The 53,752-nt window shown below is 37.1% G+C and carries 52 protein-coding genes, 1 tRNA gene, 1 pseudogene and 1 other annotated feature; of the genes and pseudogenes, 42 read left to right on the plus strand and 12 right to left on the minus strand.

What is annotated here, in order from left to right; genetic code table 11:
• The first annotated feature begins 167 nt into the window (after positions 1 to 167).
• Positions 168 to 1,562 carry an MFS transporter gene (locus tag FC57_RS04825; protein ID WP_007125136.1) on the plus strand — a complete coding sequence of 465 codons (1,395 nt, stop codon included), beginning with the start codon at positions 168 to 170 and terminating at the stop codon, positions 1,560 to 1,562.
• Between the two features lie 32 nt (positions 1,563 to 1,594).
• Here the strand turns inward: FC57_RS04825 and udk are convergent, their stop codons facing one another.
• Positions 1,595 to 2,227 carry a uridine kinase gene (gene udk / locus FC57_RS04830; protein WP_007125137.1) on the minus strand — a complete coding sequence of 211 codons (633 nt, stop codon included), beginning with the start codon at positions 2,225 to 2,227 and terminating at the stop codon, positions 1,595 to 1,597.
• Between the two features lie 156 nt (positions 2,228 to 2,383).
• Positions 2,384 to 2,627: a binding site (T-box leader), on the plus strand.
• A gap of 113 nt (positions 2,628 to 2,740) precedes the next feature.
• On the opposite strand from udk, the gene FC57_RS04835 reads away from it, so the two are divergent.
• The 5 genes from FC57_RS04835 (at position 2,741) to FC57_RS04855 (ending at position 6,630) form a co-directional block, all read left to right on the plus strand.
• On the plus strand, positions 2,741 to 3,481 hold the full coding sequence (locus FC57_RS04835; protein WP_007125138.1) for an amino acid ABC transporter ATP-binding protein: 741 nt from the start codon (positions 2,741 to 2,743) through the stop codon (positions 3,479 to 3,481).
• 11 nt (positions 3,482 to 3,492) lie between these two features.
• Positions 3,493 to 4,311 (plus strand): transporter substrate-binding domain-containing protein, encoded by an 819-nt coding sequence (locus FC57_RS04840; protein ID WP_007125139.1) that lies wholly within the window; start codon positions 3,493 to 3,495, stop codon positions 4,309 to 4,311.
• Positions 4,311 to 4,952, plus strand: coding sequence for an amino acid ABC transporter permease (locus FC57_RS04845; RefSeq protein ID WP_007125140.1), 642 nt, complete (start codon positions 4,311 to 4,313; stop codon positions 4,950 to 4,952). The genes FC57_RS04840 and FC57_RS04845 overlap by 1 nt, the downstream gene beginning before the upstream one ends.
• Positions 4,953 to 4,969: 17 nt before the next feature.
• Positions 4,970 to 5,623, plus strand: a complete 654-nt coding sequence (locus tag FC57_RS04850; RefSeq protein WP_007125141.1) for an amino acid ABC transporter permease — start codon at positions 4,970 to 4,972, stop codon at positions 5,621 to 5,623.
• 80 nt (positions 5,624 to 5,703) lie between these two features.
• Positions 5,704 to 6,630, plus strand: coding sequence for a DUF2974 domain-containing protein (locus FC57_RS04855; protein ID WP_007125142.1), 927 nt, complete (start codon positions 5,704 to 5,706; stop codon positions 6,628 to 6,630).
• A 59-nt stretch (positions 6,631 to 6,689) separates the two neighbouring features.
• Here FC57_RS04855 and FC57_RS04860 read toward each other — a convergent pair whose 3' ends face one another.
• A complete protein-coding gene (locus FC57_RS04860) occupies positions 6,690 to 7,991 on the minus strand; it encodes an extracellular solute-binding protein (protein WP_007125143.1) in 1,302 nt (433 codons plus the stop codon).
• Between the two features lie 154 nt (positions 7,992 to 8,145).
• On the opposite strand from FC57_RS04860, the gene FC57_RS04865 reads away from it, so the two are divergent.
• The 5 genes from FC57_RS04865 to FC57_RS04885 all read left to right on the plus strand — a co-directional run bounded on the left by FC57_RS04865 (position 8,146) and on the right by FC57_RS04885 (position 12,400).
• Positions 8,146 to 8,949 (plus strand): DUF4931 domain-containing protein, encoded by an 804-nt coding sequence (locus FC57_RS04865; protein WP_007125144.1) that lies wholly within the window; start codon positions 8,146 to 8,148, stop codon positions 8,947 to 8,949.
• An 84-nt stretch (positions 8,950 to 9,033) separates the two neighbouring features.
• Positions 9,034 to 9,960, plus strand: a complete 927-nt coding sequence (gene rbsK / locus FC57_RS04870; protein WP_040529326.1) for a ribokinase — start codon at positions 9,034 to 9,036, stop codon at positions 9,958 to 9,960.
• Positions 9,960 to 10,652, plus strand: coding sequence for a ribose-5-phosphate isomerase RpiA (gene rpiA, locus FC57_RS04875; protein ID WP_007125146.1), 693 nt, complete (start codon positions 9,960 to 9,962; stop codon positions 10,650 to 10,652). Before rbsK ends, rpiA begins: the two co-directional genes overlap by 1 nt.
• Before the next feature lie 96 nt (positions 10,653 to 10,748).
• Entirely contained in the window at positions 10,749 to 11,675 is a 927-nt protein-coding gene (locus FC57_RS04880; RefSeq protein WP_040529328.1) for a nucleoside hydrolase, read from the plus strand.
• A complete protein-coding gene (locus tag FC57_RS04885; RefSeq protein ID WP_007125148.1) occupies positions 11,675 to 12,400 on the plus strand; it encodes a GntR family transcriptional regulator in 726 nt (241 codons plus the stop codon). Before FC57_RS04880 ends, FC57_RS04885 begins: the two co-directional genes overlap by 1 nt.
• Before the next feature lie 35 nt (positions 12,401 to 12,435).
• On the opposite strand, the gene FC57_RS04890 is transcribed toward FC57_RS04885, so the two are convergent.
• Complete coding sequence (locus FC57_RS04890; RefSeq protein WP_007125149.1) at positions 12,436 to 13,254, minus strand: Cof-type HAD-IIB family hydrolase; 819 nt, start codon at positions 13,252 to 13,254, stop codon at positions 12,436 to 12,438.
• Positions 13,255 to 13,355: 101 nt separating this feature from the next.
• Entirely contained in the window at positions 13,356 to 14,183 is an 828-nt protein-coding gene (locus FC57_RS04895) for a glycyl-radical enzyme activating protein (RefSeq protein ID WP_007125150.1), read from the minus strand.
• Between the two features lie 259 nt (positions 14,184 to 14,442).
• Here FC57_RS04895 and FC57_RS04900 point away from each other — a divergent pair, with 259 nt between their 5' ends.
• Together FC57_RS04900 and FC57_RS04905 are read left to right on the plus strand one after the other, a co-directional pair.
• Positions 14,443 to 15,189 (plus strand): DeoR/GlpR family DNA-binding transcription regulator, encoded by a 747-nt coding sequence (locus tag FC57_RS04900; RefSeq protein ID WP_007125151.1) that lies wholly within the window; start codon positions 14,443 to 14,445, stop codon positions 15,187 to 15,189.
• A 164-nt stretch (positions 15,190 to 15,353) separates the two neighbouring features.
• Positions 15,354 to 17,810: a glycyl radical protein gene (locus tag FC57_RS04905; protein WP_007125152.1), complete on the plus strand. Its 2,457-nt coding sequence runs from the start codon at positions 15,354 to 15,356 to the stop codon at positions 17,808 to 17,810.
• A gap of 65 nt (positions 17,811 to 17,875) precedes the next feature.
• Here the strand turns inward: FC57_RS04905 and FC57_RS04910 are convergent, their stop codons facing one another.
• Positions 17,876 to 18,715, minus strand: coding sequence for a MurR/RpiR family transcriptional regulator (locus tag FC57_RS04910; RefSeq protein ID WP_040529332.1), 840 nt, complete (start codon positions 18,713 to 18,715; stop codon positions 17,876 to 17,878).
• Positions 18,716 to 18,884: 169 nt separating this feature from the next.
• Between FC57_RS04910 and FC57_RS04915 the strand changes: the two genes are divergently transcribed.
• Positions 18,885 to 19,877 carry a Gfo/Idh/MocA family protein gene (locus FC57_RS04915; protein ID WP_007125154.1) on the plus strand — a complete coding sequence of 331 codons (993 nt, stop codon included), beginning with the start codon at positions 18,885 to 18,887 and terminating at the stop codon, positions 19,875 to 19,877.
• Between the two features lie 78 nt (positions 19,878 to 19,955).
• On the opposite strand, the gene FC57_RS04920 is transcribed toward FC57_RS04915, so the two are convergent.
• A complete protein-coding gene (locus FC57_RS04920) occupies positions 19,956 to 20,756 on the minus strand; it encodes a 4Fe-4S cluster-binding domain-containing protein (protein ID WP_007125155.1) in 801 nt (266 codons plus the stop codon).
• Positions 20,757 to 20,766: 10 nt separating this feature from the next.
• On the minus strand, positions 20,767 to 23,112 hold the full coding sequence (locus FC57_RS04925; protein ID WP_007125156.1) for a formate C-acetyltransferase: 2,346 nt from the start codon (positions 23,110 to 23,112) through the stop codon (positions 20,767 to 20,769).
• 166 nt (positions 23,113 to 23,278) lie between these two features.
• Between FC57_RS04925 and FC57_RS04930 the strand changes: the two genes are divergently transcribed.
• The 13 genes from FC57_RS04930 to FC57_RS04990 all read left to right on the plus strand — a co-directional run bounded on the left by FC57_RS04930 (position 23,279) and on the right by FC57_RS04990 (position 35,283).
• Positions 23,279 to 24,091, plus strand: a complete 813-nt coding sequence (locus FC57_RS04930; protein WP_040529337.1) for a DeoR/GlpR family DNA-binding transcription regulator — start codon at positions 23,279 to 23,281, stop codon at positions 24,089 to 24,091.
• Positions 24,078 to 25,031 (plus strand): sugar-binding transcriptional regulator, encoded by a 954-nt coding sequence (locus FC57_RS04935; RefSeq protein WP_236253593.1) that lies wholly within the window; start codon positions 24,078 to 24,080, stop codon positions 25,029 to 25,031. Before FC57_RS04930 ends, FC57_RS04935 begins: the two co-directional genes overlap by 14 nt.
• A 170-nt stretch (positions 25,032 to 25,201) precedes the next feature.
• Entirely contained in the window at positions 25,202 to 25,903 is a 702-nt protein-coding gene (locus tag FC57_RS04940; RefSeq protein ID WP_040529338.1) for a fructose-6-phosphate aldolase, read from the plus strand.
• 298 nt (positions 25,904 to 26,201) lie between these two features.
• Positions 26,202 to 26,678: a PTS sugar transporter subunit IIA gene (locus FC57_RS04945; protein ID WP_007125160.1), complete on the plus strand. Its 477-nt coding sequence runs from the start codon at positions 26,202 to 26,204 to the stop codon at positions 26,676 to 26,678.
• 1 nt (position 26,679) lies between these two features.
• Positions 26,680 to 26,994: a PTS fructose-like transporter subunit IIB gene (locus FC57_RS04950; protein ID WP_007125161.1), complete on the plus strand. Its 315-nt coding sequence runs from the start codon at positions 26,680 to 26,682 to the stop codon at positions 26,992 to 26,994.
• A gap of 24 nt (positions 26,995 to 27,018) precedes the next feature.
• Positions 27,019 to 28,125: a PTS fructose transporter subunit IIC gene (locus FC57_RS04955; RefSeq protein ID WP_007125162.1), complete on the plus strand. Its 1,107-nt coding sequence runs from the start codon at positions 27,019 to 27,021 to the stop codon at positions 28,123 to 28,125.
• 153 nt (positions 28,126 to 28,278) lie between these two features.
• A complete protein-coding gene (gene sufC, locus FC57_RS04960; RefSeq protein WP_007125163.1) occupies positions 28,279 to 29,073 on the plus strand; it encodes a Fe-S cluster assembly ATPase SufC in 795 nt (264 codons plus the stop codon).
• Positions 29,074 to 29,084: 11 nt separating this feature from the next.
• Entirely contained in the window at positions 29,085 to 30,362 is a 1,278-nt protein-coding gene (sufD, locus tag FC57_RS04965; RefSeq protein WP_007125164.1) for a Fe-S cluster assembly protein SufD, read from the plus strand.
• On the plus strand, positions 30,337 to 31,575 hold the full coding sequence (locus FC57_RS04970) for an aminotransferase class V-fold PLP-dependent enzyme (protein ID WP_007125165.1): 1,239 nt from the start codon (positions 30,337 to 30,339) through the stop codon (positions 31,573 to 31,575). Before sufD ends, FC57_RS04970 begins: the two co-directional genes overlap by 26 nt.
• Positions 31,562 to 32,023 carry a Fe-S cluster assembly sulfur transfer protein SufU gene (gene sufU, locus FC57_RS04975; RefSeq protein ID WP_007125166.1) on the plus strand — a complete coding sequence of 154 codons (462 nt, stop codon included), beginning with the start codon at positions 31,562 to 31,564 and terminating at the stop codon, positions 32,021 to 32,023. Before FC57_RS04970 ends, sufU begins: the two co-directional genes overlap by 14 nt.
• Entirely contained in the window at positions 32,016 to 33,419 is a 1,404-nt protein-coding gene (gene sufB / locus FC57_RS04980; RefSeq protein ID WP_007125167.1) for a Fe-S cluster assembly protein SufB, read from the plus strand. Before sufU ends, sufB begins: the two co-directional genes overlap by 8 nt.
• On the plus strand, positions 33,419 to 33,742 hold the full coding sequence (locus FC57_RS04985; protein WP_007125168.1) for a metal-sulfur cluster assembly factor: 324 nt from the start codon (positions 33,419 to 33,421) through the stop codon (positions 33,740 to 33,742). Before sufB ends, FC57_RS04985 begins: the two co-directional genes overlap by 1 nt.
• A gap of 11 nt (positions 33,743 to 33,753) precedes the next feature.
• Positions 33,754 to 35,283 (plus strand): Nramp family divalent metal transporter, encoded by a 1,530-nt coding sequence (locus FC57_RS04990; protein WP_007125169.1) that lies wholly within the window; start codon positions 33,754 to 33,756, stop codon positions 35,281 to 35,283.
• A gap of 92 nt (positions 35,284 to 35,375) precedes the next feature.
• Here FC57_RS04990 and FC57_RS04995 read toward each other — a convergent pair whose 3' ends face one another.
• Entirely contained in the window at positions 35,376 to 35,744 is a 369-nt protein-coding gene (locus FC57_RS04995) for a bacteriocin immunity protein (RefSeq protein WP_007125170.1), read from the minus strand.
• A 5-nt stretch (positions 35,745 to 35,749) separates the two neighbouring features.
• Entirely contained in the window at positions 35,750 to 36,514 is a 765-nt protein-coding gene (locus tag FC57_RS05000) for a DeoR/GlpR family DNA-binding transcription regulator (RefSeq protein ID WP_007125171.1), read from the minus strand.
• 296 nt (positions 36,515 to 36,810) lie between these two features.
• Here FC57_RS05000 and FC57_RS05005 point away from each other — a divergent pair, with 296 nt between their 5' ends.
• Entirely contained in the window at positions 36,811 to 39,210 is a 2,400-nt protein-coding gene (locus FC57_RS05005; protein ID WP_007125172.1) for a phosphoketolase family protein, read from the plus strand.
• 61 nt (positions 39,211 to 39,271) lie between these two features.
• A complete protein-coding gene (locus FC57_RS05010) occupies positions 39,272 to 40,120 on the plus strand; it encodes a patatin-like phospholipase family protein (protein WP_007125173.1) in 849 nt (282 codons plus the stop codon).
• A gap of 41 nt (positions 40,121 to 40,161) precedes the next feature.
• Here FC57_RS05010 and FC57_RS05015 read toward each other — a convergent pair whose 3' ends face one another.
• Positions 40,162 to 40,968: a Cof-type HAD-IIB family hydrolase gene (locus FC57_RS05015; protein ID WP_007125174.1), complete on the minus strand. Its 807-nt coding sequence runs from the start codon at positions 40,966 to 40,968 to the stop codon at positions 40,162 to 40,164.
• 557 nt (positions 40,969 to 41,525) lie between these two features.
• Between FC57_RS05015 and FC57_RS05020 the strand changes: the two genes are divergently transcribed.
• The 8 genes from FC57_RS05020 (at position 41,526) to hpt (ending at position 48,486) form a co-directional block, all read left to right on the plus strand.
• Positions 41,526 to 43,406: a PTS sugar transporter subunit IIBC gene (locus tag FC57_RS05020; RefSeq protein WP_007125175.1), complete on the plus strand. Its 1,881-nt coding sequence runs from the start codon at positions 41,526 to 41,528 to the stop codon at positions 43,404 to 43,406.
• A 59-nt stretch (positions 43,407 to 43,465) separates the two neighbouring features.
• Positions 43,466 to 44,275, plus strand: coding sequence for a MurR/RpiR family transcriptional regulator (locus FC57_RS05025; RefSeq protein WP_007125176.1), 810 nt, complete (start codon positions 43,466 to 43,468; stop codon positions 44,273 to 44,275).
• A complete protein-coding gene (locus tag FC57_RS05030) occupies positions 44,262 to 44,759 on the plus strand; it encodes a hypothetical protein (protein ID WP_040529341.1) in 498 nt (165 codons plus the stop codon). The genes FC57_RS05025 and FC57_RS05030 overlap by 14 nt, the downstream gene beginning before the upstream one ends.
• 20 nt (positions 44,760 to 44,779) lie before the next feature.
• Positions 44,780 to 45,265 (plus strand): PTS sugar transporter subunit IIA, encoded by a 486-nt coding sequence (locus tag FC57_RS05035; RefSeq protein WP_007125178.1) that lies wholly within the window; start codon positions 44,780 to 44,782, stop codon positions 45,263 to 45,265.
• A gap of 126 nt (positions 45,266 to 45,391) precedes the next feature.
• Positions 45,392 to 45,658 carry a hypothetical protein gene (locus FC57_RS05040; RefSeq protein WP_007125179.1) on the plus strand — a complete coding sequence of 89 codons (267 nt, stop codon included), beginning with the start codon at positions 45,392 to 45,394 and terminating at the stop codon, positions 45,656 to 45,658.
• Positions 45,659 to 45,709: 51 nt separating this feature from the next.
• Positions 45,710 to 46,366 (plus strand): nitroreductase, encoded by a 657-nt coding sequence (locus FC57_RS05045; protein WP_007125180.1) that lies wholly within the window; start codon positions 45,710 to 45,712, stop codon positions 46,364 to 46,366.
• An 88-nt stretch (positions 46,367 to 46,454) separates the two neighbouring features.
• Positions 46,455 to 47,813 carry a hemolysin family protein gene (locus FC57_RS05050; protein ID WP_007125181.1) on the plus strand — a complete coding sequence of 453 codons (1,359 nt, stop codon included), beginning with the start codon at positions 46,455 to 46,457 and terminating at the stop codon, positions 47,811 to 47,813.
• Between the two features lie 103 nt (positions 47,814 to 47,916).
• Positions 47,917 to 48,486, plus strand: coding sequence for a hypoxanthine phosphoribosyltransferase (hpt, locus tag FC57_RS05055; protein ID WP_007125182.1), 570 nt, complete (start codon positions 47,917 to 47,919; stop codon positions 48,484 to 48,486).
• A gap of 43 nt (positions 48,487 to 48,529) precedes the next feature.
• On the opposite strand, the gene FC57_RS05060 is transcribed toward hpt, so the two are convergent.
• The gene (locus tag FC57_RS05060; RefSeq protein WP_040529343.1) at positions 48,530 to 49,834 is read right to left on the minus strand and encodes an APC family permease; all 1,305 of its coding nucleotides are present in this window, start codon (positions 49,832 to 49,834) and stop codon (positions 48,530 to 48,532) included.
• Between the two features lie 110 nt (positions 49,835 to 49,944).
• Here FC57_RS05060 and FC57_RS05065 point away from each other — a divergent pair, with 110 nt between their 5' ends.
• From FC57_RS05065 to FC57_RS05080, 4 genes are all read left to right on the plus strand, one after another.
• Positions 49,945 to 50,652: a GH25 family lysozyme gene (locus FC57_RS05065; protein ID WP_040529344.1), complete on the plus strand. Its 708-nt coding sequence runs from the start codon at positions 49,945 to 49,947 to the stop codon at positions 50,650 to 50,652.
• Entirely contained in the window at positions 50,652 to 51,872 is a 1,221-nt protein-coding gene (locus FC57_RS05070; RefSeq protein WP_007125185.1) for a DEAD/DEAH box helicase, read from the plus strand. The genes FC57_RS05065 and FC57_RS05070 overlap by 1 nt, the downstream gene beginning before the upstream one ends.
• A complete protein-coding gene (locus FC57_RS05075) occupies positions 51,869 to 53,197 on the plus strand; it encodes a PTS sugar transporter subunit IIC (protein ID WP_007125186.1) in 1,329 nt (442 codons plus the stop codon). The genes FC57_RS05070 and FC57_RS05075 overlap by 4 nt, the downstream gene beginning before the upstream one ends.
• Positions 53,198 to 53,248: 51 nt before the next feature.
• Positions 53,249 to 53,321 (plus strand) — tRNA-Arg (locus tag FC57_RS05080).
• Positions 53,322 to 53,371: 50 nt separating this feature from the next.
• On the opposite strand, the gene FC57_RS11230 is transcribed toward FC57_RS05080, so the two are convergent.
• Entirely contained in the window at positions 53,372 to 53,560 is a 189-nt protein-coding gene (locus FC57_RS11230; RefSeq protein ID WP_081445801.1) for a hypothetical protein, read from the minus strand.
• A gap of 106 nt (positions 53,561 to 53,666) precedes the next feature.
• Between FC57_RS11230 and FC57_RS10650 the strand changes: the two are divergent.
• A pseudogene (locus FC57_RS10650) lies at positions 53,667 to 53,752 on the plus strand (UDP-N-acetylglucosamine 2-epimerase); the annotation flags it as partial.

A 53,752-nucleotide genomic window follows, 5' to 3' on the forward strand; every position in this document is an offset into this window, starting at 1 on the left:
ATTTAACTAGCACCACGCGTATTTTAATATAAATAAAAGAGTTTGAATTATTTTCAAACTCTTTTTGTATTATTAGATGAAACTTAAAGTTTCTAATTAGTCATGCAATCAGTGCTAAAATAAAAGTAAGGGAGATAAAGCGCTTACATAGAAAAGAGATCCTTACTATGAGAAAGGCTAAGAATAAACGAGACAAAATAGAAGAAGAGGAGGCTATTAAAAACTGGGATCCGCGCTACAAACGCAACGTTATCTTATATCTTTGTATTTATGGCGTAATGGGTGCGGTAACCGGGATTACTAATGATGCTTCGCTTTCATATTATAGTTTAGTAGCTCCTCATTTGATTTCAGCTTTAAATTTATTTGAAGCGATGGTTTCAATCCTTATTTCTATTTTGATTTTATCTGTCCACAATATGGGTTATCGTAAAGTCTTATTGGCATTACCACCATTAACTGCAGTCTTCATGATTTTAACGACCTTGACTACCAATCAGCCTATCATTATTATCTCCTATATTCTATCTTCATCAGCCATCGGGGTTTATGACTTGATGTATCCGCTGATGTGGACATCTTATGTACCAAGTAAAATTAGAACGAAAATGTTCACGGTAGTCATGGTAATCAACTTGGTGACAGAAAGTATTATGATGTTTATCGGTGGTAAAGCAGTAGTTTATATCTTTAGTAAATTACAAGGCATTAGCTATCGTGCAGCATCAAATTTGTCAGCTCAGCCAGATGCAATGAAAGGCGTTATGTTGGCAAACTATACTAATGCCTATAAATGGGTAATTATAATTACTGCCTTAATTACATTCATTGCTTTTGCCTTAGCTTTGTTTATTAAAGACAAACCTGTTGATTATCGTTCAACTGAAGATAAGAGTGCTAAACCAAGCATGCAAGAGAAGATGGCTACTTACAAGAAACTGGTCAACTACAAGACCGTTGTTTGGGTACTCTACATTTGTGCAGTTCAATTAGGTGCTGGATTATTCATTCAGTATGTGCCAATTTATTTGAACAATATTCTGCATATTCCGCGGGGAATAACTTCAACCATTAATACCTTGCAAACGGTAGCTATCTTTGTTGGTTACTTCTTTGCTCCATATCTGGCTAAGAAATTAGGTTCAATTATGACGATTGCAATCAGTACGATTATTTGTGCACCCCTAATGTTAGTGATGGCTAATGCTAAAATGTTGGGTACCGGTGCTGTATTGTTCGGAGTAGTTGGAACTATCTTATTCTTCCATTCAGGTTTAGCTAATGCTTCAATGCCTGTTCAGCAGGAAGTACAAATGATCTTAGTTGATAAAGACTTGCGTCCCGCATTTAGTGCCGTTATCGAAGTAGCATTATCTGTTGTGGGTGTTATCGATGGCTTGTTCACGGAATTCTACCTACTCAAGACGCAACAAGGTTACGCAAATGCTTATATCATTGCTGCTGCTTTGTATATTGTTTCCGGGATTGTGTTGATTATTGTCTTTGCTAAGAAATACAATAGAATTCTACGTGATAGTCATGCTTCGGAAGAAGCAAAATAAGGCAATAAAAAAATGGGCTAAGCCCATTTTTTTTACTGGTTTAATACTGATTGAATTTTTGTAGTCAACATATCGATCGCTACGTCGTTTTCGCCACCTTCTGGCACGATGATATCAGCGTAACGCTTAGTTGGTTCGATAAATTGGTTGTACATTGGCTTTACTGTACCCAGATACTGGTTGATAACAGAATCAAGTAAACGGCCACGTTCTTTCATGTCGCGTTCTAATCTACGAATAAAACGAATATCATCGTCAGTATCAACGTAAACCTTAATGTTCATTAAATTACGAATATCTTCGTTAAAGAGAACTAGAATTCCTTCCAATATAATGATATCAGCTGGTTCAACGTGAACGGTCTTATCACTTCTTGTATGAGCGGTAAAATCATATGTTGGCATTTCAATTGGTTTTCTGTGTAACAATTGATTAAGCTGTGCTTCCAGTAGTGGCATATCAAAAGCATCAGGATGATCGTAATTAATCTTCATTCTTTCTTCCATTGGTACGCCTGTATTGTCCTTGTAGTAAGAATCTTGCGTCATAATCATGATGCGATCTTGATCCTTAATATCATTAGCAATCTCGTGAGCAATAGTAGTTTTGCCACTTCCTGAACCACCGGCAATGCCGATAATAACGGGTTTTTCAAGTTTTCCCATGTCAAACTCCTTTATTTTTCTACATATCAATAAACATTTTAAGCCATTTTCCGAATAATAACAGCATAAATTTGGCTTAAAAACGGATTCATTGCTAAATATCTAAAAATTATCTTGCTTTTTAGCCAAAAATAATGTTAAATACATATAAACTAATTAAAAGCCATGAAAAAGAAGAGTAGGTAATTCATTCTTACAGTGAATTGACGATAGTGGGAAGTCAATAGACCCTGAATTATTGAATAACACTTTTAGCAGCTCACCGAACTAACAATTCTTATAGTAGGTTGAGACGTCTCCGGTACGTTACCATGCCGGTGAAGCATATTAGTGCTTCATGAGGAGGTCTATTTAATAGACAATCTGGGTGGTACCGCGGAAAGAGCCTTTCGTCCCTGACAATTAGGGAGCGAAGGGCTTTTTCTTTACTCTCATTAAGTTAAATTGGTATTATTTTTATTAATAATATTCGTTAGATAGAGTTTTTGCATAAAGAAAAGAAAGGTAGAAGCCATGACAGCAATTATTGAATTTAAGCATGTTGATAAATACTATGGAAAGCTTCATGCATTAAAAGATATTAATTTAAAAATTGATGAAGGCCAAGTGGTTTCAATTATTGGCCCATCAGGTTCCGGTAAGAGTACTTTGATTAGAACCATGAACGGATTAGAACCAATTAATAGTGGTCAACTAATTGTTACTGGTTATGATTTAGCCGATAAGAAGACCGATATTAATAAAATCCGTAAAAATGTCGGCATGGTTTTCCAACACTTCAATCTTTATAACAATCACACAGTCTTAGAGAATGTAATGCTCGCTCCTAAGATTGTTTTAAAACGTCCAGATGACGAAAACCGTAAAACTGCAATGGAATATCTGGAAAAGGTTGGTATGGCTGACAAGATAAATTCATTGCCTCGTCAATTGTCTGGTGGTCAAAAGCAACGTGTAGCTATTGCGAGATCATTAGCTATGCACCCTAAGGTAATCTTGTTTGATGAACCAACAAGTGCTTTGGACCCAGAAATGATTGAAGATGTGCTTGAAGTTATGAAATTCGTTGCAGATCAAGGTATCACAATGGTTGTGGTTACTCACGAAATGGGCTTTGCTAAGAAAGTAAGTAACCGTTTGATCTTCTTCGATGCCGGTCATATTTTGGAAGATCGTAAACCAGAAGAATTCTTTGCTCACCCAGATACAGAACGTGCACGTCAATTCTTAAGCAAGGTTATTTCAAAAGATTAAGGTGACGAGCCATGAAAAAATTTAAGAGATTTCTTTTCTTACCTTTATTGTTAGTGCTTGTCTTTGCCTTAAGTGCTTGTGGCAAGCCTGGTAAACAAAATGTTTATCAAAAGGTTAAGGAAAATAATGAAATAGTTTGGGGCATTAGAGCAGACACAAGATTGTTTGGTTTAACTAATGTAAAAACTGGTCATATTGAAGGCTTTGAAACTGATTTAGCTAAGGCTTTGACTAAACAAATATTAGGCAAAAAGGGCAGAGCTAGTTTTGTAACCACAACTGCTAACACAAGAATTCCACTTTTGAAGAATGGTAACGTGGATGCGGTTCTGGCTACAATGACTATTACGCCAGAACGGGCTAAGCAAGTAACTTTCACTAAGCCATACTTCCCAGCTGGTTCATCATTATTAGTGCCTAATAACAGTAAGATTAAGAGCGTTAAGGATTTGAACAATAAGACTGTATTAGCTGTAAAGGGTACAACTGCAGTTGACGATGTTCATAAGTCCGCACCAAAGGCACGTGTCTTGCAGTATGATGACTATGGTCAAGCAATGTCAGCTTTGAAGGCACACCAAGGTGTTACATTAACTACTGATAATGGCTTGCTTGCTGGTATCGCACAAGAAAACCCAGGCTACAAGTTAGTCGGTGGCGTTTATAGTGATGCTCCTTATGGTATCGCTGTTAATAAAGGTCAAACTGAGATGGCTGATCACATTAATGAGGCCCTGAAGGAACTTGAAGAAAACGGTACTTACAACCGCTTGATTAAGAAATGGTTTGCAGGAATTCCTGGTTTTAGTCTGAAGGGAGTTTTGAAATAATGTGGCAAATTATTACGAACAACTGGGGAGCCTTTTTAACAGGCTTCTGGAATACTATTTTATGTAGTATTATTGCTCTGATTTTTAGTTTAATTTTAGGTGTATTCTTCGCACTGCTTGAAGTTGCTCCACCTAAGTTTGGTCGCGTAATTGCTAAAGTTTATATTGCGATTTTCCGGAACATTCCGTTATTGGTTATCGTAATGATCTTTTACTTAATCGTGCCACGTTACATTGTGAAACTTTCAGGTTTTCAAGCAGGTACGATTGGTTTGACTTTGTATACCTCTGCCTTTATTGCAGAAACGGTTCGTGCCGGTATTAATTCGATTGGTACTGGACAAATGGAAGGTGCTCGTTCTAACGGGATGACTTATACGCAAGCCATGCGTTATGTTATTTTGCCGCAGGCAATGAAGATCGTGATCCCACCATTGGGCAACCAATTTGTTAACTTGGTTAAGAACTCCTCAGTTTTGGCCTTCGTTGCTGGATTTGACTTAATGTATCAAGCACAGCTGATCGCATTTTCAACTTTCCAAACGATTGATACTTATATCATTGTTGGTTTGTTCTACTTGATTTTGACTTTGCCGCTCAGCTATTACATGCGTCACCTTGAAAAGAAACTGGCTAACTAATAGGAAGGGGATAGAAAATGGAAACTTTTATTCATGCTTATTCATGGGTCGATATCCGCTTCTTATTACAAGGACTTTGGGTAACGATTTATGTTTCATTGATTTCGATTGCATTGAGCTTTGTGGTAGGGCTGATTTTGGGTTTGATCCGCTACATGAAGATCAAGTATGTTTCAGCAATTGTCGGTTTTATTATTGATATTATCCGTAACTTGCCATTGCTGTTGATCATCTTCTTTACTTACTTCGGTTTGCCACAATTAGGCATTGTGACGAATCCGACGACGGCTTCGATTGCCGCTTTGGTTATCTTCGAAGGTGCGATGTTAGCCGAAATTGTTCGGTCAGGTATTGGCTCAGTTGATCCAGGTCAAATGGAAGGTGCCCGCTCTAACGGGATGTCTTATGGTCAAGCAATGTATCACGTTGTGATGCCTCAAGCATTGCATAACATGATCCCAGCGTTATTGTCACAGTTCGTATCATTGGTTAAGGATACGTCACTAGCAACAATCATCGTATTGCCTGAACTTTTGTACCACGCTCAAATCATCTACAGTCAAAATACGACTTACTTGATTCCAATGTACGTAATCATTGCGATTATGTACTTCATCGTTTGCTTCTGCTTATCTCAAGTTGCTAATTACTTGGAAAAGAAGTATAACTAAAAAATTAGATAATTAATCAAAAAAACTAACTCATGCTACTATTGAAGTAAGAGTTAGTTTTTTTTATTTTAGGCGAAATTATGAGAGTTAATGAACAATTAACCGATCGTGAACAGATCGAATTAACTAAGAAAGCTTATGAAGAATTACAGTTAGGAGATAGCGTGATGGTGGGCCAGCATCACATCGGCACTGTTTGTCGCAGCGTTTGGGCTGAAGATGGGATGCGTGCTTTTGTCATTACTAATCCTAGTGAAGTGACAATTTTATATAAGGGTTCCTATGGCATTAAGAAGGGAACTCCACAGACCTGGCGTGACGAATGGTTTAAGACTAATTTGCCAATTTTGAGATCAATGTTGTCACATGAACGACGAATTCCGAGTCAATTAAGGTCAGCTAGTCGATTGTTAAATCAGACGATCAGCCAGTTTAGAGGAAGTCAGATTTATATTTATGGTCATTCATTAGGATCGATTAATGCACAGTTTGCTTTGGCTAATTGTCGCCATCCCGAAGCAATTGGGGCCGCATATTTGTATGAAGGGACCAATATTTGGCTGCTGTTCACGCCGAAAGAGAGAAGACGCGTAGCTCAAATGCGAGAAAAGATTTATAACTATGTCGATATCTATGATCCTGTGACTTTGGGCATTACGGAAACGCACCATATGGTTGGTAAATTATGCTATGTCGATAGTGAACCCATGAAGCCGATTAAACAGCATATGTGGGGCGGTTATTCCTTTAATCCTGATGGTAGTTTGAAGTTGCGGAAAGTTGATCAGGCGTTTTTGGCAGAAAGCCGTAGTGAGCGTAGGTTGCTGGATAAGTCTGGAGATTTGACGGAGTTTATTGAGCGGATTAGTTCAAGCGATGAGGTTAAAAAGATGGCTGTGGAGAAGATTGATCAACTAGCGCAGCGATATCCGGATCATAAGAGTTTGGCGAAGTTGGCGACACTGTTTAAGGTAGAGATCCTTAAAGAGAGGGACGAATTGAAGTAGAGGAGAGATTAAAAAAAGGCATCCCTCATGGATGCCTTTTCATATACCTAAAATAAATTTTATTGCTTCCAAGCTGCATCAAGCTTAGCCTTGCCATTCTTGATGTCGCTGGTCCAATTTTGACCCTTGCTTGCCTTAGCTAAAATAGTTTGCATATTAGCGTTAACTTGGTCATATGCAGTGATGGAATTCTTAGTAACAGGTAAGAAGTAAAGTTTCTTAGAAGTCTTAGATAAAATTGCTGGAATCTTGCTGTCCTTAGCTTGTTGGTAAGCTGAGTCGTTCAAAGCAGCAGTGTTAACTGGCATGTAACCAGTTTGCTTAGCCCAGTAAAGTTGTGATGATTTAGAGGTTAAGAACTTCAAGTACTTGAATGCGGCTGACTTTTGCATTGCTGTAGCTTTCTTGAACATGTAAATGTCAGTACCTTGTTGGACGTTCATTGAACTTGGACGGGGAGCTACACCATAAACATAACCCTTCTTAAGTCCTTGCTTTAAGTATGCTTCGTTAGCAGTTGAACCAATGAACATTGCTACACGACCATTGTTAAATGGTGTTGACATGTACTTTTCGGTACCAGCTTGCATGAAGTAGCCAGCTTTAACGCCGTTAGCGTAGTAGTTGATGGCTTTTACAGAATCCTTAGCAGCAAAGTTCAAGTTCTTGTTAAAGTTTTTACCGTAAGTTTCCTTCATTTGCATCATGTAGTAGTTGTTCAATGCATCAAAGCCCATGCCACGTACCTTGTGGTGACTTTCACGGTAGATCTTAGCAGATACGCTAGCTAATTCACTCATGTTAGTGGGAACTTGGACATGATACTTATCAAGCAAAGTCTTGTTGTAGAAAAGAACTTCTACTGACTTGTTGAATGGAACACCGACTTGAATGCCGTCGATGTTAGCTCCATCCCATAATGCTTTTTTAATACCACTGTTCTTGTATGAACCCCAACCGATTGACTTGTTATTGATATATGGAGTCAAGTTAACCAGCATCTTATTTTTAGCTGCGTTGTAGAGCCAGCCTGGATAAGCTTGGGTAATAGTTGGCAAATCCTTTGGTGATTGCAAACCAGAAACAAGCTTGGATTGCAGGTCAGAATAGTTACCACCTTGACTTTGCAATTTAATGCTAATGTTTGGATTCTTCTTTTCAAAGTCCTTGGTTAATTTTTGCAAGGCACTTTGTGAGGTACCAGTTAATGAGTACCAAAATGTAATATTTGTTTTCTTAGAGATCTTAGTAGGAATCTTAGTTGATGAGCTAGAATTGGACTTATTATTTGAACATGCGCTCAGTCCCGCGACCGCTAATACAGCCGCACCTGCTAGTGCTAATTTTTTGTAGAATTTCATTCTTCTTTACCTCTCAAATTTCTTTTTCCATTGGTAGTTTACCATAATTATCCGGACTATTCATAAAGGAAATTAAAAAATGTTCCTGATTGACACCCGTGACTTTCACTTTTAATATTAAATTAGTTAATTGTTTTGATTGCAGGTGAAAAGTATGGACAAGAATCCTTTAGTATATGAATATTCCATTGGTAAAAGAAAGCCTTATGATTATGACTACGGTAATCGTCAGGGTAACCAAAGTGCGGGTTGCCCCTTCTGTGATGTGGCTCATTTAGTCAACATATATGAAAAAGAGGGCGATAAGATTTGGTTGAAAAATAAATATCCTACCTTAAAAGATACCAACCAGACAATTTTGATTGAATCTAGCGACCATCAAGGTGATATTTCTACTTATACGCGTGAACACAATCAAGAACTGATGAAATTTGCCCTTAAATGTTTTCACAAAATGTACCATTCTGGCAAATATGAAAGCGTGCTTTGGTATAAGAATTTTGGCCCAAAATCTGACGGTTCATTAACTCACCCTCACATGCAGATTGTTGGTCTTTATCATAAGGATGGTTATCAAGATATTGAAGAAGATAATTTCAAGGGTTTTGAAGTAGGGAGATCTGGCTCAGTAGAGATGAATCTTTCTGCTCGCCCTGTCCAAGGTTATCAAGAAGTTAATATTTTAACTCAAGACAATACTAATTTGGATACATGGGCTGATTTGATTCAAAAAGGTACACAGTACGTCCGCTCCGTTCTTTCACACGGTGTAGATTCCTATAACTTATTCTTCTATCCAATTAATGATGGCAAAGGGACCTGTTGCAAGATTATTCCTCGTTTTTATGCATCCCCATATTTTGTTGGCTACAAGATTTCCCAGGTCGATGATTCTGACACGCTTAAGTGGGAAGCCGAGCGATTAAAGGGTTTTGTAAACGGTGGTATTTTACATTAGAGTTTCAAAAGATGCATTCAGATATTTGAATGCGTTTTTTTGATATAATTTAGATTGAAAATACATTTCTAAGAAGGGATGCTCATGAAGAAGATTGTAGTTATTGGTTCTAGCAATGTTGATACTACATTGCACGTAAAGGACTTTCCTAAACCAGGTGAAACGATTAACGCTTTAGAAGTAAGTACTGCTGGTGGTGGTAAGGGAGCTAATCAAGCGATTGCTGCCGCTAAAAGTGGTGCTGAAACTTATTTTATTAATCGTGTCGGTGAAGATAGCGAAGGCGGATTTATTACTCATCAATTGAAGAGTTATGGTGTAGATACCACGTATGTTCAAACAACGATGGGAAGTAAAACCGGTCATGCTTTCATCACGTTGAATGAAGCTGGTCAAAATGATATTGTGATTGACCACGGTGCTAATTATGAATTGACTGTTGAAGATATTCAGGCAGCTAGCGATTTGATTACTAGCTGGGATTGTGTAATTGCTCAATTTGAAACTCCAATTGAGGTTACTATCGCAGCCTTTAAGATGGCCAAAAAAGCGGGCAAAATAACTATCTTGAATCCTGCTCCTGCGGTTGATAAGATCCCAGATGAACTTTTGAAATATACCGATATTATTACGCCTAATGAAACGGAAAGTGCAAAACTTACTGGCATCCCTATCAAGGACAAATCAACTTTAGCAACTAATGCCGAAAAATTACATTTGCTGGGTGTAAAGAACGTAGTCATTACTTATGGTGATAAAGGCGCTTATATTTCAACTGCAGATGTTGAAGAATTAGTACCAGCTTACAAGGTTAAGGCAACTGATACCACTGGTGCAGGCGATACCTTTATTGGTTACTTGGCAAGCAATTTAAATGCAGACTTGTCCAACTTTGAAGAAGCCGCCAAAATTGCTAGTCGTGCTTCATCAATTGCCGTTCAACGTTTAGGTGCCCAACCTTCAATTCCTACTGCCAAAGAAGTAGAAAATGCAATGGAGGACGATGAATAATGGATAAACAAGAACAAGATCGTTTGAAGAAAGAAGCTGCTACCAAAGCAGCTGAAATGGTTGAATCTGGGATGACCCTAGGAGTCGGAACAGGTTCCACTGTTGCCTTTTTTATTGATGCTTTAGGCAAGCGTAAAGATGAAGAGGGCTTGAAGCTGAAGGCTATTGTCACTACTAGCAATAGAAGCAAAAAGCAATTGGAAAGTTTGGGCTTTAAGGTTAGTGAATTAGCTGATATCGATCAAGCCGATTTAACCGTTGATGGTGCTGATCGTGTTGCCGATAATCTTGATGGGATTAAAGGTGGCGGTGGAGCCTTAACTCTAGAAAAGAACGTAGCCATTAATTCGAAGAAGATTATCTGGATCGTTGATGAGTCTAAGTTGGTTCACCGTTTGAGTGGCTTCCCATTGCCAGTAGAAGTTTTGCCAATTTCTTGTGAACAAAACTTTAAACGTTTTGAACAAGAAGGCTTGAAGCCTCAATGGCGGATGGATGGTGACAAACGTTACATTACTCACTATGGTAACTACATCATTGACTTAGCCGTTGATCCAATTCCTGCACCTCATGGTTTAGCTGATTATCTTGATCATACTGTAGGTGTGGTCGAACATGGTTTGTTCTTAGATATGTGTGATGAGGTAATTATTGCGCATAGCGACGGTACAATTGAAGATAAGAAAAAATAGAATGAATAAAAAAAGTGGTTTGGAGCGAACCACTTTTTTTATTGGTCGTTTTTTTGTATCATTAAGTTACTCACTACGCTTAGAAAGGGTAATTTTATGAACAGAAAACCTTTAATTATCAGCACTGACCCAGGAATCGATGACATTGCAGCAATGACAATTAGTCTTTTTGCTAAAGAATTAGATGTCAAAATGATCGTACCAACTTGGGGCAATGTTGCACTTGAATATACTTTGCAAAACACGCTCAATTTAGAGAAATTTTTGCGTACTAAAGTTCCAGTAGTTGTTGGGGCCAATCAGCCATTAGTTGCACCGATGATTAGTGCGGCTTCCGTTCATGGCAAGACTGGTATTGCTGGTTTTGATTTTGAAAAAGCAGATGATCAGCTGATCGAACCAGGCTTAGCAGCAACTAAGATGGCAGTAGCGATTAAAAACAGCAAAGAGAAAATGACCTTGCTCGGAATTGGACCATTAACTGATTTTGCTTTATTGTTTAAACAATATCCTGAAGTTAAGGAAAACATCGACCAAATAATTATTATGGGTGGCAACATTGGTCGAGGCAATCATAGTCCGCTAGCTGAATATAATATTGCTGGTGATCCAGAAGCTGCACAAGTTGTCTTTCACAGCGGTTTGCCAGTTAAGGTAGCACCGCTAGAGATTGGCAACAAGGCGCATCTATTGCCGGAACAGATGGATAAAGTTAAAGAATGTGGAGAAGTCGGCAACATGTTGTATTCGCTTTTCTCTCACATTCATGAACCAGATGGCGATCCTCGTATTAAGATTTACGATCCAACCGCGGTAGGTATTTTGCTTCATCCAGAGATGTTTACATTGAAAAAGGCTCATGTAGAAATTGAATTGCGAGGTCAATTTACATATGGTGCCAGTGTAATTGATTTTATGAACCAAGATAATAGCAATGCGGAAGTTGCTACTGACGTGGATTTGGACAAGTTTGCCAAATGGTTTATTGATAGTATTGAGACTGCAGATCAAGGAAGAAAATAATGGCTAGTTACGTTTATCGGACAGTAATGCGTGATATTGAGCAGAATATTTTGAATAACAAATACAAAGGGATGCGGATTCCCGATGAACGTAGTTTGGCTAAACACTACGATGTCAGTCGTTCATCAATGAAACGCGCGCTGGAATTGCTGGCTCAACGAGGGATAGTTTTTAAAAAGCGCGGTAGCGGTACTTTTATTAATCCCTTATATTTAAGAAACCAGGCAATGTTTCGTTATGATGGTTCTAATTTAGGAATCACGGATAGTTTTAAAGTCCCTGGTAAAAAGCAGCAAATTAAATTGCTTGATTTTCATGTGATTAAGGTAAGCAAGGAGATCGCAGAAGATTTATTCTTAAATGAAAATGATTTTGTTTATGAATTTAAACGTTTGCGTTTACTGGATGAACAGCCATTTTTGATTGAAACGGGTTATTTGCCAATCAAGATCATGCCTGAATTAAAGCCTGATACTTTGCAAAGTTCGCTCTTTAATTATTTAGAAGATGAACAAAATAAGACGGTTACCAAGGCATTTTTGAATATTACCGTGGAACCGTCTAATGATGAAGATCACAGTAAAATGCATTTGAAAAAGAATGAACCGGTTGGCGTGATGGAAGGGATTTTCTTCTTAGATGATGGGACGCCTTTTGAGGTATCCAATATGCGAGTGCATTATCACTATATGAATTTCAATACTTTTGTTAATTTAAGCAAATAAATAAAGCTGGATTATTTCCAGCTTTATTTTTTGTTTTATTTATTCAAATAGCTATCTAAGATTTGCAAAACACCATCATCATTATTGCTTGGTGCCTCATATTTGGCTACTTTCTTTAATTCTGGTTCACCATTAGCCATTGCATAACTGTAGCCAGCTAACTCTAGCATTTCTTTATCATTCATTCCATCGCCGAAGGCAATCAGTTCACTGGGCTTAGCATCGAAGTAGCGTAAGAAGTATTCGATAGCGCTGCCTTTGTTGACGCTGTATGGCACGATATCTAATAGACCGAATCCACTTGAAGTACAGTGAATCTTCTCGGCGTGGTGCTTGTTGAATTCTTGCTCAAGTTCTTTAGAGAAATCCTTACGATAACTTAAAGTGATTTTAGTGATCCGATCATGAGGACTAATAGCAGCTATTAAGTCACTAACTTCTACACGATCAGGGTAGTAGAAGTTCATGGTTTGCTTAAAGTTAGGGGATGCATCCACTGTAGTGTATGAATTTTCTACACCGGTAACAATCATAGAACTTTCTGGATAATGTTCTTGGATGAAACGAATTAAATCAAGCGTTGCCCTATGGGTAAGAAGATGAGTGCTGATAATCTCATCATCTTGAATTAAAAGCGAACCATTATCAGCAATCATGTCAATTCTATCTAAAAAGCCGGTAAAGTCACGTCTTAGTCGTTGATAAGGACGACCACTTGAAACAATAAAATGTCCACCATCAGCACGTAATTTAGTTAACACACGATCAAATCTTTTATGATCGAAAGTTTGATCATCACGCATGAATGTACCATCCATGTCAACGGCAACTACTTTGAAAGGTAATTTACTCATTAATTTTGCCCTCTCTAAATTCTATACTACTTTAAGTATAGCAGATGATCTGATGAGTAAAAAAACAAACGGCCCGAAACTATTGTTTCGAGTCGTTTCTGTTAATCCCAACCATTGATGTCGGCTTGAACGCCATATTTGGCTAAGATCTTTTGGTAATCAAGCAGATCATCACTAGTTAATTGTGCAACATTCTTAAGAGCATAATCGCGGTGCAATTCTTCGTATTTTTTCAAGCCGAATTGGTGGAATGGCAATAGCTCTACGTGCTTAACGCCCATTTTAACGAAAAGCTTGCCAAAGTTTTCGGCATCGTTATCGGTGTAATTGAAGCCAGGGATAACAGGAATTCTGATACATAATTTCTTGTGATTTTCAGGAGTTTGATACTTCAAGGCTAAATCCAAATTCTTTAAAATGATTTCATTAGTCTTGCCAGTACCTTTTTTGTGGAGCATTGGATCCCATTGCTTGCAGTCGTAATACATGAAGTCCATATATTTCATAAATTCCATGAAGACTGAGGATTTGACGTAGCCGGTAGTTTCACAAGCTAAGTGAACGCCTTCTGCCTTTAAACGCTTAGCTAGTTCGATTGCAAACTTAGCTTGGAAGAGCACCTCACCTCCTGAAAAGGTAACGCCACCACCTGAAGCATCATAGAACGCCTTGTCTTTCATGACTTCGTCCATAACTTCATCTACTGTCATGAACTTACCACAAGTAATCATTTTATTCTTGCTTGAGTCAAACATAGGCTCAGGCTTCCCAAGTTGTGATTCTGGGTTAGAACACCATTTACATCTTAAAGGACATCCCTTGAAGAAGACCACGGTTCTAATACCAGGACCATCGTTTAAACTAAATTTCTGAATATTGAAAATTAAACCTTTTAAGGGTTCTTTTGTGCGAGTAGCATCTGGAGCCATCTTTATTCACCCATTTCTTTTTACTTGTTTTGAATACACAATCATCATATATCTACTTACTAAAGAAAGCAAACTATATTTCAAAAGAAAATGAAGGAATGCAAAAAATATATTATTGAAAAGATTATTTATGAAAGAATAAGCTTTTATTTGAAATAAATATTTCTTTTAAAAGAAAGTGCTTAGAAATATATATTTTTTGAAAAAGTTATTGTAAGATTGACTTAGTAGGATTTTAGGTTGAAGAGGTGAGTTAATTTTGCAGTTACGCAAAGAAAAGATAATTAAGATTTTAACTCAGAAACGAAAGGTAGAAGTTAATACTCTATCTGAAAAATTAGGCGTTTCGAAAGTAACTATTCGTAAAGATCTAAACGATTTGGAAGAACAAGGACTGCTTAAGCATGCTCATGGTTTTGCCGTGCTATCTGATCCAGAAGATTTAAAAGTTCGTTTGACTTATAATCACAATACTAAGGTAAAAATTGCTCAAGAAGCGGCCAAATTAGTTAATGATGGCGACACAATCATGATCGAATCTGGTTCAGCATGTGCATTGTTTGCTGAGGAATTAGGCAAGAGTGGCAAGCGAGTAACAATTATTACAATTTCTTGTTTTATTGCTAAGTATATTTCTGATTATCCAAACTTACAGGTATTTTTAACTGGTGGTCAATATCAGGCTAATTCTGAGGTTTTAGTAGGCAGTATTGCTAAAAAGCTTTTGCAGAATTTTCATGTAAAATATTTATTTGTAGGTACAGATGGGTTCTCTACTAAAAATGGTTTTTATAATAATGATATTAGTAGAGCAGAGATTGGAGAAACAATGGCTGATCAAGCTAGCAATTTAGTAATTTTGACGGATTCTAGCAAATTTAGTCATGAGAGCTTGATTCACCAATTCAATTTTAATGAAGTCGCTACGGTAATTACGGATAAAAATATTCCTGATAGTGCTAAAACTGTTATTAAAAAACATGGAATACAATTGAAATTGGTTTAATTAATTGTACGAACTGTAAAGAGGTTTCTTTGGAAAGAGAAACCTCTTTTATTTTGTCTTGCTTGCTAAAAATCATTTATTTAGTTCTTGTAAAAGTTACGTATGAATGATAATATACTTATGAACGAAAGCAAAAGATATTCTTTTAGCAAGGAGATATAAAAATGACAGTACATACAGTCAATGAAACAAAGAATGTCGAAAAAGAAACCCCAGCAGAATACTTCGGTACTTTAACTCCAAGAATGAAACGTTTGCGTGAATCAATTTTGGATGCCAAGCCAACGGTTGATGCTGAAAGAGCCGTATTAGCAACTGAAGCTTACAAAGCTCATCAAGATGAACAAGTTGATTTACTTAGAGCTTATACGGTAGAACATATTTTAAACAACATGACTATCTATATCGAACCTGACACTTTGATTGCCGGTAATCAAGCTCGTGGCAATCGTTGGGCTCCAATTTTCCCAGAATATTCAATGAATTGGGTAATCGATGAATTGGATAAATTTGATAAACGTCCTGGTGATGTTTTCCAAATCTCTGAAGAAACTAAGAAGCAATTGCGTGAAATTGCTCCATTCTGGAAGAATAACACTTTGGAAGATCGTGGTTACGCTAGTTTCCCACCAGAAGCAAGAATCTTCTATGACTTAGGACTTGTAGGTGCCGATGGTAACATTACCTCAGGTGACGGTCACATTATTGTTAACTATGATGAAGTTATCAACAAAGGACTTGTTTGGTTTGAAAATCGTGTTCTTGACAAGTTGAACAGCTTGGACTTGACCAATGTTGAAGATATGAAGAAGTCATACTTCTACCGTGCAAGTTTGAAGGTAATTAGAGCTGTTAAGAACTTCGCTGAAAGATATGCTAAGTTAGCTGAAAAGCAAGCCTTTGAAACTGACGATGCAGATCGTAAGCAAGAATTGTTAACGATGGCTAAGATTTTGCATAAGGTTCCTTATCAACCAGCTTCAACATTTAGAGAAGCTTTACAGTCAATTTGGTTAGTTCACTTAACTTTACAAATTGAATCAAATGGTCACTCAGTATCATTAGGCCGTCTTGACCAATACCTTGATCCATTCTATGAAAGAGACCTTAAGAAGGGTGTTATTGATGAAAAGAAGGCTGTTGAATTATTAACCAACTTTGATATGAAGGTTTACACAATCAATAAGCTTCGTTCATGGCACCACACCGAATTCTCAGCCGGGATGCCACTTTACCAAAACATTACTATTGCCGGACAAACACCTGATGGTAAAGATGGTGTAAACCCAACTACCTACAATATCTTGCACGCTATTGCTCAAGTTCACTTCCCACAACCCAACTTAACTGTTCGTTACTACCACGGCTTAAGTGACAAGTTCATGCTTGAAGTTGTCAGAGTTATCAAGTTAGGTATGGGGATGCCAGCTTTGAACAATGATGAAGTTATTATTCCTTCATTCATCAAGCGTGGCGTTAAGAAGGAAGATGCTTATAATTATAGTGCCTCTGGTTGTGTTGAAACTGCTGTCCCTGGTAAATGGGGCTATAGATGTACTGGTATGAGCTTCATTAATTTCCCAAGAACTTTGTTGATCGTGATGAACGGTGGTAAGGATCCGGATACGGGAAAGCAATTGTTGCACGACTATGGTAAATTTACTGAAATGACTTCATTTGACCAATTGATGAAGGCATGGGATAAGTCAATTCGTGAAATGACTCGTTGGAGCGTAATTATTGAAAATGCCTGTGACTTAGCCCTTGAACAAAACTATCCAGATATCTTGTGTTCAACTTTGACTGATGACTGTATTGGCAGAGGTAAGACCATCAAGGAAGGTGGGGCTGTTTACGATATGGTAAGTGGTTTGCAAGTAGGTATTGCCAACATGGCAGACTCATTAGCAACCATTAAGAAACTTGTATTCGAAGAAAAGAAGCTTACGCCAAAGCAATTGTGGCATGCACTTCAAACCAACTGGGAAGGCGACGAAGGTCAGAGAATTAGAAACATGATTTTGGAAGATGTTCCAAAGTATGGCAACGACATTGATTACGTTGATGATTTAATTGTTGAAGCTTATAAGCCTTACATTGATGAAATCAAGAAGTACCCTAACACTCGTTATGGACGTGGCCCAATCGGTGGTATCCGTTATGCTGGTACCTCATCAATTTCAGCCAATGTCGGTCAAGGTCACGAAACCTTGGCAACCCCAGATGGTCGTTATGCAAGAACTGCCTTAGCTGAAGGTGTATCACCAGAACACGGTATGGATACTGAAGGCCCAACTGCCGTCTTTAAGAGTATTTCTAAGTTGCCTACAATGGACATTACTGGTGGTGTTCTACTTAACCAAAAGATGTCACCCCAAATCTTGCGTAGTACTGAAAATTGTATGAAGTTAATTGCTATGCTTCGTGCATTCTTTAATACTCTTCATGGTTACCATGTTCAATACAACATTGTTAACCGTACAACTTTGATCGATGCTCAAAAGCACCCAGAGGCTCACCGTGATTTGATTGTTCGTGTTGCTGGTTACTCTGCATTCTTTGTAACTTTGTCTAAAGAAACTCAGGATGATATCATTGCCAGAACTGAAGAGAAATTGTAAAAGTTAGTTTTTAAAATTAATTTTGAAACTAAAAGAACGAAACTGATAAAAAGTTTCGTTCTTTTTTATATTTTTTGATTAGAAATTATTTCTTCATGTTGTTTAATATGATCAATTTTCTTATCATCCTGTGATATTAGGATTAAAAAAATGGCTTCAATTATTGTAAATGCCGCAACTCGTGAAAAGTAATATTGTGTTTGTAATACTGTTTGTCTAACCGCTGTTTGCAAGTGATAATCGGCTTCCAATGCAATTGGTGAGTCCTCACGATTAGTAATGGCTATAATCTTTAAACCTTGTTTTTTAGCGACCTGAATTTGTTTTAATAGAGCAGCAGATTCACCTGAATTTGAGATTACCAGCAAACAATCGTCTGCTGTTAAGTTCATACTTTGAGCAATTGCAGTTTCAACATTGCCCCCGGATCCTATTGCAAGAATTCCAATCTGATTAAACTTGTAAATAGCATCTTCTGCTACAGGGTAAGTGTCTCCTTCTGCGGAAACTTGCACAATTCTACTGTGAGTAAGTAAAGCAAGTATTTGTTTTAAAAGATGATTATCGATATTTTCTAAAGTTGCTTTAACTTCAGCTATTTTATTTTTATCTATTTGCCTTAAAGCAGTTTGTAAGTTGTCCTGCGCTAGGTTTTGCAATGAATGGCTTTTTTCATTTCCTGCTACTTGTGCGATTTGAATTTTCAGATCATGAAATCCCGTTAAACCTAAATTGTGACAAAAACGAGTAACGGATGCACCACTAACTGTTGCCATTTTTGCCAGTTCTGAAATAGTGCTATTAACAATCTTAGCGGGATTATCTAATACTTGATGAGCTATTTTTTGGTCACTTTGTGACATGGACTGAAATTCACTATAAATTTTATCTATAATATTTGTCATTTTAAATTCCTCTTTGTCTAAAAAATAATATATCATATGTAAATTATTTTCACACATATATATTTTAAGTAAAAAAATATCATTTTATATTGAATGTAAATTATTTTCATAGTATTATTATTAATGTAATAAATTTTCAAATGACTTTTGAAAAGAAAGGTACACTACAATGAAAAAATTTAATTGGGGAATGATTGGTACTGGTTGGATTGCACATGAAATGGCAGATGCTTTGAATGCAGTTAATGGTGAAGTGTATGCTGTAGCTGATGTAAATAAAGAAATGTTAACAAAATTTGCGACAGAAAAGCATATCAAGAAAACCTATGTAGATCCAGATGAAATGATTTCCGATCCTAATGTAGATATCATTTATATCGCTACTCCACATACTTTTCACTATAACTATATTAAGAAGGCATTAAATGCTGGTAAGCATGTTTTTTGTGAAAAAGCTATTACAGTCAATGCTAGACAATTTGATGAGGTGGAAAAATTAGCTCAAGAAAAAGGTTTAATCTTGACGGAAGGCTTTACGCTTTATCATATGCCTATTTATCAAAAAGTAATTAATCTGATTAAAAGCGGAAAATTAGGTAAAATCAAAATGATTCAGGTTAACTTTGGTTCTCTTAAAGATTATGATCCTAAGAATCGCTTTTTTAATAAGGATTTAGCTGGCGGAGCCTTACTTGATATTGGTGGCTATGCTACTGCTTTTGCTAGAACTTTTTTGGATGAAAGTCCAGAGAGTATTTTGACTACTGTTAAATTCTTTGAAACTGGAGTTGATGAACAGTCCGGTATCATTTTGAAGAATACTAGGGACCAAATGGTAGTTATGGCACTATCTATGAGAGCTAAACAACCAAAGCGTGGCGTTGTTTCAGGGACTAAAGGGTATGTGGAAATTAATCAATATCCTCGAGCAACTGAAGCGGATATTACTTATACTGCAAGTGCCCATGAGGAAAGGCATGAAAAAATCGTGGCTGGAGCCAGTGACAAGGCTTTACAATATGAAGTCGCTGATATGCAAAGATACATTGAACAAGGTCATGATGACGGGCAACTGAAAATCTCGCATGATGTTGCACATATTTTAACTAGTGTTAGAACTTCTTGGGGTATGAAATATCCTTTTGATGATGAAAATAATTAAATAAATTGAAAAGATAAAAAATAAAGGTTGAATTAAATCAACCTTTATTTTTGTGCTTTTAAGTTTAGATCTAAGTTTTTATTGTAAACCACTGATGACTGCTGTAATACCGCGGGAAGCAAAGTAATCATGCATATCATTAACCTGCTTATCCGTTAGAAGAGGTGTATTACGCATAATGTAGTTTCTTCTTAGATAATACCATTTTTGTAATCCAAATTGGTGAAATGGCAAAATATGGATTTGGTGAATGCCTAAAGATAAAACATAGTTAGCAATTTGTTCAAGATTACGTGGTAAAGTTGTGTAACCAGGAATTAAAGGCACTCGAGGAGTTACATGAGCTGTGGGATAGTTTAATGCTGTTTCAAAGTTCTTTTTAATCAGTGGTACGCTTTCTCCGATAACAGCTTGTGCACGTAATGGATTCATAATTTTTAAGTCATACAATACCTCATCGGTATAAGGAAGTACGCTTTTAATGGCATTATTGGAAGTACCACCGGCTGTCTCGATAGCAGTGGAAATTCCCATTTCTTTTGCTGCTTTTAAGACATTCGTAGCGAATTCATATTGAAAAAGACATTCTCCTCCAGATAGTGTTAAACCACCACCTGAAGTGCGATAAAAGATCTCGTCTTTTTCTACTTCTTTCATTACATCATCAACGGTCACCCAATAAGAGATAGTTTCTTTCTTTCCATTTTTTATCCAAGTGACTGGTTTAATTGCTCCTTGAGATTCAGGATTAGCACACCAAGGACATTTTAAAGGACATCCTTGAAAGAAAACGATCGTTCTAATGCCAGGACCATCATGAATTGAATAGCGCTGAATATTGAAAATAAGGCCCTTTTGACCTGTTCTGTCTTTTGCCATGATTTTCTCCTTATAGCTGGTGTTCCATTCTTCTGATGATATCGTCTTGAATATGCTTGTTTAAATCAACGAAGAAGGCGGAGTAACCAGCAACTCTTACTACCAAGTCCGCATATTTTTCAGGGTGTTTTTGGGCGTCGATTAAAGTTTCTCTTGATTGAACGTTGAACTGAATGTGGCGAATCTTGAGGTAAGTAAAGGCCATTAAAAAGTCCGCAAACTTAGCGATGCCAACAGGGCCTTTCAACGTGTTAGGCGAGAACTTCATGTTTAACAGACTGCCGTTAACGGCCATAGTCGTGTCAATCTTGCTGACGGATTTCAAAACCGCTGTTGGACCTAAAACATCTTCGCCGACCATTGGTGAAAGACCACCATCGGCTAATTGCTCGTGAGCTTTACGACCATCTGGCGTAGCACCAACTTCATCACCCAAAGGAATGTGGGCTGAAACTGTGTACGCACCAGCATTGAAGTGTCCGCCACGAATATTAGTGTATTTGCCTAGTTCTAGCGCATAGTGGCGGAACATTTTGGCAGCTTCCATATCAACTTCAGGCTTATCATTGCCATATTTATCAAAGTCATGAATAAAGTGCTGACGCATCTTTTCGCCATCTTCGCCAGCATAATTGCTGCGCATTAAATCAACTAAGTCTTTGAAACTTAATTCGTGGTTTTCAAAGACAGCTTGTTTAATAACCCAGAGTGAGTCAGCTAAGTTAGGCTCACCAATGCCTTGAACGCCAGAGAAGTTATATCTTGCACCGCCATGGGTGACATCCCTGCCATTTTTAATACAATCTAGAATCAAAGTTGATAAAAATGGCGTAGGGGCAAATTTTCTGTGTCCTAAATCTACGACGTCGGATCCTTCGGTGACGATTTTAACGTAATAATCGATTTTATCCTTAACTGCCTGTTTGAACTTATCATAAGTCAGATCAGGATTATTTTCCTGCTCATACATGGTCAGTTCCATGATCCGCATGAGATTGAATAAGGCAATATCGTGCAAGCCATAAGTTCTGCCCGGAATAGTTGTTTCTACACAGCCAACAACGCCATAGTCGCGAGCATCATCTAATGAGACGCCTTTACTCAAAAAGCCGGGAATGCAGGCTTCATCGTTGAAAAGCATAGGAATACCGGTACCAATTCTGATCGTTTCACAGGTCTTAATTAAAAAACGTCGTGGAATTTGATCGTTGATTCTGACCGATAAGTTAGGCTGTGGCAGGCGAATTTCTTGGTATAAATCAAGCATCTTATAAGAAAGATCATTTACTGCGTATTGTCCATATTTGTTGTAACCGCCTAAAGCTACAGTATAACCAGTAGGGAAGCCGGCAAAGTCTCGAGCACTAGCTTCACTACGTAATTTGACCACATCGTCAGTTTTTAGATAGAAGTCGCCTAAAATTTCTTTCATAAATTTAGCTGGCACACCGTCATCAACTGAATGCTTGTAAAAAGGATACATGTATTGATCCATACGGCCTAATGATAATGAAGAGGCATTTGATTCATATTGACCAACGATGCTGACGATCCACAATAATTGCAATGCTTCATAGAAACTATATGGCTTTTCGGTTTGCAATTTTCTGCACATCTTAGCCATTTGCTTTAATTCAATTTGACGATAACCAGGAGTAACAGGGTCGTTCGCCATTTCTTCTGCTAGCTTGGCATATCTTTCTAGGTGACGCTGGGTAGCCTGCCAGATAATTAAGCCGGCCTTGAAAAAGTCATTGTCAGGTTGTTCTTGAATCTTTTGTTTAAGCGTATCAATCATGTAGTGAATCCCATTATTCAAAATCATAGGGAAGTACATGATGATGTGACCTTGTCCTTTGTCAGTTTGGTTAACGTGGATTACTTTATCGTCGATGGCTTTTTGCACCTCGTCTGGGAATTGTTTAGTAATGAAGTCCTTCATTGACTTACCAGCCCAGTATGGGTAAAGCTTTTCGCGGTAATACTTTTTGTCTTCTTCTGTAAATTCAAATTGGTCCTGTGGACGATGATCAATAGTGTTGATTTCTTTCATGATCCAGTAAGGATCCATTTCAGGTGAGAGAATCCCGCTCCGTGGTCTAACAGTAAGGTTGCCAACTAATAATTCGCCGGGACGAATACTGATTTTGACCTTGTCCAAAATATTGGCAGTCGCTTTTGCCCGCCGAATGATTGTAGGTTCGCCAACTGTCTTTTGATAGCTTTCGGTGTATAGAATGGCTCTTTCAAGGGAGATTTGTCTCTTTTTCTTAAAAAGATTTCTTTTCATTTCAGAAAGACGTGAATGCGGTCTGACTGTCTCATAGTTAGGAATTGTGATTGTGCCCGATGTCATAATAAATACTTCCTCCTTACAGGTTTATTTCTGTTTACGCTTTCATTTTAAAGCAAAGTGGTAAAATGAGCTGTAGGAAAGTGCTCTAATATAAATAAAATTGATAACTTGCACAAATGTGCAAAAAGCAAATCGGACTTTTTTGATGTTAGAAAGAGTAAGTAAAATGGAACCACTAAAGGTCGAAAAAAGACGGGATCAGATTATTAATCTCCTCAAAAAATATGGTACTTTGCGCGTAGCTCAATTAGTAAATCAAGTAGGCGTGTCAGATGAAACAATTAGAAATGATCTGAGACGCTTAAGCGAGCAAGGACTAGTTCTGCGGCACTATGGCATGGCATCCCTTAGCAGTCAAGCAGCTAAGGAAAAAGCCAAAATTGAGCCAGTCGCCAATCGTGTGAGTGTCAAAGCGGAAATTAAAGATCAACTAGCTAAGGCGGCGGTCAGTCTCATGAAGAAAAAAGAAGGCTTAACGATTGCACTAGATCAAGGAAGCACGATTGCACGAATTGCTGAATTGTTAAGTCAGTACTACGATAACAATCTATTTACTAGCTCATTATTAGCCTTAGATAATTTGAAAAAGAGTCATAGCAATGTTTATTGCTTGGGAGGAAAGTTTAATCCTGAAGATCTATCTTTTCAAAGCATTAGTGCAGATCCGGAATATCGCCTGGTGCATTATGATTATTGCTTTATCGGGTCTAGTGGGGTGCTTAATCGGAATGGTATTTGTTCAACCAGCTTCGCGGATTCGCAGATGAAATTGAACATGATCAAGCAAAGCGATATCAGTGTAGCAGTGATTGATGCAGCTAAATTTACCCAGACTTCTTTGTTAAAAGTAACGGATTGGTCGGACTTAAATTATGTAGTTACCAACTTAGATTCCGCATCGGCTGAATATCAGAAGATAGCTGCCCAGACTAAAGTGGTATCAGTAGGACAAGGAGTAGATGAAAATGAAATTGAATGAAGCACAAAGAAGATTAATTACCAAGATTGCATATATGTACTACATCGAGGGTTTTACCCAGACTGATATTTCTAAGAAGCTGCAAATTTATCGCACTACGGTTGGCAGAATGTTGGTTAAAGCTCGCAAATATCATATCGTAAAGATTTCAATTGAGGGCTATGATACAACTACTTTTAAGCTAGAAGAAGACCTAAAAAATAAATATGGCCTTAAAAACGTTATTGTAGTAGCGAACCAGACGAGCCAATCAAATGATGATAAGGATAAGGCATTAGGCAAAGCTGGTATTCAATACTTGACGCAAATAATTAAACCTGGTCAAATTATTGGCTTTTCTTGGGGCAAAGTTTTGCGGAGCATGGCCGATCAAGCTAAGGGAAAAACAACGCTCAATTCTACTTTTGTTCCTTTAGTAGGTGGACCAAGTGCGGCCAATGCGGAATACCATGTCAACGGCATTGTTTATGATATGGCTAGAAAGTTTGGTGGACGTAACGTATTCGTTGATTCCGGGGCAGTTCAGGAAAGTAAGTATGTTCGTGACTCTATTATGTCTTCTAATTACTTTCGAGATGTAAAAAGTTATTGGAATAATTTAGATATTGCATTCGTGGGAATTGGTGGCCCGTTAAATGGTAATACTAGCCGCTGGCGTGATTTGTTGACGGAAGATGACATTAGCTTATTAAAGGACGAGCATGCCATTGGTGATTGCTGCTGTACTTTTTATAGCAGAGAAGGAAAGATTTTGAAGGGAGATCTGTTAAATAGAACGATTGCAATTTCGCTAGAGCAGTTGAAGAATATAAAAACAACGGTTGGAATTGCCCGTTCTTTCTCAAAAGTTGCTTCAATTGATACGCTAATGAAAATGAAAATATTGAATACTTTAATCACTGATGAAGAAACTGCACAAAGATTGCTAACACTAAAATAATTGCACAATTGTGCAATTATTTTGAAGATGAATCCGCAAAAGCTTATTGGATTAGGCTTGACGATCCGTTTTAATAAATTGCTTTTTCAGATTGATGTTTCGAACGTAAGCTCATGCTATATTTAAAGTGTCAAAAGAAATCAAAGAATTTAAAAATATCGAGGTTTATTATGGAAATTTTGTTAGACACTGCAAATATTGTTGCAATTAAAAAATACGTTGATGTGATTAATCTGGCTGGTGTAACCACTAATCCAACTATTGTTAAAAAAGAAGGCAAGATTGACTTCTTTAATCACATGAAAGAAATTCGACAAATTATTGGTCAGAACGCCAAGCTTCACGTTCAAGCAGTTGGTAAGACCAAAGATGAATTTGTTCAAGATGCTTATACTATCTGGGATGAGATTGATAAGGACGTCTATGTTAAAATCCCTACCACAGAACAAGGTTTGGCAGCGATTAAGACTTTGAAAAATGAAGGCAGAAGAATCACTGCAACTGGCGTATACACAGAATTTCAAGCATATATGGCTATGACCTGTGGCGCTGATTATATTGCACCTTACTATAATAGAATGCGCAATATGAATATTGATGCTGCAGCATTTATTAGAAACGTGGCTAACCAAATTGAACGCGACCACAGCAAGAGTAAGATTTTGGCAGCTAGCTTCCATAACGTAGAAGAAGTGAACAATGCCATTAGAAATGGTGCTCAAGCAATTACTATGGGGCCTGATGTAATGGCTAGTGGTTTAGGGATGCCAGCGATTGACAAGGCTGTAGATGATTTCAAGAGCGATTGGGAATCAGTTTATGGCAAAGGCAGCTCAATTACGGCATTAGCATCACAAAAGGATAAGGACTGATAAAAAGTCATCATTTAAGATATCTTCTCTTCGATTTATTTAATAAAAGAGGTTGAAAATCAATTTTCAGCCTCTTTTTTTGCTCTGTTAAGCACATCTTTCTAAAAGATGCACAAAAGTGCAAAATTGAAATATTGGATTTCCTAGTAAAAAGTCGAGAAAGCTCATAAATAGGTAGGTTAGCAGATCGTTAATGTAGTATAAGACTTTGCAAAAGCTATGGAAGACTGATGAAAGCGCATACAATAATTGATGAACAGAGAGACATGAGTAATAAACAGAGTATTGGAGGCCAAAGATGGTAAACGTAATTGACAAGAACTTAGTAGTACTGGACTTAGATGCTAAGAGCAAAGAAGAGGTCTTTAATCGTTTAGCAGATATATTAGATAAGGATGGCAGGCTAAACGATAAGGAAGAATATATTGAAAATGTTAAAGCTCGAGAGGCTACAGCTACTACAGGAATTGGCTTTGGAATTGCCATTCCTCATGGCAAAACTGATGCAGTAAAAGATGTATCAGTAATAATTGGACGTCTTAAGCAGCCTGTAGATTGGAACTCAATGGATGGTAAACCGGTTAAGATGATTTTTCAAATTGCGGTGCCTGAAAGTAGTAAGGGTGATGATCATTTGAGATTGTTGTCAGAGCTATCGCGTAAATTGATACATGAAGAGTTCAGAGAAGCAATGTTTCAGGCAAATAGCGTGAATGAGGTTTTGAATTTATTAGGAAATTCTTTAGAGAAAAAAGAAACAGTGGAGGATTTTTAAAATGAAAATTGCAGCAGTTACAGCATGTCCATCAGGAGTTGCTCATACTTATATGGCAGCGGAAGCACTTCAAGTTGCAGCTAAAGATGCTGGAGATGAGTGTCATGTGGAAACGCAAGGACAAATTGGCATTGAACATGAATTGGATCCTGAATACATTCAAGAAGCAGATGTAGTTATTTTAACTACAGATATTGGTATTAAGAATGAAGAAAGATTCAAAGGGAAGTTAGTTTTAAGAGTAAAAACAGGGATGCTAATTAATCAAAGTCCAGCATTAATTAAAAAATTGGAGGAAAAAGTTGGTACGAATTAGACAAGATTGTGATGGTGATGAACGATGAATGATTTTAAGCAATTAATTAAAGGCACGAGAACGCATCTAATGACGGGCGTTTCTTACATGATTCCAATTGTTGTTGCCGGAGGTGTTTTATTAGCCATTAGTGTTTTGCTTTCAGGCAAAGCAGCAGTACCTAAAACAGGAATATGGGCTCCGATAGCCACTATCGGGTCAACTGGACTTGGATTAATGGTACCTGTTTTATCGGCTTATATTGCATACTCGATGGCTGATCGTGGTGGTATTGCGCCAGGCTTAATCGGAGGAATGATTTCAGTAAATATTGGTGCTGGCTTTATTGGAGGATTAATTTCAGGTTGGCTAGCAGGTTTAATCGTATTTTACTTAAAGAAAATTAAAGTGCCCAAGAGTTTAAAGTCTGTAATGCCAATTATGGTAATCCCTCTTATTAGTACATTAATAGTGGGCTGGATCATGATTGTAATTTTAGGACAACCAATTTCTAGCCTTATGAAATGGCTGACTAGTTGGTTAAACAGTATGAGTGGTAGCAACATGATTATTCTGGGTTTGATTTTAGGAGCAATGATCGCTTTTGATATGGGTGGTCCATTAAATAAAGTGGCCTTTAGTTTTGGTGTTGCTATGGTAGGTACTTTAGGTGCTAATGGTCAACCTTCACAAGCTGCTTTAGCAATGATGGCAGGAATAGGTGTAGCAATTGGTATTCCACCTATTGCTATGGGAGTAGCTACTCTTATTGCACCTAAGAAATTTGAAAAAGATGAACGAGAAGAAGGTAAAGTTGCGATTATTCTTGGACTAGTGGGAATTACAGAAGGTGCAATTCCGTTTGCAGCAGATGACCCAGTAAGAGTCATTCCTGCTAACTGTATTGGTTCTGCAATTGGTTCTGCTATTGCAATGGGATTAGGTGCGGGAAATCCAGCTCCATGGGGTGGTTGGATCGTAATCTTCACTGCAACTAAGCCATGGGCTTATATTTTGGGGTCCGTAGTCGGAATTGCAATAACGGCTGTCCTTACTATTTTATTGAAGAAAAATATAAAGGTAGAAGAAAAGAAGCCTAAAGAAGAAGATACTGCAGATTTAGATAATCTTAATCTATCTGTTATGAAATAATAAATGAAGAGGAGAAGTAATAAATCCACTACTTCTTCTTTTTGTATTTGGTAATTAAATGAATAAAATTACGAATTCCCTTTATAAAATTGCTAACGTAAGCTATAATAGTTTCAAAAGAAAGAATGTTTAAAGCCGAAAGGAAGCATAATTATGTCAGTTCTGGAGATTAAGGACTTACACGTTGAAGTCAAAGATGAAGAAAAGAAAAAGATGAAGGAAATTTTGAAAGGCGTAAATATGACCCTTAAAACTGGCGAGATTCACGCCATCATGGGTCCAAACGGTACAGGAAAATCAACTTTATCTGAAACTATTATGGGCAATCCGCATTATCATGTGATCCAAGGCGATATTTTGTTAAACGGTGAAAGTATCTTAAGTATGCCAGTAGATGAACGTGCTCGTAAAGGATTATTTTTAGCAATGCAGTATCCTGCTGAAGTTCCTGGTGTGACGAATGCGGAATTCTTGAGAACAGCCATTAACGTTCGTCGTCCAAAAGACAATCCAATGCCAGTTACTGAATTCTTAAAAGAATTGGACAAGAATCTTAATCTGCTTGATATGAATGAAGCAATGACTGAGCGCTACTTGAACGAAGGCTTTTCAGGTGGTGAAAAGAAGAGAAATGAAATCTTGCAGCTGCTCATGATCAAACCTCAATTTGCGATCTTAGATGAAATTGATTCTGGACTTGATATCGATGCTTTGAAAGTCGTATCACGTGGAGTTAATGCGATGCGTGGTGACAACTTTGGTTCATTAATTATTACGCATTATCAAAGATTGCTAAACTACATTGTTCCTGATGTAGTCCACGTTATGATGGGTGGTCGTGTTGTCAAAGATGGTGGCCCTGAACTGGCTAAACGTCTTGAAAATGAAGGCTATGCTGGCCTGCGCGACGAATTAGGTTTTCATATCAAATTAGTTGATGAAGATTAGGAGGCTATCTCATGGATGAGAAGGCGCAATTAATTAAATTAAGTGAGGAAAATCATGAACCTTCCTGGCTTACTAAAAGAAGAGAAAAGGCTCAAGAACAAATTTCTCAATTAGCTATGCCTAAGATGGAACACTTTCATCCTGGTGATGTAGATTTTGCAAACAAACCAAAAACTATATGCGCTAATGATACAAGTAGTGAAAATGTTACAGAAGATTTTGAAACTAATCTGATTCAGTTTGGGACAGATACTATTCAAACTAACTTATCACCAGAGATGGCTAATAAAGGCGTAGTATTAGTTGATCTATTTGATGCGTTTCGTGATTTGCCTGATTTTATGCGTAAATATTTCATGACCGAAGTAATTAAAGGTGATGAAAATAAATTAAACGCGGAGCATTTGGCTTATTTAAACAGCGGAATTTTGCTTTACATTCCTAAAAATGTCGTTTTAGATGATCCGATTGAGGTCAAGCTAATTCAAGACAGTACTAAAAAATTGAATTGGTACCAACATTTGCTGATCGTGGCAGATAGTAATAGCAGTTGTCGTTTTTTGCAACACTTAACTACAGTTGGCGAAGAAAGCAATATTGCGAATATGATGGTAGAAATTATTGCTAAGCCAGGCAGTCATGTTGAATTTTCATCAGTAGAAGAATTAAGCAAGAAGACTACCTTTTACTTTGATCGTCATGCCAAGATTGAAAAAGATGCGCATGTTGAATGGGCTATTGGATTGATGAACTCTTGTGATACCTTAGGCGAAATTGATTCAGAGCTAGTTGGCGAAGGTAGCTATGCTAACTCACAATTGGTTTCAGTTACTAGTGGTAAGCAAAAGTCCTTTATCAATAATCGCGTTACGAATCGTGGCCCTCATTCAACGGGTTTAATTAATCAGCGTGGGGTTCTGTTAGATCAATCCAAGCTGATCTTTAACGGGATTGGTCAAATTGTTCATGGAGCTCATGGCTCTAAAGCTGATCAACAGAATAGAGTATTGATGATGTCACCAGATGCTCGTGGGGATGCAAACCCATTACTGTTAATTGATGAAAACGATGTTATTGCTGCTCACGCTGCAAGTGTGGGACCAGTTGATCCTGTTCAAATGAATTATTTGATGAGTCGTGGTATTCCTTATGATCAAGCACAGAGATTAGTTATTAGAGGCTTTTTGGGTGCAGTGCTGGATGCAGTTCCAGATAAAGATGTCCGGCAAAAGATGATTGATATTCTAGAAAGAAAATTGATTAATGGACAAAAATATCAAGCAAATTAGGGATAGTTTTCCTATATTAAAACGCAAAATCAATGATAGTCCCTTAATTTATTTAGATAATGCTGCTACAGCGCAGATACCTGTGTCAGTTAGTAAAAAAATGATGGATTTTGACGAAACTTATCGGGCTAATGTCCATCGTGGTGTTCATACTTTAGGAATGTGGGCTACTAAGTATTACGAAAGCGTGCGCAAGAAAGTTAAAGATTTCATTCATGCCAAAAGTGAACGTGAAATAGTATTTACTAGTGGTTGCACTGATAGCTTGAATTTAGTAGCTAATACCTATGGTGAGCAGAATATTCAGGCTGGGGATGAAATCGTAGTTTCCATCATGGAACATCATAGTAATTTACTTCCTTGGCAACAGTTAGCGATGCGCAAACATGTTAAGCTTAAGTTCATTGAATTAGATCAGGAACAAAAGCTTGATTTAGCAGATGCTAAGAAGAAGATCACGCCTAAAACAAAAATTGTAGCAGTTGCCCAAGTTAGCAACGTATTAGGATGCATTAATCCAATTAAAGAATTGGCTCAGTTAGCTCATCAAAATAATGCAGTTATTGTCGTGGATGGCGCGCAGGCGGTCGGTCATTTTGATGTTAATGTGCAAGAACTAGAAGCTGATTTTTATGCTTTTTCTGGACATAAAATGTTTGGCCCTGATGGCATCGGTGTTTTATATGGGAGAAAAAAGTTATTAGAGAAGATGCCACCATATCGTTTAGGCGGTGAAATGATTGCTAATGTAACACGTGAGGGTGCTACGTGGGCTCCTGTTCCTCAAAAATTTGAAGCTGGCACGCCAAACATTGAAGGGGTAATTGGCCTAGAAGGCGCAATTGATTTTATTGAACATGTTGGTTTAGATAAGATTCGGCAACATGAACAAGATTTAATTGATTATGTATTTCCAAAAATACAAAAAATAGCAGGATTGACGTTTTATGGCCCTCAAAATATCAGTGAACGCAGCAGCGTAATTTCTTTTAATATGCAAGGTATTCATCCTCATGATTTGGCTACAGCACTAGATCTAGAAGGAATTGAAGTGCGAGCTGGTCATCATTGCGCACAGCCTCTAATGGAAACTCTAGGAGTTGAAAGTACTGTGAGAGCTAGTTTTGCGATTTACAATACGCAAGAAGAAGCGGATAAGTTGTTGAGCGCATTAGTAGAAATAAAGGAGTTCTTCCAAAATGAGCTTAGATAGGCTTAAATCTTTATACCGTGAAGTAATTTTAGAAAATGCAAACAATCCACAGAATCATGGCAGTCTTGCTGATGCTGATTATCAAACAACAGTGTATAACCCTAGCTGTGGAGATAAATTGAATTTATTTCTCAACTTGAATGATCAAAATGAGATTTCCGCAATCAAATTTAATGGAGAAGGCTGTACGATTAGTCAAGCTTCTGCGAGTTTAATGACTCAGGTTGTTAAGGGAAAGAATAAAGATGAAGCAATAGAAATCGCTAAGATTTTTTCCAAGATGGCAATGGGCGAAGATTGTAGCAAGGATGAGATTGCCAAGCTGGGGGATGCACAAATAATGACTAATATTATGATGTTCCCAGCTAGAATCAAGTGTGCGACTTTAGCCTGGTGGGCACTTGAGCGGATTTTGTTAGGCAAAGACGAGGACGAAGAAAATGACTAAGGTAGAAGACATTGTAAAAGATGAAGATTATCAATATGGATTTCACGATAATGTGAAACCGAAGTTCTCAACTGGACGTGGTTTAAATGAAGAGGTTGTTAGGAAAATATCTGCAGAAAAACATGAGCCACAATGGATGTTGGATTATCGTTTAAAGTCATTCAAGATCTACCAAAAAATGGCAATGCCTAATTTTGGACCAGATTTATCAGGTCTTGATCTGAAGGATATGCTTTACTATCAAAAAATGACGGATAAAAAATACCGTGATTGGAAAGACGTACCTGAAGATATCAAAGAAACTTTTGAGCGTTTAGGTGTACCGCAAGCTGAAAGAAAGTACTTGGCTGGTTCAGCTGCTCAGTATGAATCAGAAATGGTTTATCACAACATGAAAAAACAATTCGATAAGCTAGGCATTGTCTTTATGGATACTGATAGCGCCTTGCAACAATATCCAGAATTGTTTAAAAAGTATTTTGGTAAATTAGTAAAACCAACTTCTAACAAGTTTGCCGCCTTAAATGGCGCTGTATGGTCTGGTGGTACCTTTATTTACGTACCTAAAGGCGTTAAGGTGCCAACTCCTGTTCAAGCTTACTTTAGACTGAATGCTGAAAATTCTGGTCAGTTTGAAAGAACTTTAATCATCGTGGATAAGGGCGCACATCTTGATTATGTTGAAGGATGTACTGCTCCACAGTATTCATCTGATTCATTGCATGCTGCGGTAGTTGAAGTCAATGTGTTGGATGATGCATATTGTCGTTACACTACTATTCAAAACTGGTCAGATAATGTTTATAGTTTGGAAACCAAGCGAGCTGTAGCTGGTGCGCATGCCACGATGGAATGGGTTGACGGCAATTTAGGTGCGAAAGTTACTATGAAGTATCCTAGTGTTTATTTGAATGGTGAGGGTGCACGCGGAACGATGCTTTCAATTGCGGTTGCACATCACGGCATTCATCAAGATTCTGGGGCAGGGATGTTTCATAATGCACCTAATACCTCTAGTTCAATTGTTTCCAAGTCAATTGCCAAAGGTGGAGGTTCAACCGATTACCGTGGTAGCGTCAAGTTTGCTAAAAATTCAGACGGTTCTAAAGCTCACGTTGAATGCGACACGATTATTATGGATGATCAATCATCTTCAGATACAATTCCAACTAATGAAATTAATAACGCTCATGTAGCGATGGAACATGAAGCTACGGTATCCAAGGTTTCTGATGAGGAACTATATTATCTTGAAAGCCGTGGTATTCCTGAAAGGAAAGCTACCGAAATGATCATTATGGGATTCGTAGAACCATTCACTAAACAATTGCCAATGGAATATGCAGTGGAGCTTAACCGATTGATTAGTTTCCAAATGGAAGGAGCCATTGGCTAATGGATGTTAGCAAACTAAACGAAAAAGAAAAAGCTGTTTATGATGCTTTGGCGAAAGTAATTGATCCAGAATTAGGCGTATCACTTGTTGACTTAGGTTTGATCTATGAAATTGATGTAGATGATCAAGGAGTCTGCAAGATTAATTGGACTTTAACTACTATGGGGTGTCCAATTATCGATGTTTTGACTGGATCAATTTATGAAGCAGCGATGTCGATTGATGGAATAAAGAAGTGTGAAACAAAATTGGTCTATTATCCACAATGGACACCAGATAAGATGAGTAGAGAAGCACGAATGCTTCTTGGAATCCATCTTTAGGATAAAGAAAAATGAAACAATATCATCTCTTCAAATATGCAAATGATAAGTCATTAGCAGAAATCAATGGCACTGTGAATGTTCCAAAAAATAAGGGCTTTTTTCGAACCCTTTTAGCTTATACCGGACCAGGTGCTCTTGTTGCTGTAGGCTACATGGATCCAGGTAATTGGGCTACATCGATCAATGGTGGTCAAAGTTTTCAATTTACTTTGATTTCTACCATCTTAATCTCTAGTTTGATGGCTATGCTTTTACAAAATATGTCCGCCAAATTAGGAATCGTGACAGAACTTGATTTAGCCCAGGCAATTCGGTTGCATACGGATAAAGTGTTAAGCATTATCTTGTGGATAATTGCGGAATTAGCAATTATGGCCACTGATATTGCGGAGGTAATTGGAGCAGCAATTGCTTTGAATTTACTTTTCCACATACCGTTAATTTTAGCGACTTTTATCACGGTACTAGATGTATTAATGTTGCTGTTTTTGAGCAAAATCGGTTTTAGAAAAATTGAAATCTTAGTTTCTTGTTTGATTTTGGTCATTCTCTTAGTGTTTGCTTATGAAGTTATCTTAGCTCATCCTGATTGGACTAGTATTGGATTAGGCTTTTTACCTACTTCAAAAATGCTGGCTAAAACACCCGTAGTAGGCGGAATTTCACCATTGAGTGGCAGCTTGGGAATTATTGGTGCTACTGTGATGCCGCATAATTTTTATTTACATTCTGGCATTAGTCAAATTAGAAAAGTGGATCACAACGATCCCAAGAGTGTTCGCCAAGCAGTCCGTTTTACTGAATGGGATTCCAATATCCAATTAACAATTGCTTTTATTATTAATTCATTGTTACTAGTAATGGGGGCCGCCGTTTTCAAGAGTGGTGCAGTTCATGACAGTTCCTTCTTTGGTTTATACGCAGCTTTAAATAATACAAGGATGTTAAGCAATCCTTTGTTAATTAGCGTAGCTAAGACGGGGATACTTTCTACCTTGTTTGCAGTTGCTTTACTTGCTTCAGGGCAAAACTCTACGATTACTGGTACATTAACCGGCCAAATTGTAATGGAAGGTTTTATTCATTTGCATATGCCGCTTTGGGCTAGAAGATTAATGACTAGATTAGTTTCAGTGATTCCTGTACTAATTTGTGTCAGTTTAACAGCTAATTCTAGCGTAGCTAAACAACATTTTGCTTTGAACATGTTAATGGAAAATTCACAAGTCTTTCTAGCATTTGCAGTACCATTTACGGTTATTCCATTATTAATTTTGACTGATAGTAGAAAGTTAATGGGCGAATTTGCTAATAGCAGAATCTTTTCAGTATTAGGCTGGAGTAGCTCACTTATTCTAGTATTTTTGAACTTATATAATTTGCCAGAGACGTTTGTTTCATTTGATATTGTCGATCCTATAGTGGCCACGAATATTGCATATGCAGTTATTGCACTTATTTTGGTCTTGCTGGGTTGGACATGTGCTGAAATGCTTGATCTTGATTTTAGACGTTTAAGATTTGCATTAGATTATTGAATTTGATGAAAATGAAAGGCATTACTCTATTAAAATTTGAGTAATGCCTTTTTTGGATTCATTTTTTGATCTAGAGCAGTTCTAGATTTTATCTAAATATTAACAAATTGTTTTTCTGAATCAATAGGACTCAGATAAACGTAAGAAAGATTTACATATTTTGTAGCTTGCGTTAATTTCTTCATTAAATCTTGTTGTTCATCAGTCAGACGCAAGTGCCTTAAAGCAATTCTAGCTTGAATGTACATCACTAATTTACTGGTGTATTCAAGCGGATGATCATTGCTGTCAAACTTATTCATGACTAAACCAATCGCATCACGAATTTGACGATAGCGTCCAATATTCATTTCATTATAAATATTGCTGAAAAAGCTGTTATAAAACTTTTTGAGATCTTGGTAAACTTCTTGGTTATTGGACTTCGTTTGTTTGTTTTGGGTAAAAAGACTGAATAACATGATAATTACTCCTTTAATACAGGTATAATTTGTGTTTTTGAATTAAAACCTTGTCGTATTTCCGGTGGTAGAGGCGTGTCAGTGATTAATACGTCAATCTTATCTAACGGAGCGGACATATATGGTGAAGTAGATTGATTGGTGAACTTAAATTTTTCAGCTACTAAAACAACTTGATTGGCTCGCTTAATTGCTGTACGTACCATTTCTGCGTCTTCCATTCGCGGTGCATATACACCATCATTTCTTATACGAGAAGCTCCGATAAAAGCGGTATTGAAATGGATTTTTCTAATCGTTTCGAGAGCAGCTTCCGAATAGATGTAACGTTGTGATTTATTTACAATGCCGCCCAATAATCTAACAGATGGTATTTCAGAATTAAGCAAACTCAATGCATTATCAATTGAGTTGGTTATTACCTGCATATCCATGCCATTAAGCATTGGGCAAAGTTGTTTTAGTGTTGTCGAAGAACCAATGAAGACACATTGACCAGGATGGATGAATCTTTTGGCCATCTTAGCCATTTTTAGCTTAATAGGTGATTGCACTTGATTTCTCGCTAGAAAATCAGGTACGCTGCTTTGATTGATTTCCATCAAGCCTCCGTGGACACGCATTGCTTGACCAGTTGAAGTAAGATGAATCACATCTCGCCGAGCTGTATCAAACGATACATTGAATTGCTGAGCAATTTGTCTAGTTGAAAGCTGGTGTTTTTTTTCAAGCAGCTTTTTAATTGCTATTAATCTTTCTTCTTGTGTCATATCTCTTCACCACATAATCTATCATTTTCTGACTAAGCTGTAATTGCTTGATCAGCATTTTGCATTTGTTTATCAGTGTTTATCAGTATTTACTCATCAAAACACTTATATTAAAAAGCAAAAATAGCGTAAACACAAGGATAAGGCTATTCGGATTTAAATCTTAAGACTTATTTAAATTGGTAGGATCCAATTATGAAAATGATTGAATTTTATAAGTTAATTGGTATGATAGAAGTATCAATAAAGGATTAAAAAAGAGCATTCTTAGATAGCTCATAAGGAGAGAAGAAAATATGACAGTTGATTACGATTCTAAAGACTACTTAAAGAGCGTTGACGCTTATTGGCGTGCAGCTAACTACTTATCAGTTGGTCAATTATTCTTAATGAAGAACCCTTTGCTTAAGACGCCTTTAGTAGCAGAAGATGTTAAACCTAAACCAATCGGTCACTGGGGCACTATTGCACCACAGAACTTTATTTATGCACACTTGAACCGTGTACTTAAGAAATATGATTTGTACATGTTCTATATTGAAGGCTCAGGTCACGGTGGTCAGGTAATGGTTTCCAATTCTTATCTTGATGGTTCATATACTAAACGTTATCCTGAGATCACTCAAGATGAAAAAGGAATGGCTAAATTATTCAAGCGCTTCAGTTTTCCAGGCGGTGTTGCTTCACATGCTGCTCCTGAAACACCAGGTTCTATCCATGAAGGTGGAGAATTAGGCTACTCACTTTCACACGGTGTAGGGGCAATTTTAGATAACCCTGATGTAATTGCTGCTGTAGAAATTGGTGACGGTGAAGCTGAAACTGGTCCTCTTACAGCTAGTTGGTTTAGTGACAAGTTTATTAATCCAATTACAGATGGTGCTGTTTTGCCAATTATTCAAATTAATGGTTTCAAGATTTCTAACCCAACTATCGTTTCTAGAATGAGCGATCAAGAGTTAACTGAATACTTCCGTGGTATGGGTTGGGATCCCCACTTTGTTTCTGTCTTCAAGGGCGGCCGTTTTGATGGTGAAAAGGATCCAATGCAAGTACATGAAGAAATGGCTAAGACAATGGATGAAGTTATCCAAGAAATCAAGGCTATTCAAAAGCACGCTCGCGAGAATAATGATCCTACTTTGCCACATTGGCCAATGATTGTTTTCCAATGCCCTAAGGGTTGGACTGGTCCAAAGAAGGATTTGGATGGCAACCCAATTGAAAACTCATTTAGAGCTCACCAAATTCCAATTCCAGTTTCTCAAGGTAATATGAAGCATGCAGATATGCTTACTGACTGGCTTGAAAGCTACAAGCCTGAGGAATTGTTCAACGAGGATGGCTCACCAAAGGATATTGTTACCGAAAATACTGCTAAGGGTGACCACAGAATGGCAATGAACCCAATTACCAATGGTGGTCTTAATCCTAAGAGACTTAATCTGCCAGATTATCGTGACTTCGCCTTGAAGTTTGATAAGCCAGGTTCTGTAGAAGCACAAGACATGGTGGAATGGGCTAAATATCTGGATGAAGTAGCTAAGCTTAACCCAACTACTTTCCGTGGTTTCGGTCCAGATGAATCTAAATCCAACCGTTTGTTCAAATTGCTTGATGATCAAAAACGTCAATGGGAACCAGAAATCCATGAACCCAACGATGAGAACTTGGCCCCAAGTGGTCGGGTAATCGACTCTCAATTATCAGAGCACCAAGATGAAGGTTTCCTTGAAGGTTATGTTTTAACTGGTCGTCATGGTTTCTTTGCTACTTATGAAGCATTTGGTCGTGTAGTTGATTCCATGCTTACTCAACACATGAAGTGGTTACGGAAAGCAAAAGAGCAATATTGGCGTCATGATTACCCATCACTGAACTTTGTTGCTACTTCAACTGTTTTCCAACAAGACCACAACGGTTATACCCACCAAGATCCAGGTGTCTTGACGCACTTATTTGAAAAGAATCGTCCAGATTTAATTCATGAGTACTTGCCATCCGATACTAATACTTTGTTGGCAGTGGGCAACAAAGCATTGCAAGATCGTGAATGCATTAATGTTTTGGTAACTTCAAAGCAACCACGTCCACAATGGTTCTCAATTGAAGAAGCACAAAAGTTAGTTGATCATGGTTTAGGTTATGTTGATTGGGCTTCAACAGATAAGGGTGCTAAGCCAGATGTTGTTTTTGCATCTACTGAAACTGAACCAACTATTGAAACTTTGGCAGCGATTGACATTTTGCATAAGAAGTTTCCAGACTTGAAGATTCGTTACATTAATGTGGTTGATGTAATGAAGTTAATGTCACCTAAGGACAATAAGAATGCTATTTCTGATGAAGAATTCGATCGTTTATTCCCAAGTGATGTACCAGTAATTTTTGCATGGCATGGTTACAAGACGATGATGGAATCAATTTGGTTTGCACGCAATCGTCATAATGTTCATATTCACTGTTATGAAGAAAATGGTGATATTACTACTCCATTTGATATGCGTGTCTTGAACCACCTTGATCGCTTTGACTTGGCTAAAGATGCTGTGGAAAGCGTTGAAAAATTAAAGGGCAAGCATGCGGACTTTATTAGTCAGATGGATGACTTGCTTGAAAAGCACCACCAATACATTCGTGATTATGGCAAAGACATGCCAGAAGTTACTGAATGGCAATGGGAAGGCTTGAAGTAATCGTTAAATAATAATAAATTAGACCTATGTCAAAAACATAGGTCTTTTTTTGGAGGTAAGAATGAGAAGCGGATTGGTATTAGAAGGTGGCGCAATGCGGGGAATGTTCACCGCCGGCGTAATCGATATCTTATTGGAAAACAAAGTAACTTTTAACGCAGCAGTTGGCGTATCGGCTGGAGCAGCTTTTGGCGTAAATTTGAAATCAAAACAGATTGGACGTGTATTACGCTATAATTTGCGTTTTGCAGGTAAACCTTATTATGCCAGTTGGAAATCCTGGCGGCGTTCAGGCAATTTATATGCGGCTAATTTTTGCTATCATGTTTTGCCAGATAAGTTGGATGTATTTGATCAACATACGTTTAAGAATAATCCAATGGAGTTTTGGTGCGTAGCTACAGATGCAGCAACTGGTGAACCAGTTTATCATAAATTGACTGATGCAGGATATGTAGATTTGGAATGGATTAGAGCTTCATCATCTATTCCATTTTTTGCCCATCCAGTAGCAATTGGTGGTCGCTATTATTTTGATGGTGGCGTTTCAGATTCGGTTCCCTATGATTTTTTGCAGAAAAATGATTTCACTAAAAAAGTAGTGATTACTACCCAGCCTAAAGGGTATAGGAAGAAGCAAAGTAAGCTTTTTCCATTAGAAAAAGTTTTATTGCGAGAATATCCAGCTGTATTGAAGAAGTTATCTACTAGAGCAGAGGATTATAATGCAGTGCTTGATCAGATGGATCAAGATGAAGAAGCAGGGAAGACATTTATTATTCGTCCGCCGTTTCCATTGAAAATTGGTACTTTGGAACAGGATAAAAATGAGATTAAACGTGTTTATCAAGTTGGACGTGAAGAGGGAAAGAAAATCTTGCCTGCTTTGAAAGATTATTTGGATAATTAAAAAAATAGGATTTGGTATTGATTTGCCAAATCCTATTTAATTTACAAAAATTTCTTAAAAGTATTGCTGATGCCATCTTCATCATTAGAAGTGGTAACATAATCGGCATGCTTTTTTACTTCTTCAGACCCGTTTCCCATGCATACAGCTGTTCCAGCAAAGTTAAACATGGAAATATCGTTTCGTTCATCCCCAATTGCCATAACTTCTGCTGGCTTAATTCCTAATTTTTCAGTCAATTCTTTTAGACCGTTGCCTTTATTTACATTAGGGTGAAGCAATTCAACAAAATGAGGATCAGCACGTACTACATATGAATCTTGACCAAATTTTTGTCTTATTTTGCTTTCCCAATGATCCATTAAGTCAGCACGACCGACAAAGCATCCCTTAGCCACCGCAAAGTTTACTGGTAGTTCATCTGGTTCGCGAATATACAGAGTAGCTGAATTCTCATACGCCTGCGTATATACCATTAGATCGACATCATGGTCACCTGTAATAATTTTAGAATCAGGACTCACTACATTAAATGGGATATGATTCTTTTTACCATAATCATACATTTTCCGATAAAGCTGATTTGAAACCAAGTCTTCAGTCATTACTTTACCGTCAGCTGTTCTAGTGATAGCTCCGTTTAGAGTAATTGCATATTGGTCAGGGCCAACAATACCTACTTCTTTCATAAAATGCTCTAAACCAGCAATAGGACGACCGGAACAAAGGGCAACCTTAATACCGTGATTTAACGCATTTTTGATAGCTTTCTTAGTACTAGGTAAGATTTGACCGTTTGAATCGAGTAAAGTGCCATCTGTATCTAATGCAATAAACTTAATTGCCATAAAAAAACTCCTAACTTATGTAACTGCTTACATTATACAGAAAGCTTTAGCTGATTTGCTAGTATTTTTTTAGTTCAAAGATGAAATATTTTGCAACAAATTTTGTATGTATAAATAGATGATAATGCGAGTATATAATTTGACAGCAAATATTCGTATGTAAAGTTTTTTCTTAAACATACGCTAGCAAGGGATTTAGTATAGCTGAAATAATTGGTCTAGTTAGATTATGATGCCTGAAAAATATTTCAGCAAATGAAATATTGATTGAAAAGCATGAAAGAGTATTTCAGCTTTTTCAAAAAACGCTTACATAAGCTAAAAACTATGGTATAAATAAAATGTAAGCTAGCTACTGAGATAGAGATAAAGCTAAAGTTGATCGTTTAGGTTTTCTATCTTAAACAATTAGTTTTGAGGAGTAATATTTGTGAGCTAATCATAAATAGCTGCCAGTTGTTCGAGCACCTTACAACTAGCTAATTTGAGGAAATAAAAATAGGTGTAGATGCAAGAATAAGTTATTAAGTTAATTTTTTCTTCAGAGGTAAAAGATTATGATGCAAAAGATTCAGCGGTTTGGGGCCGCCATGTTCGTCCCAGTTATGCTGTTCTCATTTGCGGGTATTGTCGTAGCCCTCGGGAGCTTGTTCAATAACCCAACATTGTTTGGCTCAATTGCCAATCCAGGAACAGCATGGAACTCAGTTTGGGACACAATTTCAGCCGGTGGTTGGACAGTCTTCAACCAAGAAGGTATTTTATTTACGGTAGGTTTGCCTATCGGCTTAGCTAACAAAGCGAGAGGTAGAGCAGCCATGGAGTCAGTAATTACTTATTTGACTTACAACTACTTTATTGGCGCTATGCTTACTCACTGGGGTACAGCATTTGGTATTCCTAATTTTGCAAAGATTCAAATTGTTGCTAACTCAACTAATAGTGGATTAACTAATATTGCTGGCATTAAAACACTTGATACTAGTATTTTAGGGGCTTTAGTTGTAGCTTTGATTGTAACTTGGTTACATAATAAATACTTTGACAAGAAATTGCCTGATTGGTTAGGTACATTTCAAGGTTCAACTTATGTTTATTTTCTTGGCTTTTTTGCTATGATTCCTTTAGCAATTGTTACTTGTTGGGGTTGGCCAAAAGTCCAAATGGGCATTAGTAGTATGCAACATTTTATTGTAAATAGTGGTGCTATCGGTATTTGGATTTATGAATTTTTAAACCGTGTATTAATTCCTACGGGACTTCACCACTTAGTATACATTCCATTTCAATTAGGGCCAGCTGTAGTTGCCGGCGGTCTTCAACCATACTGGTTAAAACACTTAGCTGAATACGCAGCAAGTACAAAACCACTTTCACAAATTGCTTCCGTTGAAGGATTTCAACTTTATGGTAACGAAAAGGTATTTTTAGTACCATTTATCTGTCTTGCCTTCTACGTAACTGCTAAGAAGAACAAGAAGAAACAAACTTCAGCTTTACTTATTCCAGCTGCTTTAACTTCTGTTTTAGCAGGTATTACTGAACCTATTGACTTTACTTATTTGTTCGCTGCACCAGTATTATGGATTATCTATTCCGTGATGTCAGCAACAATGAATACAATAATGTATCTCTTTGGTTTAAGAGGTTATATGTGTGATGGTGCTATTGGTATAGCATCAATGAACTGGTTACCGTTATGGGAAAACCATTGGAAAATTTATGTAATGCAGTTTATTGTTGGCATTATTTGTGGTATTCTTACTTTCTTTATTTTTAAATTCATGATTGAGAAATTTAATTATATCACTCCAGGTCGTGAAGCTGATGACCAGGATGTTAAATTAATCAATAAGAAAGAATACAAGCAAAAGATGTCTGCTAAAGCTGCTGGCAAGGATGCTAGCGACCCTTACATTGCAAGAGCCACTGCTTACCTTGACTTATTAGGTGGTGCTTCAAACATTACTGAATTGTCATCATGTGCTACTAGATTACGTGTATCTGTTGCTGATCCTTCAAAGGTTGCTCCAGACTCACAATTTAAGGCTAACAAGGCTGTTAACGTTGTTCACCACGGCAAGGCTATTCAAGTTATTGTAGGTCTTGACGTACCACAAGTTCTTGATGAAATGAATCAATTGATGCAACAAAGCGGTAATACTGCTAAGGTTTCAACTGAACAAGATAATCCATACATCGAAAGAGCTACTGGTATCGTTGACCTTCTTGGTGGCGATTCAAACATCAAAGATGTCATTGCCTGCTCAACTAGAGTAAGAGCTCATGTCTTTGACACTAAGAAAGTAGCTGCTGATTCAGAATTCAAGAAGATCGCAGATTCTTACGAAGTTCAACATAAGGACAATAATGAAATTGACATCGTTGTCGGATTGGATGCCGATCAAGTCGTTGATCAAATGAAACAATTACTATAATTGAAAGCGCTTGTGTTATTATTAATGTATAAATTATATATTGATAAGGGCACGGTGTTATGGCAGATTTAAGATCAATGGTCTATGACAAGAGTAGTAAACTAAATGATTCTGAAAAACAGATAGTTCAGTTTGTTTTAAATAATCCGAAAGACTGTAGCAAGCTTAGTCTGGCCAAGCTTGCAAAGAAGCTCTATGTATCCGAATCTGCAATATTTCGGCTATGCAAAAAGTTAGGGCTAAGTGGCTACAGTGAATTAAAATTTGACTTGGTTGAGTTAGCTCAATCGAGGCAACAACCAATCAAGATTGAAAATAATTTTGCGCGGGAACTCAGTAAAGTAAATGATGATGTTCTAAAATATTTTAAACAGCGAGATTTTAATAGTTTGTACGCTGACTTAGATAACGCTGGAACCATATATATTTACTCGACTGGGTGGCAGCAAGAACTAATTGCACAATATTTAGCTCACGAATTGTTTGTAGTTGGCAAACATGCAACGGTTCTCCCGTCTGCCTTAGATGAATTAAAAGCAGCAAGTCGTTTTGCAAAAAAAGGTGATGTTTTATTCATCATCTCCTTTACAGGTGATAATAAAACAATCAATGAAGAAATCACTAAATTGGAATTAGTGAATGATAAATTCAAATATGTGTCATTTACCGACATGAAGCAAAATAAGTTAGCTTCATTGGTTCAACATAACATATATTTCCCAACTATCGCCTTTACCGATGATGGTGATTATAAGAGTGGCAAAGTGGCTTTTACCCCAGCATATTATTTGATTGATTTATTGATTAGTGAGTACGTAGCTTGGCATCAAAGCCAAAGAGAGGATGTGGAAGTTAATGTGGGCAATTAGTAAACGCAAATTTGGTAATTTCCTTGGCCGAATGACTCAGGGGATGCATTTGGATACTAAGAAAATTCTTACTTGGTATTCCTACATATTGTTCATTGCTCCATTATTATTCTGGGCACTGATAGCAATGCGAAGTGGAGCGTCTGGCCAGTCGATGAGAATGATCATTATGAAGCAGCCAGCAGTCGCTATTGGTACTATAATTGCTATTGTTGACTTTGTGTTAGGCTATTATCTTTTGTTGAATAGACAAAAACTTTTGATTAATCGGCAGACTTATCGTTTCTTGATGATAAGTCAAATGATTGGTCAGGTATTTGTAGGTAATCTGCTCTGTGTTATTTTGGCTGTATTGGGAATGTACAAAGCCAAGAGCTTAAAAAAGACACAAGACAGTGTTAATCCAATAATAATGACTGCATCACTTGTTTCTGCAATCTTATTATTCGGTTGCTTTATGTTGATATTGTTACTTGAATTTTAGAAATCCAGAGGTTATGAATTATGTTTAATTTCTTTAAAAAGAAGAATAAAGGTTTAGAAGTAGCTGCAGTGGTTGATGGTGAAGTAATGCCAATCACTGATGTGAAAGATGATGTTTTCTCAACTAAGATGTTGGGTGATGGTTTTGCTATTAAGCCATCAGACAAAAATATTTATGCTCCTGTTAGTGGCACTATTTCTACGCTCTTTCCAACTAAGCACGCCATTGGTATTAAAACTGATGATGGATTAGAAATCTTAATTCACTTAGGTCTTGATACAGTTGAATTAAAAGGTGCTCCGTTTACAGTAGACGTTAAACAAGGCGATAAAGTTGAAAAGGGTCAACCTTTAGGTACGATGGATTTCAAGATGATTACAGATAAAGGATACGATGACAGTTGTATCGTCGTTTATACCAACATGGATCTTGTAAAGTCCGTTACCCCAGTTGAAAAGGGTACGGTCCAACATTCCCAAAAAGTACAAACTGTAGAATTTAATTAGTCAGCTTTCCCCTCTCTTGTATGAAATTTAATAGACTAATTAAAAAAATGGTTTTAAGCTTAGCTTCTTAAGTGAAGTTAAGCTTTTTTTGTTAATATATAAATAAGAGAAAGCGAGGGCTGGTTAATGAAAAAATATCGTCCAAATACCAAAGCGGTTATTGTAGGAATTATTTTTATGCTGTTGGGTATGGCATGTTGGATAATTAAAGCATCGTTTATTCCAAAAGGAGCAGTATTTCTGTTTCCACTGGGACTCCTGCTGATCTGTATTGGCGGATTAACCTTAACTATTACAGCTTTTATTGCTATGCGTAAGAATGATCTAGCGATGAGCGCCTTGATCAAAAAACAAGAGGAAGAACGTAAGAAAGCTGAAACAGAGGAAAAATAGATAAACAATTTTACAGAGTAAATTATTTTTAAAAGAAGGATTTGAGTAAAGATGAATTTTAAAGAAGTTTTTCAAAATGAACATGTAACCCGTCGATTTACTAACAGAAGAGTTCCCGAAAAAGCTATTGCGGAAATTATAGAAAAAGCACAGCAATCACCATCATTACTTAATTCACAACCATGGCGTGCCTATGTGATTATGGGGGATGCACTTGAAGGCTTTAAGAAAGCAGCTGCAGAGAACATGGATAATAAGGTTAAGCCGAATGAAGATTTTGCTGCTATGCTTTCACTTGATTGGGATACTTTCCCAAGTAGCAATATGGCAATGATGGGTGCTTCTCAAAGCTTCTTCTTTAGAAATAAGCTACATTTATTTACTGAAGCCAATAAGACTACATTTAATGCACCAGCTATTATTTTCCTAACCATTCCTAAAAAGTCACCAGCTTGGTCAGTTTTTGATTTAGGAATTTTTGCACAAAGTATTATGTTATTAGCTATTAACCGTGGCTTAGGTATTATGCCAGCTCACTCAATGGTTTCATATCCGGATCTAGTTAGAAAATATGCTAGAATTCCTGAAGACGAATCAGTAGGAATGGCAATAGCAATTGGCTACATTGATAAGAATGCTGAAGTTAATGATCCTGTCTTTATTCCAAAGAGAGTTCCGTTTAATAAGATTTATAAAATAACTAAATAGTGTACTGCTTGTGTAAAACTGAACTATTTTAGCCAATAAATGGTAGAATATGGTTTAGTAAATAATTTGTGAAAAAGGTGATTGTACATTGAGTCCAGCTCAAATAGTAACTAATTTAGTTGCAACCCTATTAATTTTCATCGTTGCTTCATTTTTTGTAGCTGCGGAATTTGCTTTAGTGCAGACAAGACCTAGTCAGTTGGAAGATATGCTGGCCAAGGGCACTGGCAATAAAAAGAAATTGCAACGTGCGTTACATATGACGCATAATTTGAATGAATATCTGTCGACAACTCAGGTTGGTACTACGCTGGTAGGTGTAGTATTAGGTTGGTTCTCAGCTGATACATTTGCGGTTATTTTGGAAGATGCTTTCCACTTAACCCCAATGAGTGAATCGCTTATTAAATCAATTAGTGCTATCTTAGGCGTAATTCTTTTAACTTACTTAGAAGTCGTTTTGACGGAAGTTGTTCCTAAGAATATTGCCATTGATAAACCTGTGGGCATGATGATGTTAATTGTTACGCCACTTCATGTTTTCCACACGCTTGTTTATCCATTCGTTTGGCTACTTAATACTAGTTCTAATGGTATTTTGAAGTTAATGGGCTTTACCCCAGCTGATGAAGAAAATGAGGTTTATTCTCAATCTGAAATCATTAAACTTTCACGTAATGCCGTTCATGGAGGTTCTCTTGATAAAGAAGATCTTACTTACATGGAACGTGCATTTGAGTTAAATGATAAGATTGCTAAGGATATTATGACTGACAGAACTAGATTGTCAGTTCTTAATTCGACCGATACGATTAAGTATGCTTTAAAGAGATACTTAAAAGAAGGTAATAGTCGTTTCCCTGTTGTACGTGATAATGATAAAGATGACGTTGTCGGCTATGTTTATTCTTTTGACATTGTGCAACAGAGTCAAATTGACCCCAATGTTCCAGTAACTAGAATAATTAGAACAATTATTACTGTACCAGAATCAATGCCAATTCAAGATATTCTGCATTTAATGATTTCAAAGCACACGCCAATTGTTTTGGTTGTTGATGAATATGGTGGTACGAGTGGTATTGTAACTGATAAAGATATTTACGAAGAACTCTTTGGGTCAGTTAAGGATGAAATTGATGATGTTTCTGATGATTACATCATTAAGGACAAAGAAGGCAATGTTCATGTTTCTGGTAAAACTACCTTGTATGACTTTGAACGTTACTTCCACACTGATTTGAAGGCTTTCCAGGATAGTGATATCATTACCATTGGAGGGTACATGATGGAACATTATCCTAACCTAAAGAAGGGTGAATCAATTACGCTTGAAGGCTATAAGTTTACATTGGATAGCATTGAGCAAGGATTCATGCGTTGGTTTATTGTAGCTCCAATTAAAAAAGAAGCTCAAAAAGTCGATCAATCTAAGAGTAAGAAATAGTAAATATTAGGATAAAGCGTCAATTTTGACGCTTTTTTTATTTAAAGATGTTATAATTCTTTTTATTAGAATAATAGAATTTATTGGAACGAAGGGTGGATAAATGGTTAAAGGCGACAATATTAACGATATTATTGATCATAAGTTATTTTCTGAAGATGACATCCATGAAATGTGTGTGCGACTTGGTGCGCAATTAACTAAGGATTATGCAGGCAAGAGACCTTTGGTTGTTGGTGCATTAAAGGGTGCAATTTATTTTTTAACAGATTTAACTAGACAAATGGATGTAGCACATCAATTGGATTTCCTTGATGTGTCAAGTTATGGTGATGGATTCGAATCAACCGGTAAAATCAAAGTGGTTACCGACTTGGCCGCTGATGTCAAGGATCGTGATGTCTTGATCATTGAAGATATTGTTGATACTGGTTTAACCTTGAAGTTCATGAAGGACTTAATTAAGAAGCGTGGTGCTAAGAGTGTTAAGTGCTGTGCTATGCTTAATAAAGAAGCCCGTAGAAATGTCGACGTGGACGTAGATTACTTTGGTTCTAAGGTGGGCAATGAATTTGTTGTCGGCTATGGCTTGGACTTCTTAAACATGTACCGTAATTTACCTTACGTTGGAGTATTAAAGCCAGAAGTTATTCAAAAGTATGTGAATAAGTAATTAAAGAAAGTAAAATCTCTACCGCAATTGCGATAGAGATTTTTTATGCTTTGTTTTTCTTTTGCTGGTGATAATAAATTGGTAGGCCTAAGAGCGTTAAGCCGATGCCGATTAGTGAAAGGAAAAATTGATTAATAATCGTAGAGACAACAATGAAGATGCCACCGATAACTGAGATTAAGGGGATAAGAGGATACCATGGAACCCTGAAGGGACGTTTCAGTTTTGGCTCTCGTTTTCTTAAAATTACCACTGCAATGGATAGCATAGTGTTGAAAGTCCACATAACGAAGACCAACATATCTGTTAAAACGGTAAAGTTACCGAGCAAAATCATAACTATTGCAATTGCATCAACGATTAAAGCACCAAAAACGGGAACACCGGTGTGAATGTTAGCTTTGCCGATTTTGTTAGAGAAAGGCAATAGATTATCTTGAGCCAAGATATATGGGGTTCTCATTCCAGTAAGCATAAATGCGTTAACGGCACCATAAACGGAAATTAAAATACCGATAGTGATTAGTTTGCCGCCAAATTGACCAAATAATTTTATTGAAGCTTCAAAAGCTGCGTTATTGTTATTAGCGAGCTCATGAATTGGCAAAACAGTTAAGAAAGTGTAGTTGATGAGCACATAAATCAGGGTGATGGCGGATAAGCCAAAGATGATTGCTCGGGATAAGTCACGTTCGGGATTTTTAACTTCGTTAGCTAAATTAGTAACTACAATCCATCCTTCAAATGCAAAAAGTGCGGAGAGTAACCCTTGGCTAATGGCATTAGGGAAAGAATGACCTGCACCAACTGTTAATGGAATAATTGGTGCGGGTATTTTATTTTGGTTGAAAAGCCCCCAGAGAATAATCAATGCAATTGGGATAATCTTTAAAATTGTGATGACTGACTGCATTTTGCTAGAGAACTTGGTTCCGATCAAATTGATGCCGAGTAAAAAGAGGACTAGTAAAATAGCTATTAGATTGGAATATTTTGCTTGAATACCAAATAGAGATACAAATTGAACGCCGAAGATAGAACTGAGCGCACCGATTTGGGCTGGAAAATAAACTATCATTTGAGCCCACCCAAAAAGGAAGCCCCAAACGCGTCCATAAGTATAATCAAGATACTTGATTGCTCCGTTAATTTTTAAACTGGCTGCAATTTCAGAAATTGTCAAACCTGATGCAATTGAAATAATACCAGCAAGAATCCATACAAATAAAGTCATTGAACTGCTGCCAGTTTGAGCAGTAATAGTACCAATTTTGAAGAAAACACCGGCACCAATGACAGAGCCAACTACTGTGGCTAATGCTTGTCCAAATGAAATTTGCCTTTTCAAATAATTCACCCTTACTTAAAATAAATAATACTAAATTATTTTAGCACATCGTTATAGAAGTATTGGTGTGTTAGAATTATTTGGTTAAAATAATAACAGGGGGAAAAGCCATGAAAAGATATCATCATAAATATACTTTGCCAGCAATCTTGACTTTGTTGATATTAGCGATTGCATTTCTTTTAATTGGCTTTTTTAATTTTAAGAGACAAACGACCTTACCGCCGGATTCAAATTCAAGTGCAATTGGCATTCAGTTGAATCAAGATATCGATTATGTGGATTTGCATAAACTACAATCAAATGGGATTTCTTTTGTTTATTTAAAAGCCACGCAGGGTAGGTCATATTTTGATGAAAATTACTTGTCCTATCGTGATCAAATTTTAGGCACTAAGCTCGCTTTTGGCAGCATGATTCTCTATAGTAATGAATCAACTCCACGTGAGCATTATCGCTATTTCTTTAAACAAGTGGGCAATAATACTGGTAGCTTGCCAATTTTGCTTGTACCCGCTGTAAATAGTCGTAGTGCTAAGTATTTAAATTCAATGAGCCGTTTTGCCACTATGTTAGAGAAACGACATAAAGAAGTAATTGTTGAGTTGGATTACGGATATCACAAGTATTTTAATAAGCAAACTAAATTTATCTCATCGGGTAATAAGATGCCAAATAAGCTGGAATATTCTTTTTGGCGTTATACAACCAACGGACGCGTTAAGAACGTTACGGGATTAGAAAAGGACGTTACGATGTACGCGTATAACGGAACCGTTGGTCAATATAAACAGAAATATGGACAATTAACGCAATAATGTATCAAGAAGAAATTAAACAAATTTTACTTAAACAACATAAAGACAAGCCTACTTTAATTCAAAAGGCAAGTTACGATGCAATTAGGAATGGTGCCAGTTTGGTAGGATTAGCTAAAACTGGAACGGGTAAGACCTTGGCTTACGCATTGCCTAGTCTGGAACGTGTACAAAAAGGCAATGCAAATAGCGTAATTATTATTGCACCAACTACTGAATTAGCTGTGCAGATTCGACATGCAATTAATCCATTTATTCATGCATTAGGTCTCAAGGGCGTCAGTTTAGTAGGCGCTGGGAATCGTAAGCGCCAGGAGGATAATTTGAAGAAGAAACACCCAGAAGTGGTGGTAGCTACACCTGGGAGATTTTTTGACTTCTTTTCAAGTAATCGAATCAAGATTAATCAGATAAAGACTTTGATTATTGATGAAGCAGACGACATTCTGGAATTCGCTAAGTTGGAACTGCTGTCCTCTTTAGGGCAAAACTTAGGATCGGATAGTCAAGTTTTGCTTTTTGGTGCAACTGATTCTGAAATTACTAGGGATGCTGAGGAGATCTTTAATCGTCATTTTCTTTTAGTGGATGTCAGAAATGAACAAAAATCAACGACTAAGCATTATTTCTTGCAGGTTGATAATCAGCATAAGATTGAATTTCTCCAACGAATGACTAAATTGGATCACTTTAAAGGTATCCTTTTCTTTGACTCTAATAAGACGATGATGCGTTTTGCTGGAATTTTTGGTCATACTAAGACTAAGTTTGAATTACTGGCTAATGAATTTGGTAAGCAAAGTCGTGAAAAAGCGTTAAGTGATTTAGCTAGCGGCAAAACTAAACTGTTATTAGCTACAGATTTGGCTGCTCGTGGTCTGGATATTCCAGGCGTCACTTACGTCATTAATTTTGAAATTCCTAGTGAACCTAACACTTATTTACACCGTGCTGGTCGTACTGGTAGGATGAATGCCAAAGGTTATGTTGTAACTTTAGGTGATGATCATGATTATCGTGATTTGAAGAAACTTTTAGCAGATCAAATTGAAGTAGAACGTGTATATTTTGCGGGATATCATTTGACTACTAAGAAACCTAAACTTAAGAAAAAAGAAGAGAAGAAAATAGTAAAAACAACTGTTAGGAAAAAGAAGTCAAAGAAAAAACGCAACAAGAATAAAGGCTACCATCCACATTATTTGAAGGTGAATAAATGAGTCGATTAGTGAAATGGCTGGAGGATTACGTTTTACCTTTAGCTAGTCGGTTAGGACAAGTGAGATGGCTTGTGGCGTTGCGGGATGCATTTATTTCCTTAATGCCGATAACTATTGCTGGTTCTTTAGCAGTACTGATTAAAAGTTTGGTGGAAGCTGCAAGAGACCATTTAGGTTGGAAAGCTTTTGCCTTTGTTATGCAGCCGATGGTATCAATCAGCAACTTAGTTTGGCGAGGTACTTTTTCTCTTTATGCATTTTTCTTTGCTTTAGCATTAGGTTATCAATTAGCTAGAAATTTTGAGGGCAATCGCCTAGCTGCTTCAATTGTATCTTTGTCATCATTTGCACTGAGTATTGCCAGTGTTGCTAAAGTTAAGGTTCATGGTAGTAATCTTGTAATTAAGAATGCTTTTGATATAAGTCAATTTTCAACTACGGGTTTGTTTACTGCAATTCTATTTGGTTCAATTGGCTTCGCTATTTATTTTGCTTGTTATAAAGCAAGAATTATGATTCATTTATCAGCTAATATACTTCATGCAGAGCAAGCTGCTTTTGATTCATTGATTCCAGCAATGATTGCAATTTTTAGCGTAGGTGGTATTAATTATTTATTCCAAGTAATTACAGGAAAGTATTTTGGCAACTGGTTGTTAACCACTATTCAAGAACCTTTAGTAAAATGGGGGCAAGGCTTTGGTACTGTTCTCTTAGTTACTTTATTAATCCAAGTATTTTGGTTCTTTGGTATTAATGGCTTGGGTGTCTTATCACCAATTCTGGATTCTATTTGGCTGACGGCTCAAAATGGCAACATTACTGCTGTACGTGATGGACATGTACCACCTTTTGTTTGGGTGCGTGGTTCATTTGATGTATTTGCTTGGTTTGGTGGTGCTGGCGGTACTTTAATGTTGATAGTAGCGATTCTTATTTTTTCTAAACGAAGCGACTATCGAACAATTGCTAAAATTGCTTTAGCACCTGGTATTTTTAATATTGGGGAACCAGTTTTATTAGGATTGCCTGTTGTTTTAAATCCTGTTTATTTGATTCCATTCTTGTTGACACCTGTTGTTAATGTAGCTTTTTCATATTGGGTCAGCGTGATGGGATTGGTTAATCCAGTCCAAGTAGGGGTGCCTAGCATAATGCTACCGATCATTGGACCATTTTTGGCTTGTAATTATGATTGGCGAGCAATTGTGTTAAGTATTGTAGACATGCTTATTGCTTTTGCAATCTGGACACCGTTCGTAATTGCAGCAGATAAAATTGCCAATACTAATAATCCAAAGACATTCTTTACGACACAATTTTAGAAAAAAAGATTAACTATTTATCGAATTTCTGGTAAAGTTAATCTTGTATTTGACCCCGTAGTTCATCTGGATAGAACAATGGTCTCCTAAACCGTAGAGGTGAGTTCGAATCTCACCGGGGTCATTTAATAAATAAAAGGTCCATCTGAGATTATCCCAGATGGACCTTTTGCTTTAGCCTAATGGATTGAGCATGATAAAGGTGATCAGTCCCCAAACAAGGAAGACACAAATTAAAGCTATGTAAAGCAAGTGTCTTCTAGTCTTAGGGGGTTTGGATTTATCCATACCAAATACTAAACAAAAACACCCAATAATTATAAAAAGTGCGGTTGTAATTAAAACTAATAAACTTGAATTCATTAATATTCCAACTTTCTTTAAGTACTCTTCTATTAAAACACATAAATAGGGGTGCAAGATAGGACTAAATCAGTTATAGTAAAGTTAAGTTTTCGGAGGATTTTTTATGCAAAGAATTAAGGTAATGACTGTCTTTGGCACGCGACCAGAAGCAATTAAGATGGCTCCGCTTGTCTTAAAATTAAAAAAAGA

Source organism: Lactobacillus ultunensis DSM 16047, from assembly GCF_001436305.1.
GTDB classification, from domain to species: domain Bacteria; phylum Bacillota; class Bacilli; order Lactobacillales; family Lactobacillaceae; genus Lactobacillus; species Lactobacillus ultunensis.

Bases quoted from the DNA above. Each gene is read 5' to 3' on its own strand.
- FC57_RS04855 (WP_007125142.1), top strand. From the start codon at position 5,704: ATGAGAGTTAATGAACAATTAACCGATCGTGAACAGATCGAATTAACT.
- FC57_RS05000 (WP_007125171.1), bottom strand. From the start codon at position 36,514: ATGACACAAGAAGAAAGATTAATAGCAATTAAAAAGCTGCTTGAAAAA.
- FC57_RS04865 (WP_007125144.1), top strand. From the start codon at position 8,146: ATGGACAAGAATCCTTTAGTATATGAATATTCCATTGGTAAAAGAAAG.
- sufU (WP_007125166.1), top strand. From the start codon at position 31,562: ATGAGCTTAGATAGGCTTAAATCTTTATACCGTGAAGTAATTTTAGAA.
- FC57_RS05065 (WP_040529344.1), top strand. From the start codon at position 49,945: ATGAAAAGATATCATCATAAATATACTTTGCCAGCAATCTTGACTTTG.
- FC57_RS04935 (WP_236253593.1), top strand. From the start codon at position 24,078: ATGAAATTGAATGAAGCACAAAGAAGATTAATTACCAAGATTGCATAT.
- FC57_RS04925 (WP_007125156.1), bottom strand. From the start codon at position 23,112: ATGACATCGGGCACAATCACAATTCCTAACTATGAGACAGTCAGACCG.
- FC57_RS05045 (WP_007125180.1), top strand. From the start codon at position 45,710: ATGAATTTTAAAGAAGTTTTTCAAAATGAACATGTAACCCGTCGATTT.
- FC57_RS05015 (WP_007125174.1), bottom strand. From the start codon at position 40,968: ATGGCAATTAAGTTTATTGCATTAGATACAGATGGCACTTTACTCGAT.
- hpt (WP_007125182.1), top strand. From the start codon at position 47,917: ATGGTTAAAGGCGACAATATTAACGATATTATTGATCATAAGTTATTT.
- FC57_RS04995 (WP_007125170.1), bottom strand. From the start codon at position 35,744: ATGTTATTCAGTCTTTTTACCCAAAACAAACAAACGAAGTCCAATAAC.
- FC57_RS04985 (WP_007125168.1), top strand. From the start codon at position 33,419: ATGGATGTTAGCAAACTAAACGAAAAAGAAAAAGCTGTTTATGATGCT.
- FC57_RS04910 (WP_040529332.1), bottom strand. From the start codon at position 18,715: ATGACAAATATTATAGATAAAATTTATAGTGAATTTCAGTCCATGTCA.
- FC57_RS04940 (WP_040529338.1), top strand. From the start codon at position 25,202: ATGGAAATTTTGTTAGACACTGCAAATATTGTTGCAATTAAAAAATAC.
- FC57_RS04990 (WP_007125169.1), top strand. From the start codon at position 33,754: ATGAAACAATATCATCTCTTCAAATATGCAAATGATAAGTCATTAGCA.
- FC57_RS05025 (WP_007125176.1), top strand. From the start codon at position 43,466: ATGGCAGATTTAAGATCAATGGTCTATGACAAGAGTAGTAAACTAAAT.
- FC57_RS05070 (WP_007125185.1), top strand. From the start codon at position 50,652: ATGTATCAAGAAGAAATTAAACAAATTTTACTTAAACAACATAAAGAC.
- rpiA (WP_007125146.1), top strand. From the start codon at position 9,960: ATGGATAAACAAGAACAAGATCGTTTGAAGAAAGAAGCTGCTACCAAA.
- rbsK (WP_040529326.1), top strand. From the start codon at position 9,034: ATGAAGAAGATTGTAGTTATTGGTTCTAGCAATGTTGATACTACATTG.
- FC57_RS11230 (WP_081445801.1), bottom strand. From the start codon at position 53,560: ATGAATTCAAGTTTATTAGTTTTAATTACAACCGCACTTTTTATAATT.
- FC57_RS05075 (WP_007125186.1), top strand. From the start codon at position 51,869: ATGAGTCGATTAGTGAAATGGCTGGAGGATTACGTTTTACCTTTAGCT.
- FC57_RS04880 (WP_040529328.1), top strand. From the start codon at position 10,749: ATGAACAGAAAACCTTTAATTATCAGCACTGACCCAGGAATCGATGAC.
- FC57_RS04905 (WP_007125152.1), top strand. From the start codon at position 15,354: ATGACAGTACATACAGTCAATGAAACAAAGAATGTCGAAAAAGAAACC.
- FC57_RS04835 (WP_007125138.1), top strand. From the start codon at position 2,741: ATGACAGCAATTATTGAATTTAAGCATGTTGATAAATACTATGGAAAG.
- FC57_RS04890 (WP_007125149.1), bottom strand. From the start codon at position 13,254: ATGAGTAAATTACCTTTCAAAGTAGTTGCCGTTGACATGGATGGTACA.
- FC57_RS04845 (WP_007125140.1), top strand. From the start codon at position 4,311: ATGTGGCAAATTATTACGAACAACTGGGGAGCCTTTTTAACAGGCTTC.
- FC57_RS04850 (WP_007125141.1), top strand. From the start codon at position 4,970: ATGGAAACTTTTATTCATGCTTATTCATGGGTCGATATCCGCTTCTTA.
- FC57_RS04860 (WP_007125143.1), bottom strand. From the start codon at position 7,991: ATGAAATTCTACAAAAAATTAGCACTAGCAGGTGCGGCTGTATTAGCG.
- FC57_RS04945 (WP_007125160.1), top strand. From the start codon at position 26,202: ATGGTAAACGTAATTGACAAGAACTTAGTAGTACTGGACTTAGATGCT.
- FC57_RS04915 (WP_007125154.1), top strand. From the start codon at position 18,885: ATGAAAAAATTTAATTGGGGAATGATTGGTACTGGTTGGATTGCACAT.
- FC57_RS04930 (WP_040529337.1), top strand. From the start codon at position 23,279: ATGGAACCACTAAAGGTCGAAAAAAGACGGGATCAGATTATTAATCTC.
- FC57_RS05020 (WP_007125175.1), top strand. From the start codon at position 41,526: ATGATGCAAAAGATTCAGCGGTTTGGGGCCGCCATGTTCGTCCCAGTT.
- FC57_RS05035 (WP_007125178.1), top strand. From the start codon at position 44,780: ATGTTTAATTTCTTTAAAAAGAAGAATAAAGGTTTAGAAGTAGCTGCA.
- FC57_RS04895 (WP_007125150.1), bottom strand. From the start codon at position 14,183: ATGGCTCCAGATGCTACTCGCACAAAAGAACCCTTAAAAGGTTTAATT.
- FC57_RS04840 (WP_007125139.1), top strand. From the start codon at position 3,493: ATGAAAAAATTTAAGAGATTTCTTTTCTTACCTTTATTGTTAGTGCTT.
- sufC (WP_007125163.1), top strand. From the start codon at position 28,279: ATGTCAGTTCTGGAGATTAAGGACTTACACGTTGAAGTCAAAGATGAA.
- FC57_RS05030 (WP_040529341.1), top strand. From the start codon at position 44,262: ATGTGGGCAATTAGTAAACGCAAATTTGGTAATTTCCTTGGCCGAATG.
- FC57_RS04950 (WP_007125161.1), top strand. From the start codon at position 26,680: ATGAAAATTGCAGCAGTTACAGCATGTCCATCAGGAGTTGCTCATACT.
- udk (WP_007125137.1), bottom strand. From the start codon at position 2,227: ATGGGAAAACTTGAAAAACCCGTTATTATCGGCATTGCCGGTGGTTCA.
- sufB (WP_007125167.1), top strand. From the start codon at position 32,016: ATGACTAAGGTAGAAGACATTGTAAAAGATGAAGATTATCAATATGGA.
- FC57_RS04955 (WP_007125162.1), top strand. From the start codon at position 27,019: ATGAATGATTTTAAGCAATTAATTAAAGGCACGAGAACGCATCTAATG.
- FC57_RS04885 (WP_007125148.1), top strand. From the start codon at position 11,675: ATGGCTAGTTACGTTTATCGGACAGTAATGCGTGATATTGAGCAGAAT.
- FC57_RS05005 (WP_007125172.1), top strand. From the start codon at position 36,811: ATGACAGTTGATTACGATTCTAAAGACTACTTAAAGAGCGTTGACGCT.
- FC57_RS04970 (WP_007125165.1), top strand. From the start codon at position 30,337: ATGGACAAAAATATCAAGCAAATTAGGGATAGTTTTCCTATATTAAAA.
- FC57_RS05040 (WP_007125179.1), top strand. From the start codon at position 45,392: ATGAAAAAATATCGTCCAAATACCAAAGCGGTTATTGTAGGAATTATT.
- FC57_RS05010 (WP_007125173.1), top strand. From the start codon at position 39,272: ATGAGAAGCGGATTGGTATTAGAAGGTGGCGCAATGCGGGGAATGTTC.
- FC57_RS04920 (WP_007125155.1), bottom strand. From the start codon at position 20,756: ATGGCAAAAGACAGAACAGGTCAAAAGGGCCTTATTTTCAATATTCAG.
- FC57_RS04825 (WP_007125136.1), top strand. From the start codon at position 168: ATGAGAAAGGCTAAGAATAAACGAGACAAAATAGAAGAAGAGGAGGCT.
- sufD (WP_007125164.1), top strand. From the start codon at position 29,085: ATGGATGAGAAGGCGCAATTAATTAAATTAAGTGAGGAAAATCATGAA.